Origin of the sequence: Soonwooa sp., assembly GCF_030151385.1 — a bacterium.
In the GTDB taxonomy this organism is placed as follows: Bacteria; Bacteroidota; Bacteroidia; order Flavobacteriales; family Weeksellaceae; genus Soonwooa.
Genome location: NZ_JASLDS010000044.1, coordinates 1 through 53,623, shown reverse-complemented (window position 1 = coordinate 53,623; position 53,623 = coordinate 1). Strand labels below are relative to the sequence as shown.

Below are 53,623 nucleotides of genomic sequence, written 5' to 3'. Positions count from 1 at the left end.
CGTTAACAAGTTAGCGTAAGACGATAAAATGGCCCGTTCGTCTATCGGTTAGGACCTCAGATTTTCATTCTGGTAAGAGGGGTTCGATTCCCCTACGGGCTACTTAAAACCTTCAGACTTTTCTGAAGGTTTTTTTGTGTTTAGACCTAATCAAATATTTTCGTTAAGCTATCGAAATTAAAAGATAGCAAACCTGATAACTTCTCTCCCACTTCATTATCTATCCAATCCGCTTTTGCTCTTTTTGATTTTTAATTAAAAATTTACATTATTTACAACATCATTTTTAGTATTTTTAGTACAATTAAATTTTTATCAGGTTAAGATTTAGTTCTGTCTTGTTTAAAATTTAATAAAAAGCCTAAAAAAAAATGATGAAAAACTACTATTTATTAGTTTTAATAATAGTTTGTTCTTGTGCCAGCAATCCTATTCGGCTTGCGACAACGACAGACAAAACAGATTTTGGAATAACAAAACCTACCCAAGCTTTATTCTTTGTCATTAATGAAAATCTAAAAGCCTCGGACCAAGAATTGGAGGACTACAAAGAAATTTCCAACAAGTATTATAATTATTTTGGTGGTGCTACAGACCGATTATTTGTTGGAAGGACTAATGCTAAAACTTTCAAATTTTCAAATGAAAAGACAACTTGGTATGTGGAAGTTAACAAATTAACCAAACCTACAGCGCTGGTATTATTTGATGGTGAACACCAACCCATTGTCGAGTACAACAAAAAAAACTTCGAAAAGTTCATTAACAAATACATTACAGCAACGCCATCACAACTTTCAAGTTCGCCGCAAAACACTACAAAAGCAAAAACAAACAATAACTTTTCTCGTGTAGTAGATTCCATCTGGGCAATTCCTTTCGTGCCTGATTACAAATATGCCGATAATATTATCAAAAACAGCAACACTGTTTACTTTCCGATGCCTCTTTTAATCAATGATAATCGATGTAATGGCAAAATAAAATATGATATTTATTCTGATTTGGAAATGAAGAATAAAATCTACGAAATGACAAATCATTACTTAGAAGGCAAACTTCTTGGATCTTCGTACACTCGCGAGAACACGATTAACACAACCAAATATTACTTTAACAAACTTGGCTTGTTAGATTCCATCACGAGTTACGAAAACAACAAAAGAGAATCGAGCATAGTATTTAAGTATTTAAAAGATAAATTTGTTGTTGTGGCTGATGGAAATCGTCGCGAAGATTTCTACCTAAACAATCTTGGAAGAGTTGACAAAAAAGTAAACTTCAACCGAAGCACGAATCCAAGTAGCGAGCAACGCTATACTTATGATATTATCGGAAGAGTTTTAGCTGAAAAAACCTATGACAACGAAAAGTTGGAGCGTTCGATTATTTTTCATTATCCAAATGACAAAACAGTGCGTTATACAGACTTTGAGGTTCTTGATGCCAACAATAGAGTTCAGACAAAATATGTTACTGAAGCAGGAAATGGTATTCAATATTCTGTATCAGACGCTGGGAAGAAAAAAGTAAGCCTTACAAAATCCTTGATTGACAAAAACTGCGAAGGCAAGATTATAACTTATGATGCGGATGACAAGGTACAATCAGTTGTTGTGCAAACAAGAAATTAATTTTAGTCACTTTTAAAACACAAATCAAATGATAAAAAAACAACTTCTCATACTTTCTGTTCTATTTTCTTTTCTGGTTTTTTCACAAGACAAAACTTTGTATTTTGATGGCAATTGGAAAGAAACGACAAAGTCAAAAGCTTACTACTATCGAAAACTGCCTTTACCAAAGTTGGCAAATCTAGAGTTGTTACGCGACTATTATTCAGACACAGATAAATTGCAAATGCAAGGTTACTACGCAGATGCTGTAGACCAGAATTATGTTGGTGATATCTATTGGTACAGCTCTGATGGCACAAGTTACTCTTCCGAATCTTACATCAATAAAAGCAAACAAAAAAAACTTAGCTATTATTTTGATAACGGCAATTTATGGAAAACCATTGAATATGGAGATAGCCTAAAACATGGCAAAACAATAGAATACAAAATTGATGGCAGCATTTTAGGAGAAGCTATCTATAAAAATGGAAGTTTAATATCGGGAACCATCGGAAATTCTTCACTTCCAAATACTTACTATTATCGTTACAACAAAAAGACTAAAAATAATGAACACATCGATATTCAAAAATCCGAAGAGGCTCCACAACTCACGACAAGGATTACTTATTGGAAAAACACTTTAAAAACCGCCGTAGAATACCAAGTATTTGATGGTAAAACGATTAGTGAGAAAAACTATGACGAAAACGGAAACCTACTTCAATCCCTTGATAGCCTTTCTTACTATTATCCAAGTCGTCAATTGAAAAATGGAAGAACTTACTACTACGCCAATACCAAAAGTTACATCGAAAATTCTCCGACTTTTATAGAATACAAAAGTTTCCCTTTTTCGGAGGTTGAAACCCGTAACATTAGCCACATCATCATTTATCGAGGAACACTGCATTTCTTAGAAAAACATCCTAGTCTAGATAAGTACCGAGAAACAGATTACAATATTTTTTCGGACAACAACACAAAATTCATGCGCCTTACTTGGAATAATTATAGTAATTCTGTTTGGAAAGAAATGAAAGAATATCTTGACAGCGAAACCAAACTTATCCCTGTTTCAGAAATTTTGAATCTTAATAAAGAACAAATCTACAAACGTTTTGCAAACAAAAAATGGAAAAGCAAACCGACAATAGACAAAAATGTAACAGAAGAACTGTATTTTGATTCGCCAGAATTTATGGCTAAAAATATTAGCGCAAAATTAGCGTCTGAAAATATCAAAAAAGAATCTGCTCTTATATATTTCAAAATTGCCAATGACAAATATATTATGATGCGCGAAAATGGAGGATTCTTTATTCCCAGAAACAATGGAGACCGTATTGAGATTCCAAATTTCGTTCAAGAATAATTCTAAAACACAAACTATGAAATTATCCAACAAAATATATTGCCTTTTGGTTTTAATTTTGACATCGAATTTTGCTTTCAGCCAAGTTCCGGTTCGCAAAAAAGTTAAAGCACCACTTCCTCCAATCGTATATGGCGAGCCTAGCCATTTCTTTCTTTCTACACCCAACCCCAAAGACTCTTTGCAAGTCCAAATCCACTCCATTGTGATGAACGCTCATCATCTTGACAAGGATGCGTTCAACCTTGGAGAAGATGATTATATTATAATGCTCAGAAAGTATATTGCAGAAAGCAATGGTCTCAAAAAAGGGATTCTTCAATTCTATCTTGCCAATATCTACCTTTCTTATATTGACAGGTATTCGTATCGTGTTAAGTCCACTAATATTACATCTTTGGAGAAGCTTCCAGAAGATTATAGGACTTGGGCGATCAACGATTTCTACCATGAAGCCGATCGACTTTACCAAGAAGCACTTAGCAATCAAACAGAGCTTCAGAAACAAAAAACAGAAAACTGGAAGCAAATTATCACCAATCGAGAATACATCAAGTACAAGCCAACTTTGTATGATATGATTGCAACTTATTATCTTTCATTTCTGGACAGACTTCCTTTTGATTATGACAATACTAAACAGTCAAAAATCGAAGACATTAACAAGCGTCTATACAACTTCCATCAAAATGACAAGGACAAAACAGCTTTTATTTATTTAAAAAGTACTCAAGTAAAAGGCAGTTCCGATTCTCAAATTTCGCAATTGCTAAACATTGTTAAAGACTATCCACAGGAAGAATTCTCGGCTTATTTACTATACCAAATTGCATCATTACAAAAAGAAGAAGATAATCCCAACAATTTCATAAACGCACACCAAAGTTGCGAAAGAGCCATTACGCAGTTTCCAAACTCGGACTGGAATAAACATTGTAAAAATTTAATCAATAGCTTAGAAAGCAAATCTGTCAATTTAGAATTCTTTTCCAAAAATCTTCCTGGAGAATATATTCCGATAAAGGTAACACACCAAAATACAGATAACTTTGAGATAAGTTACAGCAAACTTTCACCGCGTTTAGATTTTAGTAAAGAGATTAATTGGCAAAACTACAATGCTCGCGATTTACAAAACACAAATAAAAACCGTGAGCTGGTCGAAAAAGATTTTCGTAAAGACAATATCGAGCTCAAAAAATTTAACGATTACAAAAGCCATCAAACCTATGTTGCGCTGTCACCATTGGAAAACGGCTACTATAATATCAGTACATATCTGAATGGAAAACTGCAAACGCAAAATATTGCCATCACAGATTGGCAATACGTGAAGCGTAGTGAAGACAACAGCAAAGTCAGCTTCCAAGTCCTAAATAGTAAAACAGGACAAAGTTTCAATAATACCGCTTATATTATGTATCAAAACATTGATGATTATGACCATAAATACAATGAAAAGCGCGAAAACAAACTTATAAAAACTGGAAGTGGAACAACCGATTCTTCAGGTATATTAACTCTTGAAAAATCTAAAGATCGAGATTATAGAAATACAATCATCTATTTCCCAATTACTAAAGACTATTTATCGCTTGGCGACAGCTACAATCGCTTTAACAACGATAAAGAAGAGAAACAAGACACTGCAGAACCTATCAGAAAAAGCTTTATTGCATTTACCGACCGCGCTATCTATCGTCCAGGGCAAAAGGTTTTTTACAAAGCGATTTTAGCGCAAGAATGTTTTGAAAAAACAAAAGTACTTCCTAAGCAAAAAGTAAGCGTAACATTACAAGATTCGAACGGGAAAGAAGTTGCGAAGCAAGATGCCATCACCAATGAGTTCGGAAGTATCTCTGGCGAATTTATGTTGCCTTCTGGTGGATTAACAGGTCAATTTTATATAAACCTAACTGCCAAACTACCTAAACCCAGTCCCAAAAAAGATGATGATGAATATACCATCAATGGAGATGTTGATTTTCGTGTCGAAGAATATAAACGTCCTAAGTTTCAGGTTAAAATTAATCCCGTTAAAGAAACTTACAAACTTGGCGACAAGGTAAAAATCACTGGAAAAGGCGAAGCTTTTTCGGGTGCTAATATTGCCAATGCTAATGTTAAATACAAAATCCAGCGACAAGAAATTCGTATTTGGAGAAACTATTATTACGATTATTATTACCCAACCTATTCTTCACCTTTAACAGAAATAAAACAAGGCGAAACAACCACCGACGAGAACGGAAATTTCAGTTTCGATTTTGAAGCTTTAGCAGATGATAAATCGGTAATTAAGCCAAGAAGTTATCAATATTCGGTTTCCGTTTATGTTACAGATATTAATGGCGAATCACAAAACAAAGATTCCTATGTAACTGTTGGCGACCTAAAAGCAAAATTGAGTATTGACATCCCTGAGAGAATGTTGCAAAGTGAATGGAATAACCTAAATATTTCGGTCAGCAATCTTAACAATGAAAAAATTGATTCCCAAGGAAACATTAAAATTACTAAACTTAAAACCGAAGAAAAAATCCTGCTTCCAAAATATGCGAACCAAAACTATGATAACAGAAGATACAATCGATCTTCTAACAAAGATATTTTGCCTTATACATTGTACAGCAAAGATTTGTATGATGCCTATTTTCCGCATATCAGTTATTACGCATTAGAGACGGAAAAACCTTTACTAAAAGGAGAAAATGTCTTTTCTAAAACTTTTAAAACCTCTGATGGCGAAAAGATAAAACTTAACAAAAACATACAAGCCGGAAAATACCTTATCGAAGCTGAATCGATCGTCGATCGTGACACCATTAAAAATTACAAAATTGTAGAAGTGATTGATGACGAAACTTTGAAAAATGGAATTCCGACCTATTTTGCGGTTCGACTGGATAAAGATTCTTACCAAGTAGGGCAAAAAATGACGATTAGTTTTTTATCAGATTTCAAAGAAGGATTTGTTAATTACAGATTGTGGAAAAACAATGTTCCCGAAGCCTATCAACAAATCGCACTTAAAAACGGAAAAACAGATGTCAATTATACGCCAACAGACAATGACCTAAAAAAAGGAATTTATTTAGAATACGATTTTATCCACGATAACGATTTTGCATCTGGACGATTTAATATAGATGTTAAAGAAAATATTAACCGTGAATTAGAAATCAGCACCCAAGTTTTCCGAGACAAAATTCAACCTGGCGTTCCAGAAAAATGGATATTGACCATCAAAGGAAAGGATAAGGACAAGATTAATGCAGAAGTTCTTGCAGCGATGTATGATTCGTCTTTGGATAAGTTTGCAAAAAATGATTTCAAATTTACGCCGTATGTGCCGCAGGTTTATGATCGATATTTTTACTACAATTATGATAATTACTACAATCGCACTCAAGATTTTCTGAGCACTTTTCTTGCAACATCAAAATTTGAATCTTTCGATTATGGCACAAAATATAGAATGTCAAAATATAATAATTTTCAAACGCCAAATGTTCCCGCGTTTGATTATACCGACATCAGACAATTAAGCGACTATAATTCTAGAGCTTTGGGAAGTCCCGTACAAAATGATTATATGATATCAGAGGTTGTTGTAACAGGTTTAGCCACTAAAAAAACAGAATCAACCGCCGCAGTTACAATTGTTGACGGAAAAATACTTGAGAAAGAAATTCCCGCAGACGAAATCGCAGAACTCAGACAACTAAGTCCTGCAGAAGCTGTTGCACTCTATGGTCAACAAGCGGCGAACGGCGCAACGGTGATTATCACTAAAAAGGCTTTACAGCAAGAACTTCTAAATAATGTAAAAGCCAGAACCAACCTCAACGAAACGGCGTTCTTCATGCCAAATCTTTATACAGATTCGGAAGGTAACATCAAGTTAGAATTTAATTCTCCAGAAGCATTAACGCAATGGAAGCTTCTGCTTTTTGCGCATACCAAAGATTTAAAAACTGGTTCTGCAACCTATTATACCCAAACGCAAAAAGAGCTAATGCTCACGCCAAATCCGCCACGATTTTTAAGACAAGGCGACAAAATACAATTGTCTACCAAGCTGGATAATCTTTCGGACAAAGAGCTTTCGCCTGATGTAATGCTTCAACTTTTTGACCCAATTACCAACAAAGTTTTGGACTCGGCATTTGTAAATACCGATAATCTTAGAAAAGTGAAAATCGCAGCAAAAGCTTCGTCAGAAGTTAACTGGACCATCAAAGTTCCAAAAGCAATGGATAATGTTGGCTACAGAGTTTTAGCAAAAAGCAAAGATTTCTCGGATGGCGAAGAAAGTACAATTCCGATTTTAGCAGACCGAATTTTGTTAAGCGAAACGCTTCCGATTTTCATTAAAGAAGGTCAAAACAAAACGTTCACCATGAATTCTTTGTTAAACGGAACTTCGACTTCGGCAGCCAATTTTAACCTAACAGTTGAGATGACCACCAATCCACTTTGGTTTGCGGTGATGTCGATTCCGTATCTCAGAACCTATCCTCACGAATGTTCGGAACAGCTTTTCAGTAGACTTTACGGAAATATGTTGTCGACTTACATTATGAATTCGTCACCGAAAATAAAAAAGATTTTTGATGAATGGAATGCCAAAGAAACGCCGGCCAATCCACTTGAAGCCAATCAAGAATTAAAATCACTTCTTATCGAAGAAACGCCTTGGCTTAGCAGTATTAAAGACGAAAAGGAGCAAATGAAACAATTGGCTTTATTTTTTAATTTAAACAAAATGCAGCGCGACCTCAAGAAAGCACAACGCGACCTTGTGGATAGACAAAACCCTGATGGCAGTTTCTCATGGTTCCCAGGTGGCAATAAAGATAAAATCGTTTCTGGGCATATTTTGGCAGGTTTCGGAAAATTGGAAAAAATGCTAAAAGGTCAATCGGATGAGTTTTTCACCAACCAAATTAATAAAGTGATTTCCAACTCTATCGATTATTTGGATAAAGAATATTATGACAAACTCATCGAAGACCGAAAAGTTTCGTCAAAATTAGACCTCAACGATTATGCAGATTACTTTTATTACCGCAGTTATTGGACTAAGAAAAAAGAAATTCCATCAGAACTAAAAAAAGTTCTAACAACAGTTGCAAAAAGCTATACAGAAAATTTTGACGACTACAGCCTTTATCACCAAGCGATGATCACGACATTCTTGCAACGTTTCGGCTATAATGATTTGGCAAAAAAATGCGTTGCAACTCTAAAAAAATCGGCAACGACTACAGAAGAAAATGGAATGTATTGGGAAAATAATCTCAATGGTTGGTATTGGTACCAAGCGCCAATCGAGACGCAAGCGATGTTGATAGAAGCTTTCGCAGAAGCAACTCCAGAAGATACAAAAAGCGTTGAAGAAATGAAAATCTGGCTTCTTCGCAACAAACAAACGGAAAGTTGGGGAACTACAAAATCCACAACCGAAGCGGTCTATGCACTGCTCAATTATGGTAAATCTTGGATCGATTCAGAAAAAGGAATTTCCATGAAATTGGGAGAAACAGTCTTGGATCAAAATACGCCAGGCGTTAAAACCTCGGAAGCTGGATTCTTCAAAAAATCCTATTATTGGAAAGACATTACACCTGATAAAGGGAAATTGAAAGTCAGCAAAACAAGTCCAGGCGTTGCTTGGGGTGGCATGTACCGTTTGTATTATGAAAACATGGATGCCATCACCGCTCACAACTCCTCGAATGTTGCAATAGAAAAGAAACTTTTTGTTCAAACAAATGATGGTCCAGAAACCAAACTTCGCGAAGTTACTGAAGGTCAACAGATTCGTTTGGGCGACGTGGTTGTCGTAAGATTGGTGATAAAAACCGACCGCGATATGGAATATATCCATCTTAAAGATTTACGAGCAAGCGGTTTTGAACCTGTTAATGTTTTATCAACTTACAAATGGCAAAACGGCGCAGGTTATTACGAAAGCACAAAAGATGTGGCGACGCACTTCTTTTTTAATTTCCTTCCAAAAGGAATTTATACATTCGAATATCAATTAAAAGCCAACAACATTGGCGAATTTTCGGACGGCATCACCACTTTTGAAAATATGTACGCACCAGCAATGAGCGCTCATACAGAAGGAAAACGTGTTACGATTATAAAATAGTTTTAGAGCCTGATTAAAAATTTTACCGAAACATATTTTTAAACTATTCAGATCCTCTTTGCTAAATTTTAATGCTCTTTTAAGCCAATTTTTTGCTTCTCATTTTTGATTTAGCCCACTAAATCTTCAAATATGAAATAAAAAATTCATCTCAAAATAGCTATGAAAATTTTATCAATAAAATTTAAACAGGCTCTTAGAACTTGGTTAAAAACTTTTCTTAAATTTTTGAAATCACTAACTTTGAAAATCAATTTTTTTAAACAATGAAAATCCTCATCATCAACGGTCCCAACCTTAACCTTTTGGGAACACGCGAACCCGACATTTATGGTTCCGAAACTATGGAAGCGCGTCTTGATTTATTAAAAAAAGAATTCGCGAATGATGAGATTTTATATTATCAATCCAATATCGAGGGCGAAATTATCAACCGCTTACAAGAAGATGATTTTGATGCTTTGGTGATTAATCCAGGAGCTTTCACACATTATTCTTTTGCGATTGCAGATTGTTTAAAAAATATTTCGAAGCCGAAAATAGAAGTTCATATTAGCAATATCTACAAAAGAGAAGAATTCCGAAAGAAGTCGGTCACAGCAGAACAATGCGACGCCGTCCTCAGCGGTTTTGGAATGAAAGGTTACCAACTTGCTATCCAAAGTTTGAAATAAATAAAAAAGAATCTCAGTTGAGATTCTTTTTTGTTATGCTGGGAATTGGATTCTTAAACGAAATTTCTAGTTTATAAAACTTCACTTAATCCACTTGAATATAAAACTTACCCAAAGGATTTCCAGAAGCCATATTGTTTTTAGAAATCACCAACCAATACTCGCCTTTTTGCGGTGTTTTGTATTCTATGGTCTGACTAAAAGGTCCATCAAAAGTATTATCTGGAATCCTAATTTGATTAATACGGATATTCATGTCCGCTTGTTCAGGTTTGATAAAAGCTTTCAGCGTTGGCTTATCATAATTCAAAAGCCTTAGAATAATTTGCTGATCTTGGAGTTTCACTTCTTCCACCAACTTCACAGGCGTTTTGCTGGCATCCACGTCAATAATGAATTGGTTGGTTTCTGTTTTTCTGTTAAGCACGGTAGTTAGTGTATCAGCTGGTTTTTCGATGACTGTAATGGTGTCGCGCTTAACTTCAGTTGGCAATTTGTCGCCATCTTTTTTACAAGAAACGACAGCTAAAAGTACAACTGCAAGTAGTGTAAGATTAAGGTTTTTGTTGAGATAATGTTTCATAATAAATACTTTTTGACAGAAAACTAGAATAATCCGTTTTCATTTTATATTGAAAATAATCCTTACTTTCATAAATTGGATTTCGCTCCCTTAAGATATGATCGTTAAAGTTAAGACTTTCTAAATAACTCAAATCGCCTTTCTTGTGAGCCAAATTATAAGAAGTCACCAAGCTTCCCCAATTGACCACACTACAAGCTAAAATTGTTCCATAAAAAGCCCAAAGCATTGTATTGACCAAGAAAAGATTTGTTTTTCGATAATAAATTTTCAAAAAAGTAAAAACCAAACCCAGAAAAGCTAGCAACAGAAAAGCAAAAACACCTAATCTTTTGTATGTCAAACCAAACTCGGTAACATATTCGACATTCTTCAGTAAAGCCGAAACGACCAAAAGGATATTTAGCAAAATCCACACATATACAAAACGGCGCAACCAAACAGCTTGTTTATCAAAATTAAAATAAGATTTAAAATAAAACATAATCACCAAAACCGCCATAATGATACTTAGAATAACCGCATTAACGCGTTCGTGCGTTTCGCCAGAAAGTTCGGCAGCCGAGGATTCGCCAACATAGAATTGTTCGTAATTAAAACTTATCAAAAAGAAAACAAGCATAACATTTAACAATAGCAAAGAAACAACGCCGCTCAAACGCTCAAGATTTAAATCTAAAAAATCAAAAGTCGGCTTGCGAATAATATCCTCATTGGCAAAATCATTTCTGAAATGATGGTTCGCCGAATACACAAAACTCGGAATCGTAATATTCCAAATATTAAATGCAATAAAAAAACCTAAAAGACTGATAAAAAAAGCTTGAGCGAAATTAAAATTGAAATTGATGTTACCAAAAAAATTCGCAAAAGTATCACTTCCATAGGTATAGATCGCAAAAAATACCATCAGAAAAACACTCGGAATAATCACCACTGCCAAGACTTTTTGGACAGATTTCTCTGTATTGGTTTTAGGAACCCATTCTTTAAAACTAAAAAATCGCAACGGAAAACTTAAGCCTTGCCACATAACGACCAGAAAGGTTAAAACAGGTTTTAGCTCTTTTGATAATGAAAACAAACGCAATATGAAAATAGAAATCATAATTGCGAAAAAAGAAATTAAATCGCCGTAGTAAGCAAAGGCACCGCAAGAGATTAGGCTAAGAATTAACATCACTTTTACCCGCTCCGTTCTTAAGGATTTCGGTGTTAAAGCATAAATTACGATGGCATAAGCACTTCCTAATAACGCCAAATTGATTCCTGCAGTTTCGTCATAGAACAATAGGAAAAACATAATGCTAAAGCATAAAATTAAATGTAGTTTTTTCATTTTTATATTATTTAAAAGTTCAATAAAATATGATGATGTAGAGGAGAAACACGATTGGAAAATTGCAACAAAGCAAGATTTGTGTTTTGATGAAGTCTTCTTTCTTTTCAGGAAAAACAAATAACATCACAGCGAAAAACAACAGAAAACAAATCGTTACTAAGAGATTAATGGGCACTAAAATTACGATTAGAAAAAAAGTCAATTCGCCATGTAAAACATCTTTCAACACGCAACAAAGGACTCCTAGAATCCAACTAATTTTCACATAAAGAATCATTGATTTATTCATAAAACAAAGCACTTTGTATTTCAAAGTTTTTTAGACAAAAAAAATATACTATTTCCCCAACATCGCTTCCAAAGCATCAATATGCTTCTGGAACGCTTCTCTCCCAACTTGTGTTACACGATATGACGTACGCGGACGCTTACCAACAAACTCTTTTTTAACTTCAATATAAGCATGCTTTTCTAACGCCGAACTGTGACTCGCCAAATTACCATCTGTGATGTTTAACAGCTGTTTCATTTCGTTAAAGTCTACCCAATCATTGACCATAAGTACCGACATGATCCCAAGTCGTACCCTACTTTCAAATTCTTTATTGAGTAAATTAATATTAAGCATTTTCTAAAAATATTGACAATTCTAAACTTATTTCGAATCGTATTTCTTATACATCACCAAACCGTAAACGATATGCAAAACGCCAAAACCAATTGCCCAAAATAGCAATCCATATCCCAAAAAGAATAAGGATAGTAAGCCAAGAACAATTTCGGAAATTCCTAAATATTTGACATCTGTCAAAGTATAACGTTCTGCATTGACCAAAGCCAATCCATAAAATATCAAAGTTGCCGGAGCAATCATCGCAAAGTAATGTTGATAAGCAAGACCAATACAAAACAAACCGCCTGTTACCAACGGAATTGCAAAGTTAATTAATAAACGCTTTGTCGTCGCATCCCAAATTTTTTGATTTTGTTGTTTCGACTTTCTAGCAGTAAAAAAATATCCAAAGAACAAAGCAATCACTAAAATTCCTAAACCTATTAAAAATAACTTTCTAACAAAATGGAATTCGTAAACGCGTCCAGAATTATCAAAATAAGAAACTCCCTCGCTTTGAAAAACTTGATGAACCAAAAAAGCACCTACCAAAGCAGTAATTCCAGCAAAAACACCAGACAAACCACTCAAAGAAATGAACCTAGAACTGCGCTCCATCATTTGACGGATGTGTTGCAAATCGTTTTGAATATTATTTGATTCCATATAAAGCACTTTGAAATACAAAGTTAATAATAAAAATGAAAGTCCAAAAAATATTTTGGACTTTCTACAATTTTAAAACTAATTCACTATAAATCAGCTAGTTTCTTCCCGATTTTATAAACCGTACCACGGAAAGTTGCCATCAATTCGTTGTCTTGATTTTTGACCGTAATCTCGTATACCGCTGTTTTTCGCGTGTCATTTAACATAATGCTTTCAGCGGTTAAAGTATCACCGAGACGAACAGCTTTCATAAAGTTAATATAACAGTTAAGCGCTACCGCCGCGTCACCTTTCGTGTTTGAGGAAAAAGCCAAAGCCGAATCTGCCAAAGAAAAAGTCACACCACCGTGAACGGATTTTAATCCATTAATCATTTCCGCCTTTATAGGCATTTTGATAAGACAATAGTTTTCTTTAACATCAACCAACTCAACGCCCATCCATTGCGAAAACGCATCTCCGGAATATAGTTTTTGCGCTTCTTCAAAATAAGGATTGCTCATACTATTTTCCGATATAATTTGGTTTGCGCTTTTCTAAGAAAGCTGTAATTCCTTCTCTAAAATCACTCGACTCCGCAGCAGATTGTTGGTAAATCGACTCTAGATCCAATTGCTCTTTCAAAGTGTTAGACTCAGCTTCGAAGAAAGCTTTCTTCGTCAATCCAATCGCTTTAGTTGCAGCAAAAGAAAGATGTCCAAGGATTTCAAAAGACTTCTCCGCAAACTCTGCATCTGGGAAAACATCTGCAATCATTCCTAACTTTTTAGCTTCCATGGCAGGTACTTTTTTACCAGTAAAAGCAAGATAGCTCGCCAGTTGACGACCAATAAGTCTTGGCAAATAATAAGTTCCGGCAGTATCAGGAATTAATCCAATATTGGCAAAAGCTAAAGAAAAGTAAGCACTTTCCGTTGCTAATGTAAAATCAGTAATTAAGGCTAACATCGCACCAGCACCCACGGCAGGACCATTTACCAAAGAGATAATCGGCTTTTTGGAATGCGTAATCGCCTCAACCAAAGGATTGTAATAATCAATTACCATTCTTTGGATTTCGCGGTCATCATCAACATGGTCTTTAAGATCAACAGCATCTTTTAAATTTTGACCAGCGCAAAAGGCTTTTCCACGACCAGAAATAGCGATGCATCTTACGTTTTCATCTTTTCCAAAAGCTTCAACAGCAACACGCAATTCTTTTAACATCACTTTATTTAGGCTGTTAAAAACTTCTGGCTGATTAAGAAATATAACTTGTAATCTCCCATCAAAATGGGATTCAACTTCGAATTGTGTATACATACCAACAGGGTTTTCCCAAAGATAAAACTATTTGCAGACTTACAAAACCCGAATAAAGAAATTAAAACGCGACACATAGTTTAAAATAGCATTAACATAAAAACTTCCTTGGCGCACATCAAAAATCAATTGCATACTGCTCTCGAATAAACTTTAAAATTTCTACAAAAGAAGTCAACTCATTAATATTGGGGTAGATTTTCAAAAAGCTTTCAGGATTTGAATAGGTAAATTTATTGGTTTGCTTTCCCGATTTATACCATACAGTATAAGTATTTCCGTCTACCACCGATGCTATCGATTTTTCAATCAGCCAAGCCTTATCGTCTTCACTCCAAACAACGGTGTTCTTTGATTTTTTATATTCAAATGCGGATTCTATTGGTAAATAAGCAATATTCAACGCTTGTAAACCCAAGATCAAACGTTCTTCACCATCTTTGGAAACTAATGGCTCATGAATAGGCACTTTAGCACTTCCCGATTGAGAACCATTCTTTGGCAAAAACCATCGAATCATCTCCGATTTCCAAACTTTGCTATCAAAGTACATTCGAAACACTTGCCCACTGTTAGTAATGCCTCGGGATTTATAAATCCGAACTTCAATAGGATAATCTAGAGATTTTGGAAGCTGCGAATACTCCTCAAAGTCTTGCCCGAATCCCAAAATGGAGGCAAAAAGAAAAGCAAATAAAAATATCAATTTACATTTTGCGTGATGAACCAAATGTTTAGGAAACTTTTCTAGCTTCATATATTTCAGTTCTACTTTATCTGCGTGTTGCGAATATTCTAAAAATTTTGCGTGATTCATTTTATTAAATCAATGATTTCACAAAATTCCGTCGTGTAATTCATCTTTGAGAAAAATCCCAATTTGCCCATCAGAAAACTCACCAGCGACAAAATTCACAGATTTTTCTGGCGTACGTATTTCATATTCTTTAAAACGGTATTGATGATGTTTTGTAGGATGCAAAACCTCCACATTACGATCATAGCAATGCCAATAATGGTTCCAAATATTAAGACCTTCTACTCTAAATTCTTTATCAACTTCGATAAACGAAGCAAATTTCCAATTTTTCATGCTACTAATTTTCAGAGTTTAACAATATTCTAATTTACAATTTATCTTTAAAAATAATTTAGCATCAATCTAAATTAGAAATCAAAGTTTCACATTACAATGTTGGCAACGAGCTAGATCTATTTCTTCTGTTTTAAACAAATATTCTTAATTTAGAAAAGCCCGCTAACAAAAGACATCGGAAATAATGACCTCTCAAAAACTTACAAAAACAAGCAATTCGGAAATTTTGTCAAGTTAAACTTAGGTTAAATTTTAATATTTCGGAAATTTTGGCTTAATTTTTAGTGAATTTCACAAAAGAACAGTTTTTGCAAACTAAGATTTAGAATTAAATGATTGAATTTAGAAGTTGAGTTTTAAATGACAATATGAAAGTAGTTTCCAAAAGATAGTTTAAAACTCAATCTCTAAAAACTTTAAAAAAGTTTCAAACTTCTTAATGCAGATGAAGATATTTCATCCTTAAAATTTAAACATTAAGAAAGCTTTAGGTTCGACCTAGTCAACTTAAGAAAAAAGAACTTTGCTCAATTTAGGAAATCATTAAACTGTTTTCGATTAAGGCAATTTAGCATCATGCTGAATTCCTTAATGTTAAAAAAGTAAACAAATACAACAAAATAGAATTAAAACACACAACATAATATGAACTTAAATCAGTACACTGTAAAATCACAAGAAGCCATCCAAGCTGCACAACAAGTAGCAATGGAGTTTGGCAACCAACAGATTGAACCGCAACATCTTTTGGAGGGAATCTTCCAAGTGGATGAAAATATATCGCCTTTCCTTTTGAAAAAATCCGAAGCTGACGCCGATTTGGTAAGAGCCAGAAACCGCGAAAGCATCGAGAAACTTCCAAAAGTTGAAGGTGGAAACATTTATCTTTCTCAGACAGCAAACAAAGTTTTGTTGGACGCGCCGAATATTGCTAAAAAAATGGGCGACGAGTTCGTTACCATTGAGCATCTTTGGTTGTCTTTAATTGAAGTAAATTCTCCAGTTTCGCAAATGTTAAAAGACATGGGCGTTACAAAAAGTCTTTTGGAAGGCGGAATTAAAGAACTTCGTAAAGGTTCGAAAGCGACTTCTGCAAGTTCTGAGGAAACTTATCAAAGTTTAAATAAATACGCGAAAAACTTCAACGAACTTGCTGCTGAAGGGAAATTAGACCCAGTTATCGGTCGTGACGAAGAAATCCGGAGAGTTTTGCAAATCCTTTCGAGAAGAACCAAAAACAATCCAATCCTTATCGGGGAACCTGGTGTTGGTAAAACCGCAATTGCAGAAGGAATCGCACATAGAATTATTTCGGGTGACGTTCCAGAAAACTTGATGGACAAAACTCTTTATTCATTGGATATGGGCGCCTTGATTGCGGGTGCAAAATACAAAGGTGAATTCGAAGAGCGTCTGAAATCGGTGGTAAATGAAGTAACGAAATCTGATGGACAAATCATCCTTTTCATCGACGAAATCCACACTTTGGTGGGCGCCGGCGGTGGCGAAGGTGCTATGGACGCTGCAAATATCTTGAAACCCGCTTTAGCAAGAGGAGAACTTCGTGCAATTGGAGCAACCACTTTGAATGAATATCAAAAATATTTTGAAAAAGATAAAGCCCTTGAAAGACGTTTTCAAAAAGTAATGGTAGAAGAGCCAGATACAGAATCGGCGATTTCGATTTTGAGAGGTATTAAAGATAAATACGAGGCGCACCACAAAGTTCGTATCAAAGACGAAGCGATTATTGCGGCTGTAGAAATGTCTCAGCGTTATATTTCTGACCGATTTTTACCAGATAAAGCCATCGATTTGATTGATGAAGCTTCTGCAAAATTGAGAATGGAAATCAATTCTAAACCTGAGGAATTGGACGTTTTGGATAGAAAAATCATGCAAATGGAAATCGAATTGGCTGCTATTTCAAGAGAAGGCAACCAAACGAAAATCGACCATTTAAAAGAAGATTTATCGAAGATTACTGAACAAAGAAATAATATTAATGCAAAATGGTTAAAAGAGAAACAAAAATCTGAAGATTTAACCAACATTAAAAAAGAAATAGAAGCTCTAAAACTGGAAGCTGAACGTGCTTCAAGAGCTGGTGACTACGCAAAAGTTGCCGAAATACAATACGGAAAACTTCGCGAAAAAGAAGACCAACTTCAAAAGGTGGAATTGGAAATGCAAAACCATCAAAACGAATTAATTAAAGAAGAAGTAACTTCTGAAAATATCGCAGAAGTAATTGGAAAGTGGACTGGGATTCCGGTAACCAAATTAATTCAATCCGAAAGAGAAAAATTATTGCACTTGGAAGACGAATTGCACAAACGTGTGGTTGGTCAGGACGAAGCAATACAAGCCGTTGCAGATGCTATCCGTAGAAACAGAGCTGGTTTGAGCGACGACAAAAAACCAATTGGTTCGTTCTTATTTTTAGGAACAACAGGTGTTGGTAAAACCGAGTTGGCAAAAGCCTTGGCAGAATTGCTTTTCGATGACGAAAACAATATGACGAGAATTGATATGAGCGAATATCAGGAGCGTCACAGCGTTTCTCGTTTGGTTGGTGCGCCTCCAGGATACGTTGGTTATGATGAAGGTGGACAATTGACGGAAGCCGTGAGAAGGAGACCTTATTCTGTGGTGCTTTTGGACGAAATCGAAAAAGCGCATCCAGATGTTTTCAATACACTATTGCAAGTTTTGGACGATGGTCGTTTAACCGATAATAAAGGTCGCGTGGTGAATTTCAAAAATTCGATTATCATTATGACTTCGAATTTAGGTTCGCATTTAATTCAAGAAAATTTCGAAAAATTAGATGACAACAATTTTGATGAAGTTCTTGATAAAACAAGGGAAGAGGTTTTCGACCTTTTAAAACAAAGTTTAAGACCAGAATTCTTGAATAGAATTGATGAAATTGTACTCTTCCAACCTTTAACCAAAAAGAATATCGGAAAAATCGTTCAGTATCAATTGCGAGGTTTGAATACGCTTCTTGCTCAAAGAAACATTATGATGACCGCAACTCAGGATGCTTTGGATTATTTAATGAACAAAGGTTACGACCCAGTTTTCGGAGCAAGACCTTTGAAAAGAGTAATTCAGCAAGATGTTTTGAACAAGTTATCTAAAGAAATCTTAGCTGGAAATGTAAATGACGGCGACAGAATCACCATGGATTACTTCCCAGAAAGTGGTTTGGTTTTTAGACCAACTGAATAATTAGAAACTAAATTTTTTTCATATTAAACTAAAAAACCTCGACTAAAATATTAGTCGAGGTTTTTAGTTTTAGAAGCTTATTCTTATTTAACATTGACTAAATCTACGTCAAAAATAATCGTAGATCCTGGAGGAATAACACCACCAGCACCTTGGTCTCCATAAGCCAAGTCCGAAGGAATATAAAATCTATATTTCGCACCTTTGCTCATTAGCTGGATACCTTCCGTCCAACCTTTAATCACTTGATTCAAATTAATTTCTGCTGGCGTTCCACCTTGCTTATCGGTAGAATCGAACACTGTACCGTTCAACAGTTTTCCTGTATATTTCACTTCAACAACACTTGAAGCGCTTGGTTTTGTTTTACCATCACCTTCTTGCAAAACTTCATATTGTAAACCAGTCGCAGTTGTCTTTACTTTAGGGTTGGTTTTATTTTTCGAAAGAAAAACTTGCCCTTCTTTTTTATTCTCTTCAGCACCTGCTACTGCTTCAGCTTGCTTTTTTTCGTGCTGCTTTTGCATAAAAGATTGCATGAAGCTATTCATATCTTCAGCTGGCAATAATTTCTTTTTGCCTTCCATTTCTTCTTTGATAGCACGAGCCAAAAGATCAGCGTCAACTTTAAAACCTTCTTGCTTCATACCTTGAGCGATATTCAAACCAATATAATAAGACGCTTTTTGATCATCCGTATATTTGCTAGTATCTTGTTTATCTTCTTTATGCGCGCAAGAAACACTAAAAATTGCAACGCCTAATAACGAGATAACGTGTTTTTTCATTTGAAAATTTTTAATTTATATTTAATCGATTTAATAATAGCTGCAAATTTATCATTTAATACAGAAACAGCATTACTTTGAAACATTTTTAAGAACTAATTTTAAAGAAAACTATTTTGATGGTATTCCAACAAATCAATACCAATAAAAAAGAGCTACATCATTAAATTGTAGCTCCTTGTATTTTACAAATCCTTTCTATTATCATCTGGCGTATAATCCATAAACAAACCTCCGTCTAATTCTACAGATTTTACTTTTTTATTTGATGGAATATTTAATAACAATTGTTTTTGATTTTTCTCCCAAACTTCTGGTGTGTAATGTTTGGATTGTGTAGAGTTATCATCAAATTTTAAAACCACATCAAACGGAATTGCAAAGCCTCCAACATTATCAATTTTTAAATCAACAGTATTGTTATTTTGAGAAACCGAATTAATTTTTAAATCAATATAATAATTGCTGTAAAACCAATTGTTCCAAAACCAATTAAGATTCTTGCCAGATCCAGTATTCATCGAGTTAAAATAATCCCACGGAATTGGATGCTTCCCGTTCCAATTGTCCATATAATGATGCAAGGCTTTTTTGAACAAGGCATCACCTAAATAATCTTTAAGCGCCAAATAAGAAAGCGAAGCTTTAACATAAGAGTTATTTCCATAACCTGCACCCGAAACCTGCGTACTCATCGTGATAATCGGCTGATCTTGCTCGGTAGATGGGTCATTAATCCAACGCTTTACTCGGAAGTTTTTATAGAATTTTTCTGCGGCTTCTTTTCCAGAATGATCAATCCCAATTAGATATTCTAAAGTTGTTGCCCAACCTTCGTCCATAAAGGCGTAACGCGTTTCGTTAATTCCCATATAAAACGGAAAATAGGTGTGGGCAATCTCGTGATCGGCTGTCAATCTCGCATCTTGCAAATCATCAGGAACCGTACTATCGTTAATCATCATTGGATATTCCATATCAGCATAACCTTGTATCGCCGTCATCGCGTTGTACGGATACTCAACACCTGGCCAGTTTTTGGAAAACCAATCGATGTTGTAACGCATCCATCCTGTATATTGTTCGAAATCTTTTGCGCCAACTTTGTAACCAGATTGCACGCTAACACGCTTTGACTTTAGCTGGACACTTGACGCGTCCCAAACATAATGATTGCTCAACGCAAATGTAAAATCAGAAATATGATTGGCTTTAAACTTCCAAACATTCCAATCATTTTGTTTGGTTACCAATCCTGATTTCATTTCGGATTCGTTGGCAACAGGAATGATTTTGTCAGACTTAAGCGATTCTTTATAACGTTTCAGAAAAGTTGGTTGAAGTACTTCTTCGGGATTTAGAAAATCACCTGTTGACCAAACCACATAATTTTTCGGTGCAGAAATCTCAAAACTATAATCATTAAAATCATTATAAAACTCTTGTCTGTCCGAGTGTGGCAACATATCCCAACCATTATAATCGTCGTACACCGACACTCTAGGATAAGAATAAGCAACAAAAAAAGTATTTGGGTCGATCTGTCCCTCTCGTCCACTTTGTACAGACAAAGGATATTCCCATTCAATTTTTATTTCGGTTTTAGAATTAGAAGCTAAAGCTTTATTTAGTTTCACAGAAGTTACTGTTCCAAAATCAGAACTAATGTTATACTTCTCACCATTGACAATTAAGGATTTTATCGTTAAACCGTCACTTAAAAAATCTTTAGAAACATAACCTGAACGTGGCGATTGCGGCTTGTGAAGATTATTAACAAATCTAATGGCTAAAGTTTTCAACTCATCAGGGCTGTTATTAGAATACAAAATCGTCTCCGAACCAGAAACTATTTTAGTATCCGCATTTACTTTTACCTTGATATCATAAACACCTTTGTTCTGCCAATAATTTTTTCCAGGTTTTCCAGAAATATCTCGTGTACCTTTTTCGTAGGCTTTTTTAATATTTCTTGGCATATAAAGTTCTTGTGCAGAAACTTGCGAAAACAATGCAAAAAGAGCAGCACTAAATAATAACTTCTTCATAAATCTATAATTATCACTAACAAAAATACATTTTTTTATCAGTTATAGAAACTCTACAAAAAGTCTACAAATGCAGTTTTAAGAAACTACACAGCTAACAAACAAAGTCTTACAACATAAACAAGTTATATACATTTTAAAATTTCAATCAAAAAATTAACAAATGAAAAACGTTATCCAAATAATTTAATATAATTTTATACGAATTAATATTTTACTAACATAATTAGTCTAATGCTTAAAACATTAAATTAAAAATCTAATAAAAGAATCATACATAACATAAAGGCTTCCACATTCGGAAGCCTTTGTTATTTTATACTAAAGTTCTTTCTTTTCTAAAGATTCTATCAATCGAGACTTCATTTTTGTAAAAGCATAATCTTTAGCTTCGGCAAAAGACAAATGGTACTTTCGTTCAAAATCTTGTAAATCGACAGGGAAATCCGTCAGAAGCTTATCATAGAATTTATCCAAAACCTCATCGGTTGGCATCTTGTATGTAATTTTAATTTGGAAACGTCGCAGCAAAGCAACATCAATAATTTCAGGATGATTGGTCGCCGCAATCAAAAGCGCTTTATCAGGAAAATTATCAACCAACTGAATCATCGCATTCACCAAGCGTCGCATTTCGCCAACATCGTGATCGTCATTGCCTCGCGATTTCCCGAGATGATCGAACTCATCCAAAAACAAAACCGCTTTGTCACGTTCAGCTTTTTCAAAAACAAGTTTTAGATTCTTTGAAGTCTCACCAATTCTTGAAGACACAAAAGTACTAAGATCAAGAATCATCAAAGGCTTGTTAAGTTGTGTTGCAATTGCTTTCGCCGTCATCGTTTTGCCACAACCAGAATGCCCAGACAAGAGCAATTTATTATTAACAGGAAGATTATACTTTCGGAGTTCTTCGATGTATTTGTATTCTTTCAGAAGTTGTAGAAGCTCTGCTCTATTAGCGTCTTTCAAAACAACATCATCCAAAGTGACTTTTTCTCGATCAAAAATTACAAGGTCTAAAATATTCATTTACTGAAACAAAAATTGCGTATTTTACAAGTTATAAAGATACGCAATTTCTATGCTTGGGATAATTCGGTATGAAAAAAACACCCAGTCGTCCCTTCGAGTAAAAATCTAAAAGATTTTGTATCGAGAAGTTTTTTGAGAAAAGTTCTCGATACGATTTTTGCAAAATCTACTCGAACTGACGTTAATTTTCTTATCTCAAACTCTTATTAATTTAAGCTTACATTCTGCCCTGCTCATCTGCACTTTTAATTTTCTTAGTTGCTTTTAATTTTTGGTTTCCAAAATTGTATTTAAGCGTAACCGAAAAACTTTGCGCATCGCGATAGTCTAAGAAATAGTTATTTTGGTTGGCATATCGCGTAGAAATTTTATCGCCAGAAGTTCTAAAAATATCATTAAAATACAAACTCGCTTCCAATCTTTTTTGATAAAACTTACGATTCATAATTAAATAAGTCGTTGACGCTCCTCTAATTTTAAGATTGCCTTGGACAGCGCCTGTGTAGAACGTATTACCAACTTGCAAGTTCCAATCTGTTTTTTTATCAAAAGTGATGCTCGTCGAAATATTAGAGTTTGCACCGAAAATTTTATTCTTGTACAAATTGCCATCAACTCCGAAAAAGTAATTTTCGTTATGCTCCAGAGTTTCAGAAACACTTAGCGTCCACCAATCTTTTAAGGTAAAATTTTTGTAAATATCCACACCATAAGCTTGACCTTTTTGGATGTTGGTGTAATGATAAATCAGCTGATTGGTTTTGGGATCTTGATAAGAAATTTCCATCGATGGATCAACTTCTTTTCTGTAATAAAAGTCAAAATTCCATTCTTTAAAATTATAGGTAAAATTAAGATTATGAACAATAGTAGCCTTTAAAGCTGGATCACCTTGGAAGTACGAAAACAAGTTATAGTAGGACTTTGCAGGATTCAACCAGGAATAGCTTGGACGGCTGATACGTTTTCCGTAAGAGAAACCAAACTGATGTTTGTTGTCTGTCGTATACTGCGCATAAAAAGTTGGAAAAAACTTTAGATAATCGTTTTTGTTAACTTCATAAGGATCAGAAACAATACCTGTAAGAGAGGTATTTTCAGCACGCAATCCCGCTTTGAAACTCCACTTTTTCAGATCCAAAGCCAAAGATGCATAAGCCGCAAAATTGTATTCTTTATAATCAAAATCATTACCTTTTTCGGGACGGTTTTGTAATTCTCCCAATTCGTTATCGGCAAATCCCAAAACACTATTTGTTTTTACCAAAGAATATTTTGCGCCAGATTCGACCTCCCAACTATCTTTCTTCCAAGAATAATCCAACTGCGTCGAAAACAGTTTAATATCTTGTAAATTATTGGTGACAAAACGACTAAACTTAGGATCTTGATTAATAAAATTAAGATGCGTTTGGATATCTTCAGACTTCTTATAGTTGTTGGTAGCAAAGTAATTGATCCAAGTTAAACTAGAATTTTCGTTGAACTTTCTGTCCGCTTGGAAACTCACAGTATTGTTAATTGTTCTCCAATAATGGTTATTTAAAGTTCTATAAGTAGACTCAACTTGATTATTGGCATTTGTAATCTCCGTTGGAACATCATAAAGTCCTTTTGTTTTTGGACTAAAATAACCAGTGTAGTTAAGCGTAAAATTCGTCAAAGAATCCAATTGATAATCCGCACTAAAATTAAGTGTATTCTGGTTATGGTTGCTGTCTTTACGATTCATAATACTTTTCCACGTCGTACCACTTTCCTCATAATAGACCACATCGGTTCCTTCACGCAAATAATCGCCAGCACCTTTGGAGTAACTCAACATCGTAGAAAATTTATCTTTCTTGTATTGATGCGAAGTCGTCACCGCGCCTTTTGCATATTTGGATTGAATAAAACGTCCACTTAACGTGCCTTTGTAACCTTCGAGTTTGGCTTTCTTCATAACGATATTCAAAACCGCACTTCCCGAAGCTTCGTATTTTGCGGGCGGATTGGTAATAACCTCAATAGATTTAATGTCATCGCCAGAGGTATTCTCCAACAAATTCTGAAGTTCATCAGCCGACATCATCACTTTTTTATCATTTATCGTTATTAAAATTCCTGACGAGGATTTTATTTTGATGGTGTTATCAATAACATTAACGCCTGGCGTTTTCTTTAAAATTTCCCAAGCATTAAGTGATGAAATATTAGAATTTTCAACATTAAATTCTAAACGGTCAATTTTTCGTTTAACGACAGGTTTTTGCTTTGTCAAAACAACTTCTTGGATTTCTGATTCTTGCTTTTTTAGGACAATTTTCAGTTGGTCTGTCAAGTTTGCAAAATCAAATTCTTTTGAAAACGAGTCGTATTCCAAATCCTGAACAACAAATTTAGCATCTGACGCGACGTCAAAACTAACTTTTCCGTTTTCGTCGGTCATTTGACTTTGAAGCAATTCTCCAGATTTTGAAAACAGCTCGACTTTAGCACTTGGGATGGATTCTTTCTTTTCGTTGACGATAGAAATTTCTACTTTCTTTTGTCCAAAAAAACAAAGAGGAAGTATTAATAGAATAAAAACTAATTTTCTCATGATGTAAGATTTATGCAGCAAAATTCTGTTTAATTCTAAACAAAAACGGTTAATGAAAGGTTAATGCTCGGTTAATGCACTTTACATATACCTCAAAATTCTATCTTTGCTTCATGCTTTCAAAGAACAGAAACATCATTGTGATTTTCAGCCTATTATTCCTGATTCTCTTGGGAATACAAACTTTCTTTATGTACCAAACCTACGTCGTAAAGGAAAAAGAAATCTACCGCAATATTCGTGACCGAAGCGCTTCTCTTATTGATAAATTGGAAGAAAGAGACCGCAAAAATGAAGATGCCGTGATTAAAAACATTACGGATTACGCGACAAAAAAAATTACAGAAAAACAGTTTCTAGATTATTACAATGCGAAGAACCTCAGCTATCGAAAATTACTTTCCCAGTTCATGGACGAAGAGTTTAAAAAGCAAGGCTACGAAGTTGCCACAGAGCTAAAATACAAATCCATCCTCATTCTTCCCGATAGCATTGATCTTTTAAAAAAACCAATCAATCTTTATCAAACCGAAAGACCTGTTACTAAAGTAGGTTTGCAAACAACAGGAAGTTGGAATTCTGAATCATCTTCTATTAATGACACCACCAAAGTCTACAATCGTAGTGAGCATTTCAAGATTCTAACAGAAACCAATTATCAAATTGTCAACATCAAGCAGCTGGTATTTCGGGAGTTGGCATTATTAATTTCTTTGTGTGTTTTTATCCTTGGTGCGGTGCTTTGGTTATTTATTTTGACCGTCAGAAATTTAATTAAGCAACAGAAACAAGTTGCAGTTTTGCATAATGTGGTGGATAATATTTCACATGAATTCAAAACACCAATCGCGACTTTAAAAATTGCGGCAAAGTCCCTTAGCAAAAATTGGAACAAAGAAAATCTTCCACTGGTGGAACGCCAAATCCAACGTCTCGAAAATCTTATGAAGCAGCTCCACGATGGAGAAAACAAGGATGAAATCAACATCATCAATTCTGAAGATTGGACACATTTTGCGGAAGATTTAAAATTTTCAAATCCTCAAACCGAATTTGTTTTTGAAAATAAAACAGCCGATAATCTTCCTTTTGCAAAAACAAACATGGAAACGGTCGTGAAAAACCTTTGTGAAAATGGCATTAAATATGGTGCAACAAAGATTAACCTCAAAGTTGAATCTTCTGGAAAAAGCTTGTTGATTAGTGTTAAAGATAATGGCGACGGTATTGCTAAAGCGGAGCAGAAAAATATCTTTGAAAAATTCTATCGAATCCAAAGCGACAACATTCACAACACGAAAGGGCTTGGACTTGGATTGTTTTTAATAAAAAATATCGTCAATAAATATAACGGAAACATCGACCTACAAAGTGAAACCGGTAAAGGAAGTTTGTTTGTAATAAAATTAAATCATGAATCCTAAAATCCTTTTAGTTGAAGACGACGCCGATTTCGGGATGATCCTAAAACAGTATCTCGAATTAAGCGATTTTGAAGTTATTTGGTTTCAAAACCCTGAAGATGTTTTGCAAATCATAGAATCTCAATTTGACTTTCAGATTGGGATTTTGGATGTGATGATGCCGAATATCGATGGTTTTTCTTTGGCAAAGCATATCCTAAAAAAGCAAACCGATTTTCCAATTCTTTTTTTAACCGCTAAAAATCAAAAAATCGATCGTTTGACAGGATTAAAACTTGGTGCTGATGACTATATCTCTAAACCTTGCGATCCCGAAGAATTGGTTTTAAGAATACAAAATATTTTACGAAGAATCCAACCGAAAGACTACGTTGAAGAAACAATAAAAATCGGTGATTATATCTTAAACACAGTAAATCTTACACTTCAACATCCCAACGAAAAAATTCGTTTAACACTAAAAGAAAAAGATTTAATCCTTTATTTTCTTAAACACAATTATCAAACTGTAAAGCGCGAAGTTTTGTTGGAAACTTTGTGGGAAAACAGCGATTATTTCTCGGGAAGAAGTTTGGATGTTTTCATTAGCAGACTCAGAAAATACTTTGTTCACGATTCTAGAATTAAGATTATTTCGATACGTGGTGTCGGCTTCGAACTGGACTTTCCCGAATAAAAAAAAGACAGCCGAAGCTGCCTTTTATATGATTTAATTAAAATATTAATTCTTTGTAAATGTGAAAGTTTGCCCAGCTTGCACAATATCAAAACTCTTTTTGTCTTTAGTAAATTTCAATTTAATGTCCGCCATGTCAAACACAAAAACATTGTCTCCGTCATAAGTTAACGGAAAGGCTTGTTGGTCGCCTGCCTTCGCCATCAACGTTCCATTATCGTTGGTCAGTACAAATTTAATCGGCATTTGCTTATTACTGAAAGTTCCTGTAAAGTCGCTCACATTAATCTTCTCGGTTGGTGCCGCGCCATCCATTTTGAAAACATTATTTGCTAAATTAATATCTGGAAGATTTCCTTTTGGATCAGCAGTTACCGACACAATCTCTTTAGTAGTCGGCGCTTTGAAAGTCCACTCTGTATTTCTTCTCCAAATATCAATTGGCAAATCCAAAGCCTGCGTTGTTCCGTCTTTATACTTCACCTCCAAATTAACAGGAAGCGCCATTTTTTCTAAGTTAGCAACTGTAATCATTGCGCCTTTTGAGAAGTTAGAATTATCAACATATTTAACGCCTGTCACCGCCTGATCCAACTTCCAATTATTCTGAAACCAACTTCTCCAGAACCAACCCAAATCCTCTCCCGAAACATTTTCCATCGTACGATAGAAATCATCTGGAACTGGATGTTTGAAAGCCCAACGATCCACATACTCTCGGAAAGCTTTGTCGAAACGTTCTGGTCCAAGTACATTTTCGCGCAGAATCTTCAAAGCTGCGCCTGGTTTGTAATATAACAAAGCACCGATGCTTCCTTCTCTCATATTATCTGGCGCCGTATCTACAGGTTCTAGACGATCATTAAATAAATATCCTGTCATGGTTCTAACACTCGGATTTTTGTAATACTCACCTTTGTTAAAATTCTTTGTCGAAATATCATTAATAAAAGTATTAAAACCTTCGTCCATCCAACCATGTTTGCGCTCATTAGATCCAACAATCATCGGAAACCAAGTGTGCCCAAACTCGTGATCGGTTACGCCCCAAAGACTACTTCCTTTCGCTTTATATTCGCAGAAAACGATTCCTGGATATTCCATTCCATTGGTGATTCCCGCAACATTAACCGCAGCTGGATAAGGAAACTCAAACCATTGTTTAGAGTAATGCTCGATTGCAGCTTTCGTATATTCCGTCGATCGTGACCAAGCATCTTGACCATCACTTTCCACAGGATAAGCAGAAATTGCCAAGGACTTTTTACCCGACGGCAAATCGATTCTTGCTGCATCTAAGATAAAAGCTGAAGACGCTGCAAATGCAAAGTCACGGCTTTTAGTCATTTTAAACTTCCAAGTTTTAGTACCTGTACTTTTTGTTGCCGTATTGGCTTCGGCAGCTGTACGAATGCTCACCGTTTTTTCGCTGTTTGCCGCTTCGTTCCACTTTCTGTTTTGCTCTGCCGTATATACATCTTTTTGATTAAGTAATTCTCCAGAACCAACCACATAAAGATTATTCGGTGCCGTAATGCTTACATCAAAATTCCCGTATTCTAAATAGAATTCCGATGGTCCGAGATAAGGAATCGTATTCCAACCTTTGATATCATCATAAACAGCAACACGCGGATACCATTGTGCAACGGTAAATATTTTTCCATTTTTGGTTTGTAGGACACCCATTCTGTCTGCACCATCTTCAGGCGAAACAAAAGAATATTCAATGCTAATTTTTGTGCTTCCACCATTGGCTTTTAACTCCTTTGGAAGATCAACTTGCATCTGCGCATCGGTGATAAGGTATTTCGCGTCCTTACCATCAACTTTAACAGATTTAATGGTATAACCTCCTTCGAAAGTCGAATCACTAGAACCGTATCTCGAATTGGTCGTTGGAATCATCGCACTTCCGCGAGATTCTTTTTTAAATAAATTTTGATCCAGTTGAAACCAAATAAACTTCAACGCATCTGGACTATTGTTGGTATAAGAAACTTCCGCCGAACCAGTAAATTTGTTCTGCGTGTCATCCAAAGTAATATTCAAATTGTAGTTAACCGCTTGCTGCCAATACTTCGGACCTGGCTGTCCACTTGCCGATCGAAATTCATTACCATTATACATATAAAACGGTTCTTTGAAAACATCTTTATAATCGTAATTACCTTTTTGCTGCGCCAAAACATTCGTACTAAACAGAAATGTCGCCGCGATTGCTATGCTGCTTGATAAAAATTTGATTTTCATTAAAATATTTTTAAAATTGGTTGGTTAAAACTTATGATTGTTACAAAAGGATTTCTAACAAAGTTATAAATAAAAAACTTTTGCATTTCTAATATGCTTTTAAAACTAATTTTTGATTCAGAAATTCCGCATCGCATATTTTTTAAATAAGAGCCTGTTTTAAAAATTTTATCAAAATTATTAGAATTCCTAACTTCACCATTCATTTGAAGTTGTGTATAAAAAGCTTCATTTTCAAAATATAAAATCTATGGAAAATAATATTGACTTCTTGCAACATAACCAAGCCGCTTGGAACGAGCAGGCTTCGCAACAACGAGAATGGTCAAAGCCTGTTACTGCGGAACAAACTAAAGCAGCAAAGCTTGGAGATTGGGAAGTTCACCTAACGCCATCGCCGCTTGATAAAAAATGGTTGGGCGATATTTCGGGTAAAAAAATACTTTGCTTAGCTTCGGCTGGTGGGCAGCAAGCCCCAATTTTGGCAGCAGCAGGCGGAATTGTAACGGTTTTCGACCTTTCGGATGAGCAGCTGAAAATGGACGAAATGGTAGCACAACGCGATGGAATTTCTTTAGAAACAGTTCGTGGTGATATGACCGATTTATCGGTTTTTGCTGATGACAGTTTTGACATTGTCTTCCATCCGATTTCCAACCATTATGTCGAACATGTTGAGAAAGTTTGGAGTGAATCTTATAGGGTTTTACGAAAAGGTGGAATTTTGTTAGCAAGCTTTTTTAACCCTGTGGTTTTCGTAGCAGACAGAAATCCTGAAGATCGCAAAAATGGCATTATGCGTCCAAAATACAAACTGCCGTATGCGGATATTAAAGATTTATCACAAACTGAAATTGAGGGAAAGTTAGAGAGAAATGAAGCTTTGGTTTTTGGACATTCGTTGCAAAGTTTATTGGGTGGACAGATGAAAGCTGGCTTTGTAATCACGGATTACTTTGAAGAAGATCAGCCTAATCCAAGATTTTTAATCGACGAGTTTCTGCCAACCTTTATTGCTACACGAGCTTTAAAAATGTAAAAAACGAAGTACAAAAAAGCGCAAATCAAAATTATTTTGATTTGCACTTTTTGATTTATTAATTATCCGTTCTTCTTCGCTTTGATCATGGCTTCCAGTTGATCCCACATTTCGGATGGAATTTGATCCAACATATTGAATTGTCCTGCACCTTGCAGCCACTCGCCACCATCGATGGTAACGACTTCGCCATTAACATAAGCCGAAAAATCAGACACCAAATAAGCTGCCAAGTTCGCTAACTCTTGGTGATCGCCAACGCGACGCAACGGCACTTTTTTGGTCATATCGAATTTCTCCTGCAAATCTCCAGGAAGTAATCTGTCCCACGCACCTTTGGTCGGGAATGGCCCTGGGGCGATAGCGTTGGTACGGATTCCGTATTTTGCCCACTCGACTGCCAAACTTCTTGTCATCGCTAAAACACCTGCTTTTGCCGTTGCTGACGGCACAACATAGGCTGAACCAGTCCAAGCATAAGTAGTCACGATATTTAGAACTGTACCTGGAGTTTTGGAATCAATCCAATGTTTACCAATCGAAAGTGTACAGTTTTTGGAACCTTTCAGAACGATATCGATAATGGTATCGAACGCATTCGCAGAAAGCCTTTCGGTTGGGCTGATGAAGTTACCCGCCGCATTGTTAAGCAAAATATCAATCTTCCCAAATTCTTTAAGCGCTGCTTCTTTCATTGCCTCGACCTCATCGTAATTTCTGACGTCACAAGCGACTGCAAGGACTTTTCCGCCAGTTTCGGTTTCGAGTTCTTTGGCTGTGTTTTGAAGTTTTTCGAGGTTACGAGATGTAATCACAACTTTGGCGCCTAATTGTAGGAAATATTTGGTCATGGCTTTTCCTAAACCGCTTCCGCCACCTGTAACGATGGCTACTTTATCTTTTAATGCGTCTTCGCGAAGCATTGGTTCTGCGTAATTCATAAAAATTGTTTAGAGTTCGAAGTCTAAAGTTATGAATATTTGTCCGATATCCGACGATTTCTACTATTCGGCAAATAGTGTTTCGGAGCGGAATCTGCGCCCCGAGCTGAGTGGAGCTCATTTTGCGGAGCGCAGCGGAGCAAAATAGCGGGAACGGAGCGCGGAAAAGGCGCCCAAATAAATTTTGTTTTATACATTTGGGAGACAATTGGACGGACATGGAAATTTTCTGGACGCATTTGCGGAAATTTGTGGCGATTGACGAAGCGGAATATGCGGCGGTTACAGCGTATTTCGAGGTTTTGGAATGCAAGAAAAAGGAGAATTTGTTGGCGGAAGGTGAGCTTTCGAAATTCAATTATTTTGTGTTAAATGGTTGTTTACGAAAGTTTTTTGTGAAGCAAAATGGTTCGGAACAGACGACGCAGTTTGCGCTGGAAACGTGGTGGATAGCGGATTTGTTTAGTTTCGAGAAACAGCAAGTTGCGGATTGTTACATTCAGGCAGTTGAAAAGTCGACGGTTTTGCGGATTTCTTATCAGAATTATGTTAAGCTTTTGACTGAACATCCCGTTATGGAAAGCTATTTCAGAAAGATTTATCAAATAAATACGGCGGCCTCGGAAAGGCGAATTCGGTATTTGTACGAATTCTCGCGGGAGGAATCTTATCTGCATTTTCGGAATTTGTTTCCGGAATTTATTCAGCGGATTCCGCAGTATTTATTGGCTTCTTACTTGGGTTTTACGCCCGAATATTTGAGCGAAATAAGGGCGAAGTTACGTTCTTAAACTGGTTTAAGTTTTTTGGGAAAATAATATCGGAAATTTGTCTCAACAAAAATGAAATAAATGTCCAATACAAAATTTTCCATCGCTCAACTTTTCCTACGAATTGCCTTAGCTGTCACGATGTTTTCCGCAGTAGCTGACCGTTTTGGATTTTGGGGAAGCAACGCCGCTTGGGGAAACTGGGCTGCTTTTGAAGAGTACACGCGAACTTTAACTTTTTTTCTTCCGAGTTTTCTAAGTAAAGTCGGTGCCTATATTGCCACTTTTTGCGAAATTGTGTTTTCGATATTGCTGCTAATTGGCTTCAAAACGAAGATTATAGCTTCTGCAACTTCACTTTTACTTCTTAGCTTCGGAATCGCGATGACAATTGCCTTAGGTGTTAAAGCGCCTTTGGATTATTCGGTTTGGACAAGCACAGCAGCGGCTTTTCTATTGGCTACACAAAATAAATTTTCCTTTAGTATCGACGAATTAATCAATAAAAATAAATAATATGTCACAAAGATTGAATATGGCCAAATCTGCGCCAGAAGCCTACAAAGCAATGATTGCACTGGACGCCACAATGGGAGCGTCATCACTGAGCAATATCCAAAAAGAGCTTATCAAAATAAGAGCGTCTCAAATTAATGCTTGCGCCTTCTGCATCGACATGCATACGAAAGATGCGCTAAAATATGGCGAAACGCCACAACGTATTTTCTTGCTGAACGCATGGTGGGAAACGACTTTGTACACGGACGAGGAAAAGGTTTTGCTGAAAATGACGGAGGAAATCACCAAAATTTCGGAAAATGGATTGACAGAGGAAACTTATCAAAATGCATTGAAATTGTTTACCGAGCAACAAATCGGCGAAATTATTATGGCAATAACTATCATCAACGCTTGGAACCGAATCGGTATCAGCACGCATTTGCAATTGCCAAAGTAATATTCCTGAACATAAAATAACCGCTTCGATTGAGGCGGTTATTGTTTTTAGAAATTTTACTCGTTCTTTATTTTTTTAGAGGAGATTTTCAAAGATTCTATTTTTTGAAATGTTACAGATTGGTCTTTGGATTTTAGCTTAACCTCAACTTTTTGAAAATCTGTCGTTATTGCAATATCAAAACTAAGAGGCTCCGCAGGATTTGTTTTTGACAACTTATCAAAATTGTTATAAATCTCGTCCTCGTCGAATGATAAAAACGCTTTATACTTTACATCTCCTTTGATAAACACAAAATAAATGTAGACTGGAAGCGCCTGCATCTGTGATTTCATATTCGTGATAGCATCATTATAAAACAAATCTCTTTCTCCATTGAAGAAAAGCATTTCAATTGAAGAACGTGTTTGCCCAACTTGGTTAATGTCGATTTTCCAATTGTATTTTTTCCTATATTTTTCTGTCCACAATCCAAAAGGAATTGGTTTGATATTATGAACAATGCGCCTGTTTTGTAGGTCATTTTCACAAGTACAAGTATCGGTTAAGACCTTTTGTCTCTCGGATGAACTAACAACATCATAATCTTTGAGGGATTTTGCGTCCATTTCTTTAGCCTTATAAATCCCCAGTTCTCTGGCTTTATGAGAACTCGAAATCCACAACACGACATTTCCGCCAGGTGCGATACCAGCTACTAATTCACTGTATTTACTATCGATTAACCCCTTCATATCTCCATTAATGTCCCATTTGTAAGTCGTTTTAAAATTTTGCGAAATTTTGTCTTTATCCAATTTTGTTTTTAGTCCATAATATTTGTCTTCTACGAAAGAGTACCAATAAAGCTTCAAACTATCTGGAATGACGACGCCTCCGTTGGAGATGCTGGTCGTATTATCGCCAGCGCCCCATATCATGCTGTAAACTTTGCCCGTTTCCAAGAGCACGCCAGAAGTTCGGTCTCCTATCACTGACAGCGTAAATTTGCTATCTGTTAATAATTTTATCGGATAACCTTCCGGTGTAGAAATCCCCTGTGAGTAATCGTATTTTTCGGTTCTGTTATACACCTGTTCGTTATTGTAGAGCGCTCTTTCTTCTTTGGATGACAATAAAATCGTAGTAAAACAGATGCAAAAAAATGCGACACAGGTAATATAAAGTGCATTGGGCTTTCTTTTGAAAATGTAGCCTACTAACAGCAATATCAAAAATTGAAGTGGTATCGCAAGCAAAATAAGCACTATACCAACCAACTCTTGCGGAACGTAGCCACTGCTGTGAACAATCTGAAATTGCAGCAAAAAAAAGTATATCAATAGCTCTACAAAACCTACTCCTAAAGCGTACAGAAAAATTTTTAAATAGTAATTCATCAGTGTTTTAATTGTTTATAGGAATCGGAATACTACATTTTATCACTAAGTAAAAATTACTTTGCCAGTTTTTTAAAAAACTCAAACTCATCTTTCCCTAGTTTTCCGTGATAGCGGTCAGAATCATCAACTATAGTTTGTACAACATCCTCTTTTTTATCGATTTTTTTATCTTTTATTTTACCCTTCTCATCATAAGTTATGGTCGTTATATCTTTTTTAGTGTAAGTTTTTTTTGTTCGAAGTTTGCCATACTCATACAATTCATAACTCTGTGAATTGTACAATTCTTTAGATTCTTCACCTCCTTCATTATCATATTTAATCAGCTGTCCGGGAGTTTCAATCTCTGATAACTTGCCATTTGAATTATATTTCTTAAAAATTTTCTTTCCAAAATCCATATCTGCAACAAGTTTATTATTTTGATATCGAATCTTGCTTATAGGAACGTCATCGGTATAAGTCGTAATGATAGAATCACTTTGTGACAGATTTGCATTCTTCTTTACCTCAGTTATTTTGATTCTATATTGCCCTGAAGCCTCTTTTTGAACATCAGGAAGCATCGTTTTTTCAAAGTAAAGCTGATTACCATTAAACCTTTTCTCACTAAAAAGGATACCTTCTTTGTAAATATTATAAAATACCTTTTTACCATCTGAATCAATAAAATCATGATCTAACAATCCATTTTTAGAAGAAAAAACACTTTTCCCTGGACTATCTGTTGTTTCAATAATTTTGTATGTTCCATTCTCAAAAGGAATACCATTTGCATCAGCAATTAAATATCTTCCCTGTTCATTTGTCGAAAGTGTTCCAACTCGGTTTTGCGGGATAAAAATTGTATCGCCTTTTTTAGTAGGTGCTTCGTCATACCAACTTGAATATTTGGCAAGATAAAGTACCCCATTTCTAAAAACGATGGAGTTTTCCGTTAGTTTAAACTCTTTTAGATTTCCACAATCTCCATTAATTTTAGTTTGCGCGGTTGTAAAACTAATTTTCGATTTGTCAATTTTATACTTTCCTATGAGATCCGCGCTGCAAGCCTTCGAAGCTGCAATATGAAAGATGAAAGCATTGTCTTTTTCAAAACCGAAATAATCAAAATTGGTAGTTTGCGTAGGCTTTTCTGGTAAAGCTTCAAAATTCATTGTGCCGGACTTAGCATAATAACCAGTACGCTTCCAATACGTATTTTCAAGCTTTTTCGAGAATGCTTGTCCAAAATATGATTGCGGAACAAGCGCCAATAAAATTAGTGCGATTAACAAACAGTATTTTTTCATCTTCGTGTTTTTAGCTTTTTTGAAGATCCTTATTCTCTATCAAACTCCAATCTTTCGCCATGTTTTTCTTCTGAGAAAACGCCGTTGTCGTATGCTAAATGACCGTTGACAAAGGTTTGAGTAATTTTAGATTTTAGATTTGTGCCTTCTAACGGACTCCAACCGCATTTATACAAAATATTGTCTTTCTCAATTGTCCAAGGATTGTCCATGTCTACCAAAACCAAATCCGCTTTGTAACCTTCTTTTACAAAACCTCTTTTATCCACCTCGAACAAAATTGCAGGATTGTGGCACATCTTTTCCACCACTTTTTCTAAAGAAATTTTTTCGTTGTGGTAATTTTCCAACATCACTGGCAAAGAATGCTGCACCAAAGGTGCTCCCGATGGACAACTTGTGTAAAGGTTTTGTTTTTCTTCCCAAGTATGTGGCGCGTGATCGGTCGCAATAACGTCAATTCGGTCATCCAAAAGCGCTTCCCAAAGACCATCTTTGTCAGCTTGCGTTTTCACCGCCGGATTCCACTTAATCAAAGAACCTTTGGTTTCGTAATCGTCATTGGTAAATGTCAAATGATGAACACAAACTTCTGCCGTTATTTTTTTATCTTTTAAAGGAATATCATTTCGGAACAAAGCCGTTTCTTTAGCCGTTGACAAGTGGAAAATATGCAATCTCGCACCTGTTTTTTGAGCCAACTCAATTGCTTTAGAAGAGGATTTGTAACAAGCTTCCTCGCTTCGTATCAAATGATGAAACTTCACTGGAATGTCGTCGCCATATTCAGCTTTGTATTTTTCAGTATTGGCTTTTATCGTATCTTCATCTTCACAATGAACACAAATCAACATTTTGGTAGAGCTAAAAATCTTCTCCAAAGTTTCAGGATTGTCCACCAACATATTTCCAGTTGAAGACCCCAAAAATAATTTGATGGCAGACACATTTTTAGGATTTGTTTTTAAAACTTCTTCCAAATTATCGTTAGTTCCGCCCATCGAAAACGAATAATTGGCATAAGATTTCTCTGCGCCCAATTTGTATTTTTCTTCTAATAATTCCTGCGTCACAGCGTTTGGAACGGTATTGGGCTGATCGACAAAACTGGTTACACCGCCTGCAATTGCCGATTTGGATTCCGAAGCAATGTCGCCTTTATGCGTCAATCCAGGCTCACGGAAATGCACTTGGTCATCAATTACACCAGGTAAAAGATATTTCCCAGTTGCGTCAATCACTTTGTCCGCTTCGGATTCGGGAATATTTTTAGCAATTTTTGAAATTAAATCATTTTCGATTAGCAAATCGCTTTCGAATATTTGACCTTCGTTGACGATTTTAGCATTCTTGATAAGGCTTTTCACTTTTATTTTATTTTAGATTTTTAAATTTTAGATGCGAGACTTTTAAGATATGATTTATAGACTTAGTAAATATTAAAACTAATTTTTCTTTTCTCTATCATCTTTTTTCTTTCCTCTCCGTACAAATTTAGAGTATTTAAAAAGATTTATTTAACTAAATTGCTTCTTTAAAACTAATTAATGTCAATCAAAAAAATATCCTTAGCACTGGGAATCGCGGTTGCTACGCTTACAAACGCTCAAAAAATGGAAAACCTTGTCAAATTTGTCAATCCTCTGATCGGTACCGAAAAGATGGGACACACCTATCCTGGCGCAACAACGCCTTTTGGAGCCGTGCAATTAAGTCCCGAAACCGATTCGATTTCTTACGAGTTAAATGGCAAATACAATGGCGAAGTTTACAAATATTGTGCAGGTTATCGCTACGAGGATAAAACGATAACTGGTTTTAGCTCCACGCATTTTAGTGGAACAGGACATTCGGACTTGGGTGATTTTTTGGTGATGCCGACTGTTGGGAAACTTCAATTAAATCCAGGGACAGCAGACAAACCTGAAACAGGTTACAGAAGTCGCTTTTCGCACAATACCGAAGTTGCCGAAGCGGGATATTACAAAGTAAAATTGGACGATTATAATATTTTGGCAGAAATGACGACTACAACACGTGTTGGCGTTCAGCGTTATACTTTCCCAAAATCAGATCAAGCGCACATCATTTTGGATTTGATGGCAGGAATCTATAATTATGACGGCAAAAATGTCTGGACTTATGTTCGCGTCGAAAACGGAAATACCATCACAGGTTATCGTCAAACCAATGGCTGGGCACGTACGAGAACTGTTTATTTTGCTATGAAATTTTCGAAATCTTTTAAATCTTATGGCCAAAATAATTTTGACGGAAAGCAAGTTTATGGCGGATTTTGGAGAAAATTTGACCAAAACAAAAACTTCCCCGAAATTGCTGGCAAAAATCTAAAAATGTATTTTGATTTCGACACGCAAGAAAACGAAGCTATCGAAGTACAATTGGCAATTTCGCCGGTTAGCCAGGCCAATGCTTTAGCCAATTTAAAACAAGAAGTTGGCAATCTTTCCTTTAACCAAATTAAAGAAAAAGCCCAACAAGATTGGAATAAAGAGCTTAATCGAATTGTGATAAAAGGCTCTGACACGGAGAAAACCAATTTCTACACAACGATGTACCATACCTTTATCAATCCAACGATTTATATGGACGCCAACGGCGAGTACAAAGGACTTGATCAAAATGTTCACAAAGCTGATGGATTCACCAATTATACTACTTTTTCACTTTGGGATACGTACCGTGCTTTGCATCCTTATTTCAATATTGTTCAACCAAAACGAAATAATGACATGGTCAAATCGATGATGGCGCACTACGATCAATTTTCGTTAAAAATGTTGCCAATTTGGTCGCATTACGCCAACGAAAACTGGTGTATGAGTGGTTATCACAGCGTTAGCGTTGTTTCGGACGCCATTATTAAAGGGAATTATTCGGGAGACACAAAGGCTGCTTTGTTGGCTTGTGTTGCAACGGCAAACAAACGCGACTACGAAGGCATTGGCGAGTATATTGATAAAGGTTTTATCCCAGCAGAAAAAAATGGGACTTCGGTTTCAAACACTTTGGAATATGCCTATGACGACTGGGCAATTGCACAACTGGCGAAACATTTGGGGGAAACGGAAATTTATAATCAATTCATCAAGCGCTCTGAAAACTGGAAAAATGTTTATGATAAAAGTGTCGGTTTTATGCGTCCAAAATTAGCAAACGGAACTTTCAAAAAAGATTTTGACGCTTTGGAAACACACGGACAAGGCTTTATCGAGGGAAATTCTTGGAACTATAGTTTCTTTGTTCCGCAAAATCCAAAAGGTCTAATCGAAGCAATGGGTGGCAAAAAGAAATTCGGCGAAAAATTGGACGAACTTTTCAGCATGCATTTGCCAGACAAGTTTTTTGCAGATACTGAGGACATCACAAGAGAGGGGATTATCGGCGGTTACGTACATGGAAACGAGCCTGCTCATCATGTTGTTTACCTTTACAATTTTGCAGATCAAGCTTGGAAAACGCAGCAACAAGTTCGTCACATTTTGGAAATGCAATACAAAGCAACACCTGACGGGTTAGGCGGAAATGATGATACAGGACAGATGAGCGCTTGGTATATTTTGAGTTCACTCGGTTTTTATCCAGTAGCACCAGGTTCAGGAGATTACTCGATTGGAAGTCCAGCGGTTGATCATGCAGTTTTGAATTTAGAAAATGGAAAAACTTTTGAAATCGAAGCGATTAATCAAAGTCCGAAGAATGTTTATGTTGAAAAAATTCTACTAAACGGAAAGGAAATCAAATACTTTACCTTGAAGCATTCTGAGATTATGAATGGTGGAAAGTTGACTTTTTATATGTCGTCGAAACCTAAAAAATAAAGTTTCGGAAATTCAATAATAACTTACATTTGCAAAAATTTTTCAGTTTTGTATAAGAAACTTTTAACGCAAACATTAATCTACGGAATTGGTGCCATTGCACCGAGGATTATTTTGTTTATCCTAAATCCGCTACTAATCCATCAAATAAAAACTGATGAGTTTGCAATTTTCACTAATTTATATGCAGTCATTTCGGTTTTCAATGTCATCCTTTCTTTTGGATTTGAAACGGCTTATTTCAGATTTTCGGCAGAGAAAGACAATGAAAAGAAAACTTTTAATACATCGTTTTGGTTTCTTTTTGCAATGTCGTCGATTTTTCTGATCTTATGTTATATATTCAACCAACCAATTGCCGATTATTTAGGATATTCCGAAACACCTCAATATATTAAATGGTTTGCGATTATAGCCTTTGTTGATAATCTTTTGGTTATCCCTTTTGCATGGCTAAGGTTTCACAACATGCCTATTAAATATTCGGCTGTGCGAGTTGTACAATCTATTTTTCAAGCATTATTTACCGCAGCCTTATTCTTTTGGATTCCTGAAACGCTATCTCAAAAAATGGGATTATCTCACAAAGTTGACTATCCTTTTTTTAGTAATTTAATCACAAGTATATTAGGTCTTATACTTTTGACACCTATTATTTTAAAAGTTAGATTTCAGTTTGTAACCAGCTTATTTTTAAGGATGATTAAATATTCTTATCCTTTAATGCTGGCTGGGATTGCATTTACCATTAATGAGAATTTTGACAAGATGGTTCAGTTAAGATTCATAAGTGCAGAAGAAGCAGGAGCTTATGGTGGTTGTTATAAATTAGCTGTATTAATGACACTTTTCGTGACCGCTTATCGAATGGGAATCGAGCCTTTTTTCTTTAAACAAATGGATAAAGGTGACGCTACAAAAACCTACGCTAACGTCACAGAATATTTCACGTTCTTCGCAGCTGTTGTTGCGATGGGAATTATCGCAAATATTTCTTGGCTAAAAACGATGCTCATCCCAAATCATACATATTGGTCTGCAATAGACATCATACCAATTATTGTCATTGCTAATCTTTGTTTCGGGATTTATTACAATTTCTCGACTTGGTACAAAGTAACGGATAGAACTGGTGTAGGAACTCTTATTTCGTGGATTGGTGCTGGTGTTAATATCGCTTTAAACTTTATTGCATTGAAATATTACAAAAGCATTATAGGTTCCGCATGGGCAACTTTCGCAGCTTATGTTGTTATGATGATTGTCTCTTACCTTTTAGGGCAAAAATATTATCCAATCCCTTACCGAATGAAGAAAATGAGTTTCTTCTTGATTCTTCTTTTCATTTTTAGCTTTGTGATAGTAAGGTATTTCAACTACAATTTTTGGTACAGTAATATACTTTTTGTTGTATTTGCCGCAATCGTCATCTACAGCGAAAAGGATATGTTGGTCTCGAAGATTAAGGGGCGAAAATTTTAATCAATCTAAATTTCAAGCTATTACCAAATATTAAAATTAAGAATTTGCTTTATGTAGCTTATATTTCTACATTTGGCAGATTGACAAAAACTAATAGTCTTTAAGAAAATATTATTAACAAGAAAATAAAACACACTTTTATATAATGAAAATTATTGTTCCTATGGCTGGACGTGGTTCTAGACTTCGTCCACACACTTTAACAGTTCCTAAGCCTTTAATCCCAATTGCTGGAAAACCAATCGTACAAAGATTAGTTGAAGATATTGCAAAAGTAGCAGGTGAAAAAATAGACGAAATCGCTTTCATTATTGGTGACTTCGGACCAGAAGTTGAAGCTTCATTAATTAAAATCGCCGAAGATCTTGGTGCAAAAGGTTCAATATATACCCAAGACGAACCACTTGGTACAGCACACGCGATTAAATGTGCAGAAAATTCTATGCAAGGCAATGTGGTTGTGGCTTTTGCTGACACACTTTTCCGTGCAGATTTCCAACTAGACACTAATTCTGATGGTGTTATTTGGGTTAAAAAAGTTGAAGATCCATCAGCTTTTGGTGTTGTTAAATTGGACGAATATGGTTTTATCACGGATTTCGTGGAGAAGCCGCAACAGTTCGTTTCAGATTTGGCTATTATTGGTATTTATTACTTTAATAGTGCAGAAAAACTAATGTCTGAGATTAATTATATCATGGACAATGATATTAAAGAAGGTGGTGAATATCAATTGACAACCGCTTTGGAAAATCTTCGTCAAAAAGGCGCAAAGTTTTCATTAGGAAAAGTTGACGACTGGATGGATTGCGGTAACAAAAATGCAACTGTTGAAACCAATGGTAAGATTCTTCAGTATGAAAAAGAATCTATGGCGCAATTCCCTAGTTCTGCAAAAATCGAAAGTTCACTAATCATTCCCCCGTGTTTTATTGGTGAAAATGTTGAAATCAGCAACTCTAAAATTGGTCCAAATGTATCTTTAGGAAATGGCACAAAAGTAATCAACTCCAATATTGACAATTCACTAATCCAAGAAAAAACAGTTATTGACCACGGAAACTTATCTAACTCAATGATTGGTAACTCGGCACAATATTACGGTGTTGCAAGAGAAATTTCTTTAGGGGATTATTCTGTTTTGGATTTCCTTTCAAAAGATTAAAAAAATAATCATACAAGAATTTGAGATCTAGCATCTAAATATTTTTAGAAGTTAGATCTCAAAATATTTATAGCCTATTGGCGTTAATTTTGCAAAGCCTATTCATAAATTTACAAAATGAAAAAATTAGGAATCATCATATTATCAGCAATTGCATTATCTGCTTGTACAGCTCGAAAGACTATCACAGAATCTAATACGACACCAATTAGCACAACAGAACCTGTTAAATCTAACAAGGCTTTCTTTGATAAAATTTTGACAAAATCTAATTTTGAACAGGTTAAAATTAGCAGTAAAATTAATGTTGAAAATGGAAGTTTTATCCCAACATTAGGCGCCACAATTTATATTGAAAATGGTCAAAAAGTTTGGATGAATCTTACTGCTCTTTTCATCAATGTTGCTCGTGGCATTGCAACACCAGATGGTGTAAAAGGCTATGAATCATACAATAAAACCTATATTGATTCGGATTTTTCTTATCTAAACAATCTTCTTAAAGTTAACTTCATTGATTTCAACGCTTTACAAAATTTAATTTTAGGACGAACTTTTATCCCAACCAATGATAAAGATTTTGAGTTAACTCAAAATGCACAAGGTTACACTTTGACCTCGAAAAACAATATCAAAATTAATGTTGATGGTGTAGCAACTGAATATGCTGTTAAAAGTGATTATGGAAGCGATTTTAATTTAAGTAAAGTCACGCTTAACAACCTAAGCAACCAAGATCAATTGGAAGTCTATTATAACAATTGGGAAAATTTTGAAGGAAATTCGTTCCCAAAAAATGTTAAAATAATTATAAAAGCAAAGAAAACAGACCAAATCTTAATCGAAAACACGAAATTTGATTTTTCCAAAATGGCAACACCATATTCGGTGCCAAATAATTATAAAAAGACCGCGATTAAATGATAAAGAAGATTAGTTTTGTACTAAGCATTTTATTTTTCGGAAGCATTTTCGGCCAAAATACAAAGGAACAATTACAGAAGCAAAACGCTGATATTAAGAAGCAAATTGCGACAATTAATGAAGATTTAGCCAAAACTAAAAACGAGTCCAAATTGTCACTTGCATACCTTAATGCTGTTAATCAAAAAATAGCTTTAAGAGAAAAATCCTATAACAATACCCAAAAGGAGAAACGCTTTATTGAGGACGACATCTACAAATCTCAATTAGAAATCAATAAGAATAAACGTGAGCTTGGCAAGTTGCGCGAAGATTATGCAGCAATTCTTGTGAAAGCTTACAAAAACAAAGGTGTTCAAAATAAAGTTATCTTCATCCTTTCTTCAAAAAGTATGGGTGAGGCACTACGTAGAATCCAGTATTTAAAACAATATTCGGAATATCAAGATCGTAAAGCAGCCGAAATCAACGACAAAGCAAAAGAAATCCAAAGAAATATTGCTAAAAAGCAAAAAGCTGTTGGCGAAAAAGACAACCTACTTCTTGATCAGAAAAAAGAATTAGCGACTATTGAAGTTGATCGAAAACAAAAGGAAACTCTTCTTGCTGAATTCAAACAAAATGAGACGCAGTTAACGGCTGAGCTAAAACAAAAGCAAGCACAACAAAAATCTTTGGAAGGTCAAATTCGTGCTATCATTAACGAAGAAATTCGTGCAGCAAAAGAAAAAGCTGAAGCCGAAAGAAAAGCCGAGGAAGAGCGTAAACGCCAAGCCTTAATTGCAGCAGCAAAAGAAAAAGCTAGAATCGACGCTGAAAATAAAGCAAAAGCTGAAGCACTTGAAAGAGAACGTAAAGCATTAGAAGAAGAAACCCGTAAAGCTCGAGAATTGGCAGCGAAAAAAGCGGCTGATGAAAAGAAGCGCGCTGACGAAGCTGCAAAAGCGGATTCGGATGCAAAAGCTGAAGCTAAAAGAATTATCGCAGAGCGTGAATCCAATGAAGCCAAAGCTCGTGCTAAAGCAGCGGAAGATCGTTTAGCGGAAGCCAAAGCAGCAGAGGCTGCTTTAAACAAGAAAAAAGACGAAGAAAAACAAGCTGCCGAAACCAAAACGATGAAGGCATTTGGTGTTGGAAGCGTTACTGCTGGTAGTAACTTTGCAGAGAATAGAGGAAGAATTGGTTTCCCTGTAGAAAAAGGAAATATCACACACAGATTTGGACGTCAACAACATCCTGTTTTCAAAAACATTTGGGAAGAAAATAACGGTATCAAAATCGCAGTTAGCCCAGGAACAAAAGCACGTTGTGTCTTCCCTGGCGTTGTATCAAGAATCCTTGTCGATGGCGGCACCAAAACAGTTATGGTAAAACATGGCAGTTACTTCACCGTATACTCTAACCTATCAAATGTGTATGTAAAGGCTGGTCAAACAGTTTCTGCAGGAACGCAAATTGGTGACATTACAACAAGCTTGGATGGTTCTTACACACTGGATTTCCAAATATGGAATGACACAAATCCAGTTGATCCAATGGGTTGGGTTTCGTATTAAAAAATAATGTAACTTTGTCAAATCAAAAAACGTAAAAAATGTATCATTCATTAACTATACTTGCACTTTCTTGGCAACACATCTTAATCGTTGCTTTAATCCTATTATTATTATTCGGAGGTAAAAAAATCCCTGAATTAATGAAAGGTTTAGGCTCAGGAATCAAAGAATTCAAAGATGCTGTAAAAGAGGAAGACAAAAAGCCAGACAATAACAATTCTACGACTAACAACTAGAAAATGAACTTTGTTGAGCAGGCTTGGGACATCTTTAATCAGTCGATTAAAGACTATCATCAATTAGACAACGTCGATACTTTAGAAAATAATCCGTTCCAAACTAACAGCTTGGAACATTTTTTGTATACAAAGAATTGGATTGACACCGTACAATGGCATTTGGAGGATATTATCCGTGATGAGAATATCAATCCGGTGGACGCACTACAACTAAAACGTCGTATCGATTCTTCTAATCAAAAAAGAACAGATTTAGTAGAAAACATCGATGATTGGTTCCTAGAGAAGTTCCAAAATATTACTCCTAAAAATGATGCAAAAATTAACTCTGAGACTTTGGCTTGGGCTATTGACAGACTTTCAATTTTAGCATTAAAAATATACCACATGAATCAAGAAGTGATCCGCGAGGATGCTTCCGCTGAGCATGTTGCCAAATGTTCTGCAAAACTGAATGTATTGCTGGAGCAGAAAAAAGATCTCATGACTGCGATAGACCGATTGCTAATTGATATTGAAAACGGTGATGTTAAGATGAAAACGTACAAGCAGATGAAAATGTATAATGACGAATCTCTTAACCCAATCCTATATCAAAAAGCACAAAAAAAATGATTCGCTGGGTTAGAGTTTTATTATTGCCGTTATCGCTATTTCTAGTTTCTTGTTCTTCAGAGACTGGCTTCTATGCGGACAATACTTTTTCAAATGATTTGCCTGCAAACACGGAGCGAAATGTATCACCGGAAAGGATTACTTATAGTTCTACTATTTCTAATTTGGTATCAACATTTCCTAAATTCAAAAATGTTGCAGTTAACAATCAAGTTAGCGAACTCAAAAAAAGCCTAACCAATTATCTTTATGCAGTACGATCTTCTAACGAAAAAGAGAAGAAAAAATCTCAAAAGCAATTCGAAGACAACTACAAAAACATCCAAAGATTAAGAAAATATCTTAACAAGGATGATGATCAAGTCCTTAACAGATATCTGGTTAACATTAAAACGAATATGAACCTTTTGGAAGCTGTTGAAAAAAACGCTTCAAAGGATATCATTACTACTAAATAAATTTACTTTAAATTAAATGCTCAAAATACAAGCTGAAGCTAATGTGCCTACAGAGTTGGGCAATTTCAAAATAATAGCTTTTTCTGAACGAGAGGATGATTGGATGCCTCACATGGCAATTATTGCTAACAATACAGATTTTTCCAAAGCAGTTAATGTTAGATTTCACTCGGAATGTATTACTGGTGAAGTTTTCCATTCTTTGAAATGCGAATGTGGACCACAACTCGATGCGGCTTTATCTTATATTGATAAAAACGGTGGCGTTGTTGTCTATCTTCGCCAAGAAGGTCGAAATATCGGCATCATCAATAAATTGAAAGCTTATGCGCTTCAAGAAAAAGGATTTGACACAGTGCAAGCCAATCTAAAATTGGGACTTCCTGCAGATGGTCGAAAATTTGATGTTGCGATAGAAATTTTAAATATTTTAGGAATTACAGAAGTCAACTTAATGACCAACAATCCGGAAAAATTAAAATATGTTGAAGAAAGTAACATCAAACTAAATTCAAGGATTCCTTTACAGATAAAGGCAAACGAAAATAGTTCCTCTTATCTTAAAACAAAAAAAGAATTCTTTGGTCATCTTCTTAACGACAAAGATTTGTAACATAAAAAAAGCGAGAAAATTTTCTCGCTTTTTTATTTATTTAAAGTCAACTTATTACAAAGTAACAACTTTAGAATCGTTGATTTTGTAACGTTGAATTATTTCATCATAACTCATTTTTGACAAATTGTTAGTTGTTCCTTTTCCAAATTCAGCAGGAACAAGTATTACTCTAAAGGTTTGGTTTGAAGCAAATTCAGGCAAAGTAAAAGAAGTATTTGTACCACCTAGATATAACGTAAAATCTACAGTTGAAAAGTCGTAGTTATAATCAACTTCGTCACCATTTTTAAGATATATCGCTGTCGGAACTGGCTCCCAAATTGGTTTTCCATTATTCAAAGTTCCGCTTTGATGAAAGACTACAACATAATCTTGGTCTAACATTGCTTTTGTGAAGCTTTTATTATAAGAGTAATTGTTGTTTGATGTAAAATTAACACCTTTAACATCATACACTTGTGGATAATCAACTTGTACTTCTTGTACAACATCTCTCGTACAGCTTGTTACCGCGCCCAAAGTCAAAAGCGATAATGCTGATATAGTCAAATACTTTTTCATAGTTTTGAAATTTATTCGTTAATTATTTACTCCAAAATATATACCACAATTCTTTTTTAATAAAAAATGATGATATATCTTTATAGTCACTTAATTTTTAGATACGGAAAAAATGAAAAGGTTAATTCTAGCTGCCACAATTTTTGGTTCAATTTTTAACAAAGCGCAATATATTCCTAAAAATATAAGCCCAGAAGAAACCAAAGCTGCACATGATTGGGTTGACAAAACCTACAACCAACTTTCCGAAGATCAAAAGTTAGGACAACTCTTTATCGTCGCTTTATATACCAACAAAGGTATTGATCACATCCAAGAGATTAGAAACTTAGTCACCAAAGAACAAATTGGAGGACTTATCTTGATGCAAGATGATGCGGCGATGGAAATTAATTTGGTTAACGAATTCCAATCTAGGTCCAAAGTACCAATGATGATTGGTATGGACGCCGAATGGGGACTTTTCCAAAGAATTGCAAAAGCTTACAAATTCCCTTGGGCAATAACTTTAGGCGCTATCCAAGATCAAAAATTAGTGTACAATATGGCGGCTCAAATTGCTGCAGATTGTAAAAGAATGGGTATCAATTGGGATTTTGCCCCAGTAGTCGATGTTAACACCAATCCGAGCAACCCAATTATTGGTAATCGCTCTTTTGGCTCGGATGTTAACAATGTCATTGCAAAAGCAAGAGCTTATGCCTTTGGATTGCAAGACAATCAAATTTTAGCAGCGGTTAAACATTTTCCTGGACATGGCGATACTAGCGCAGATTCGCATTACGATTTGCCTTTGGTTGAACACAATATCTCTAGACTTGAAGAAGTAGAATTAGCACCTTACAAAACGCTGCTCAAAGAAGGCATTGGTGGTGTAATGGTAGCGCATCTCTATGTTCCCGCTTTAGAAAAAGAAAAAAATGTACCTGCCTCGATTTCAAAAAATATTATTACCGATTTACTTAAAAACAAACTTGGCTACAAAGGTTTAATTATTACCGATGCGCTTAATATGGGCGCCGTTGCCAACCGATATCAGCCAGGACAATTGGATGCTTTGGCCTTTAAAGCAGGTAATGATATTATGCTATTCTCCCAAGGTGTTAAAGAAGGTAAACGCTTGATTGCTGAAGGCATTGCAAAAGGCGATATCTCAAAAGATCGTTTGGAAGAAAGTGTTAAAAAAATTCTTTTAACGAAATATTATTTAGGTTTAAATAAATACGAAAATAAAAACCCTGATAATGTTATTGCTGACCTCAATAATGCTTCGCATCAACAATTGGTGCAAAATCTTTATGAAAATGCTTTAACGCTTCTAAAGGATAAAAACAACCTTTTACCTTTAGATTCCTCTCAAGAGAAGATATATTACTTACCACTGGAGGAAGCATCTTATAGTACATTCCAAATTGAATTATGGAACCAAATAAATCTTAGTGTTATTAAACCGAGTGATGTTGCTAAGCTTCCAAAAAATTCTAAAATACTTATAGGCTTGCATAAAGACAACAGCACAGCTTATAAATCTTATAAAATATCCGATGCTTCTAAAAAAATAATTGAAGAAGCCGCTAAACAAAATAAAATTATATTGACTGTTTTTGGCAGTCCTTATGCATTAAAAGATCTTGATACGTCAAACATTTCTACCATCGTAGTTGCTTATGAGAATAACGCAGATTCCCAAAAAGCTGCCGTAAATGGAATAACAGGAGAAACAAAAATTTCTGGACGTCTTCCTGTTCTTGTAAACGATACTTGGAAATACGGTGACGGAATAGATCTATAAAACTAACAAGCGAAAAATTATGAAAATAGGAATATTATGTTATCCAACTTATGGTGGAAGTGGTATCGTTGCAACAGAATTGGGAATGATTCTCGCCAACCAAGGTCACGAAGTTCACTTTATAAGTTCGAATTTGCCAGCAAGATTGGACATGACCCGCGCAAATATTTTTTTCCATAAAGTGCAAGTAGAGAATTATCCTCTTTTCAAATTTCCACCTTATGATATTGCTTTATCATCGACAATCTACCAAGTTGTAAAACTTTATGATTTGGATATTTTGCATGCGCATTATGCGATTCCATTTGCATATTCAGCGTTTTATGCCAAGCAAATGTTGAAGGAAGATGACAAAGATATTCCGTTAATTACAACACTTCACGGGACGGATATTACTTTGGTTGGACAACATCCAAGTTATAACAAAGCGGTTGAATTTTCGATAAATCAATCTGACGCCATAACTTCTGTATCGGAAAGTTTGAAACAAGATACACTCAAAAATTTCCATATCAAAAAGGAAATCCAAGTGATAAACAACTTTATAGATAACGGACTTTTCGACGCTGAAAAATTTGTTTGCTGTCGTGATCAGTTCGCTAGTAAAGGTGAAAAGATTTTGATCCACGTTTCGAATCTGCGTCCCGTTAAAAGGATTCAAGATGTTTTGGAAATATTTAAAAATGTTGAAAAGACAATCGATTCGAAGTTGGTCATTATTGGCGAAGGTCCAGATATGGAAGTCATCAATAACTTTTTGAGCGATTATCCAGAATTGATTACCAAAATTAGACTTCTAGGAAAAGTTGATGATTTGCAAAGAATTTTGAAACTAGCGGATGTCTTTTTGTTACCATCAGAACAAGAAAGTTTTGGACTTGCAGCTTTGGAAGCTATGGCAGCAGGTGTACCAGTTATCAGTAGTAATGCTGGCGGAATCCCCGAAGTTAATATTAATGGCAAGACTGGCTTCGTAGCAGATATTGGCGATGTCGAAAAAATGACCGAATATGCAATCCAACTACTTTCTGATGAAAAACTTTTAGCAGAAATGAAACTTAATGCCAAAGAAAATGCGGAACTATTTGATATCAAAAATATAATTCCGCAGTATATTGCGCTTTACAACAAGCTTCTAAAAAAGTAATTACTTAATCACAAAAGCTGCATATTTATCATCGAATCCAACAATATGCGGCTTTAGATTATTCTTTACACAATAATCCATAAACGCAGCATTATCCGACACGTCATCACTCATTAGGATGCCACCTTTTCTCAATTTCTCCCACAGAATAGGATATGCCCACATTCTGCCATTATAAGATTTGTCGCTATCATAGTGCATAAAGTCAAATTCATTTTGCTCTGCAAAAATCTTTGGAAGTGACTCTTTATCTGCAAAACGGAAAAGTTTCCAATTTGGGCGAAGATGTTCAGCTACCACACAACCAACATATTTATCACCATTTTGCGCTAAATATGGCATATCAGAGCTGTACAAAGTTCCATTTCTTTTTTGTAAAGACAATAAGGCCGCCAATGAAGACCAACCGTAAGCAACACCAGTTTCTAATGAATTCTTCGCAGAAGTATATTCATTTAAATAATAGATTAAATCCAATGCGCCAGCACCACCCATTTTGATTGGGCAACTTTTTTCGGTTTCCGAAGCCTCCTTCATAATGTCTGGATAAAGATTATTAATCGTTTGGTAGTCCTTAAAATCTAGGATATTTTTAATCGCATCATCTTGACTTATCGCCAAAGAACGACACCACTCTTCTGCGCTATCTTTGCCTTTGAAAGCCGCTTGTCTCTGAAAGATATTTTTATAAATCTTTCTGAAAAGCTCTGGATAAAGTTGTGGGCGAATTAAATACGCGAAAAAAGTTTTAAAAATGCTTGCTATTTCTTTCATCTGTTTGTGTTATTCGTTTTATACGACTGCGAAATTAACATAATTTTTCCAATTATTAGAGTTCCTTTTTAACAATCTAAGAAACTTTAGTTGTCATTTTATTTTTTTAAAACAGAAATAAAAAGAAATTCATAAAAATAAAATGTAACTTTATGTTACACAAACTATAAACACCATGATGAACGAACACATTTTGCAATATATCTGGAGCAAAAAACTGTTTTCCAATTTAGATTTTCGGTGTACAAAAGGTTTTCCCATCGAGGTTTTAGATTTTGGAAAATGGAATTATGATCAAGGTCCAGATTTTTCTTTAGCTAAAATTAAATACCAAAACACGACCTTTGTCGGCAACATCGAAATCCATATCAAAAGCTCGGATTGGTATCTTCACCAACATGAGAAAAGCGATCATTATGATTCTTTAATTCTTCATGTCGTCTATTTTGATGATTGCGACATCGAAAGTTTAGTACAAAAAAACATCCCATGTCTGGAACTGAAAAATTATGTTTCCGAATCGGTTTTAAATAAACTTATTAATCTCAATGACAATCCTTTTGATTTTATTGCTTGCGAAAAGCTCATAAAACCAAACGATCTTCCTTTATTTTTTGCTGAACAAAAACTTTTGGAAAAGCTTGAGAAAAAACGAAAATCCATTTTTGAACGACTAAAAAATACCCAAAATAACAAAGAGCAAATCTTGTTAGAGCAACTTGCTTATGGTTTTGGACTAAAAGTAAACGCAGAACTTTTTAGTGAAATGATCTCCTATTTAGGTTTTAATATTTTAAACAAAATAAGAGCGAACCAAACAAGTTTAGAAGCTTTACTTCTGGGAACTACTGGACTTTTAAACACTGTTGAAAACATTGATGAACAAACTAAAATTTGGCAACGAGAATATCAATTTTTAGCTTCAAAATTTAAGCTGAGTGATTTGAAATTTAACCCAAAGTTTTCAAAAATGCGACCGCCAAATTTTCCTACGATTCGATTGTCGCAATTATCGGTTTTAATACATCAAGAAGCACATCTATTTTCAAAAATAATCAATGCAAAAAGCATAGAAGATTTTTATTCAATTTTAGAAAAAGTGAAAAGCTCAGAATATTGGGAAACACATTATCAAATTTCAAAACAGACAAAAGAACATTCGACGGCGCTTTCCAAAGATTTTATAGATCTAATAATCCTCAATGTTTTTTTACCTATTAAATATTATTTTTCCGAAGACGAAGACATTAATGACCAAATAATCGACTTCTACAAAAATCTAAAGCCCGAAAAAAATCAAATTATCGACCATTGGAAGCATTTGCAAATTCCAATAAATTCGGCTTTGGAATCTCAAGCTTTTCTACAACATTATCGTGAAAACTGCATCGAAAAAAAATGCTTAAATTGCGGTATCGGATTTAAGATTTTAAAACATGATTGACAATATACGTCACCGCTTTGAGAGAGAATGGTTTGGGGTTTTGACCAGAATGGGAAGCAAATTGGGAATACCCGTTTCTAAGTTGCGTGTGTTCTTCATCTACTCCACTTTTGCGACCGCTGGTATTTTCTTTTTATTCTATTTAGGTTTAGCCTTTACACTTTGGATAAAGGACTGTATCGTTGTTAAAAGACCAAACGTATTTGATCTTTAAGATTTAATTGTAACGTCCTGAAAAAATGATACAAGCTTAAAATCAATAAAAATAAAAAACGCCTTTCAAAAATTTGAAAGGCGTTTTTGTTTATCTAAGAATTGTCTTATCCTTTATCAACAAAAGCAGACATATATTCTCTGTTCATTCTTGCGATGTTTTCTAGAGAAATTCCTTTTGGACACTCTACTTCACAAGCTCCAGTGTTAGAACAGTTTCCGAATCCTTCTTCGTCCATAGCTGTTACCATGTTTAGAACTCTTCTCTTAGCTTCTACTTGACCTTGTGGCAATAAAGCGTATTGAGAAACTTTTGCTCCAACGAAAAGCATTGCAGAACCATTTTTACAAGTTGCTACACAAGCTCCACATCCGATACAAGCCGCAGCATCCATTGCTCTGTCTGAATCTTCTTTAGGAACCAAAATATTGTTAGCATCTGTTGTTCTACCAGAAGTGTTAACAGAGATGAAACCACCTGCTGCCATTACTCTATCGAAAGCACTTCTATCCACAACCAAATCTTTGATTACAGGGAAAGCTGCACTTCTCCAAGGTTCAATAACGATAGTTTCTCCATCTTTGAAGTGACGCATGTGCAACTGACAAGTTGTGATACCAGTATCTGGACCGTGCGCACGACCGTTGATGTACAAAGAACACATACCGCAAATACCCTCACGACAGTCGTGATCGAAAGCTACTGGTTCTTTACCTTCGTTAATTAAGTTCTCGTTCAGAATGTCTAACATTTCCAAGAAAGAAGAATCTGTAGAAACGTCAGATATTTTGTAGGTCTCAAATTGACCTTTGGATTTATTATTTTTTTGTCTCCAAATTTTCAGCGTAAGATTTAAGCCTTTTTTTGCACTCATAATTTTATATTTATTGGTTGGAGATTATTTGTAACTTCTTGTTTTAACTTCGAT

The 53,623-nt window shown here is 35.3% G+C and carries 44 protein-coding genes and 1 tRNA gene; 25 read left to right on the top strand and 20 right to left on the bottom strand.

From position 1 onward, the window contains the following. The first annotated feature begins 30 nt into the window (after positions 1 to 30). From Q1V95_RS07560 to Q1V95_RS07540, 5 genes are all read left to right on the top strand, one after another. A tRNA-Glu gene (locus Q1V95_RS07560) sits at positions 31 to 102 on the top strand. Between the two features lie 269 nt (positions 103 to 371). Beyond that, on the top strand, positions 372 to 1,634 hold the full coding sequence (locus Q1V95_RS07555; protein WP_300672335.1) for a hypothetical protein: 1,263 nt from the start codon (positions 372 to 374) through the stop codon (positions 1,632 to 1,634). Positions 1,635 to 1,662: 28 nt separating this feature from the next. Beyond that, the gene (locus tag Q1V95_RS07550) at positions 1,663 to 2,994 is read left to right on the top strand and encodes a hypothetical protein (protein ID WP_300672333.1); all 1,332 of its coding nucleotides are present in this window, start codon (positions 1,663 to 1,665) and stop codon (positions 2,992 to 2,994) included. A 16-nt stretch (positions 2,995 to 3,010) separates the two neighbouring features. Further along, positions 3,011 to 9,157: an MG2 domain-containing protein gene (locus Q1V95_RS07545; protein WP_300672331.1), complete on the top strand. Its 6,147-nt coding sequence runs from the start codon at positions 3,011 to 3,013 to the stop codon at positions 9,155 to 9,157. Positions 9,158 to 9,423: 266 nt separating this feature from the next. Beyond that, positions 9,424 to 9,831 carry a type II 3-dehydroquinate dehydratase gene (locus Q1V95_RS07540; protein WP_300672329.1) on the top strand — a complete coding sequence of 136 codons (408 nt, stop codon included), beginning with the start codon at positions 9,424 to 9,426 and terminating at the stop codon, positions 9,829 to 9,831. Positions 9,832 to 9,916: 85 nt separating this feature from the next. Here Q1V95_RS07540 and Q1V95_RS07535 read toward each other — a convergent pair whose 3' ends face one another. The 8 genes from Q1V95_RS07535 to Q1V95_RS07500 all read right to left on the bottom strand — a co-directional run bounded on the left by Q1V95_RS07535 (position 9,917) and on the right by Q1V95_RS07500 (position 15,436). Then, complete coding sequence (locus Q1V95_RS07535; RefSeq protein WP_300672327.1) at positions 9,917 to 10,414, bottom strand: hypothetical protein; 498 nt, start codon at positions 10,412 to 10,414, stop codon at positions 9,917 to 9,919. Continuing rightward, positions 10,386 to 11,753 (bottom strand): DUF4153 domain-containing protein, encoded by a 1,368-nt coding sequence (locus tag Q1V95_RS07530; RefSeq protein ID WP_300672325.1) that lies wholly within the window; start codon positions 11,751 to 11,753, stop codon positions 10,386 to 10,388. The genes Q1V95_RS07535 and Q1V95_RS07530 overlap by 29 nt, the downstream gene beginning before the upstream one ends. 340 nt (positions 11,754 to 12,093) lie before the next feature. After that, complete coding sequence (locus Q1V95_RS07525) at positions 12,094 to 12,384, bottom strand: transcriptional regulator (RefSeq protein WP_300672323.1); 291 nt, start codon at positions 12,382 to 12,384, stop codon at positions 12,094 to 12,096. A gap of 27 nt (positions 12,385 to 12,411) precedes the next feature. Then, positions 12,412 to 13,035, bottom strand: a complete 624-nt coding sequence (locus Q1V95_RS07520; RefSeq protein WP_300672321.1) for a hypothetical protein — start codon at positions 13,033 to 13,035, stop codon at positions 12,412 to 12,414. A gap of 86 nt (positions 13,036 to 13,121) precedes the next feature. After that, positions 13,122 to 13,541, bottom strand: coding sequence for a hotdog fold thioesterase (locus Q1V95_RS07515; protein ID WP_300672319.1), 420 nt, complete (start codon positions 13,539 to 13,541; stop codon positions 13,122 to 13,124). 1 nt (position 13,542) lies between these two features. After that, positions 13,543 to 14,343 (bottom strand): enoyl-CoA hydratase-related protein, encoded by an 801-nt coding sequence (locus Q1V95_RS07510; protein ID WP_300672317.1) that lies wholly within the window; start codon positions 14,341 to 14,343, stop codon positions 13,543 to 13,545. A 118-nt stretch (positions 14,344 to 14,461) separates the two neighbouring features. Then, positions 14,462 to 15,160, bottom strand: a complete 699-nt coding sequence (locus Q1V95_RS07505) for a hypothetical protein (protein WP_300672315.1) — start codon at positions 15,158 to 15,160, stop codon at positions 14,462 to 14,464. An 18-nt stretch (positions 15,161 to 15,178) separates the two neighbouring features. After that, a complete protein-coding gene (locus Q1V95_RS07500) occupies positions 15,179 to 15,436 on the bottom strand; it encodes a hypothetical protein (RefSeq protein ID WP_300672313.1) in 258 nt (85 codons plus the stop codon). A 648-nt stretch (positions 15,437 to 16,084) separates the two neighbouring features. On the opposite strand from Q1V95_RS07500, the gene clpB reads away from it, so the two are divergent. Next, positions 16,085 to 18,676 carry an ATP-dependent chaperone ClpB gene (clpB, locus tag Q1V95_RS07495; RefSeq protein WP_300672311.1) on the top strand — a complete coding sequence of 864 codons (2,592 nt, stop codon included), beginning with the start codon at positions 16,085 to 16,087 and terminating at the stop codon, positions 18,674 to 18,676. A gap of 83 nt (positions 18,677 to 18,759) precedes the next feature. Here clpB and Q1V95_RS07490 read toward each other — a convergent pair whose 3' ends face one another. From Q1V95_RS07490 to Q1V95_RS07475, 4 genes are all read right to left on the bottom strand, one after another. Continuing rightward, positions 18,760 to 19,464: an FKBP-type peptidyl-prolyl cis-trans isomerase gene (locus tag Q1V95_RS07490; protein WP_300672309.1), complete on the bottom strand. Its 705-nt coding sequence runs from the start codon at positions 19,462 to 19,464 to the stop codon at positions 18,760 to 18,762. Between the two features lie 185 nt (positions 19,465 to 19,649). Beyond that, entirely contained in the window at positions 19,650 to 21,512 is a 1,863-nt protein-coding gene (locus Q1V95_RS07485) for a M1 family metallopeptidase (RefSeq protein ID WP_300672307.1), read from the bottom strand. A gap of 321 nt (positions 21,513 to 21,833) precedes the next feature. Then, positions 21,834 to 22,544 carry an ATP-binding protein gene (locus tag Q1V95_RS07480; protein WP_300672305.1) on the bottom strand — a complete coding sequence of 237 codons (711 nt, stop codon included), beginning with the start codon at positions 22,542 to 22,544 and terminating at the stop codon, positions 21,834 to 21,836. A 220-nt stretch (positions 22,545 to 22,764) separates the two neighbouring features. Beyond that, on the bottom strand, positions 22,765 to 25,131 hold the full coding sequence (locus tag Q1V95_RS07475) for an outer membrane beta-barrel protein (protein WP_300672303.1): 2,367 nt from the start codon (positions 25,129 to 25,131) through the stop codon (positions 22,765 to 22,767). Between the two features lie 191 nt (positions 25,132 to 25,322). On the opposite strand from Q1V95_RS07475, the gene Q1V95_RS07470 reads away from it, so the two are divergent. Further along, the gene (locus Q1V95_RS07470) at positions 25,323 to 26,555 is read left to right on the top strand and encodes a HAMP domain-containing sensor histidine kinase (protein ID WP_300672301.1); all 1,233 of its coding nucleotides are present in this window, start codon (positions 25,323 to 25,325) and stop codon (positions 26,553 to 26,555) included. Next, entirely contained in the window at positions 26,545 to 27,231 is a 687-nt protein-coding gene (locus Q1V95_RS07465) for a response regulator transcription factor (protein ID WP_300672299.1), read from the top strand. The genes Q1V95_RS07470 and Q1V95_RS07465 overlap by 11 nt, the downstream gene beginning before the upstream one ends. Before the next feature lie 45 nt (positions 27,232 to 27,276). Here Q1V95_RS07465 and Q1V95_RS07460 read toward each other — a convergent pair whose 3' ends face one another. Continuing rightward, complete coding sequence (locus tag Q1V95_RS07460; protein WP_300672297.1) at positions 27,277 to 29,484, bottom strand: M1 family metallopeptidase; 2,208 nt, start codon at positions 29,482 to 29,484, stop codon at positions 27,277 to 27,279. Positions 29,485 to 29,734: 250 nt separating this feature from the next. Here Q1V95_RS07460 and Q1V95_RS07455 point away from each other — a divergent pair, with 250 nt between their 5' ends. Further along, entirely contained in the window at positions 29,735 to 30,523 is a 789-nt protein-coding gene (locus Q1V95_RS07455) for a class I SAM-dependent methyltransferase (protein ID WP_300672295.1), read from the top strand. Between the two features lie 62 nt (positions 30,524 to 30,585). Here Q1V95_RS07455 and Q1V95_RS07450 read toward each other — a convergent pair whose 3' ends face one another. Continuing rightward, positions 30,586 to 31,464, bottom strand: a complete 879-nt coding sequence (locus Q1V95_RS07450) for an SDR family oxidoreductase (RefSeq protein WP_300672293.1) — start codon at positions 31,462 to 31,464, stop codon at positions 30,586 to 30,588. A gap of 218 nt (positions 31,465 to 31,682) precedes the next feature. Between Q1V95_RS07450 and Q1V95_RS07445 the strand changes: the two genes are divergently transcribed. From Q1V95_RS07445 to Q1V95_RS07435, 3 genes are read left to right on the top strand one after another with little or no spacing between them, the layout of a single operon-like run. Further along, a complete protein-coding gene (locus Q1V95_RS07445) occupies positions 31,683 to 32,255 on the top strand; it encodes a Crp/Fnr family transcriptional regulator (RefSeq protein WP_300672291.1) in 573 nt (190 codons plus the stop codon). A 60-nt stretch (positions 32,256 to 32,315) separates the two neighbouring features. After that, positions 32,316 to 32,750, top strand: a complete 435-nt coding sequence (locus tag Q1V95_RS07440) for a DoxX family membrane protein (protein ID WP_300672289.1) — start codon at positions 32,316 to 32,318, stop codon at positions 32,748 to 32,750. Between the two features lies 1 nt (position 32,751). Beyond that, positions 32,752 to 33,192 (top strand): carboxymuconolactone decarboxylase family protein, encoded by a 441-nt coding sequence (locus Q1V95_RS07435; protein ID WP_300672287.1) that lies wholly within the window; start codon positions 32,752 to 32,754, stop codon positions 33,190 to 33,192. A gap of 56 nt (positions 33,193 to 33,248) precedes the next feature. Here the strand turns inward: Q1V95_RS07435 and Q1V95_RS07430 are convergent, their stop codons facing one another. Genes Q1V95_RS07430 through Q1V95_RS07420 form a run of 3 tightly spaced genes read right to left on the bottom strand, consistent with a single transcriptional unit; the run spans position 33,249 to position 37,233 of the window. Continuing rightward, a complete protein-coding gene (locus tag Q1V95_RS07430; RefSeq protein ID WP_300672285.1) occupies positions 33,249 to 34,571 on the bottom strand; it encodes a DUF2931 family protein in 1,323 nt (440 codons plus the stop codon). A gap of 56 nt (positions 34,572 to 34,627) precedes the next feature. Beyond that, positions 34,628 to 35,866 carry a hypothetical protein gene (locus Q1V95_RS07425; protein ID WP_300672283.1) on the bottom strand — a complete coding sequence of 413 codons (1,239 nt, stop codon included), beginning with the start codon at positions 35,864 to 35,866 and terminating at the stop codon, positions 34,628 to 34,630. A gap of 29 nt (positions 35,867 to 35,895) precedes the next feature. After that, positions 35,896 to 37,233, bottom strand: coding sequence for a dihydroorotase (locus Q1V95_RS07420; RefSeq protein ID WP_300672281.1), 1,338 nt, complete (start codon positions 37,231 to 37,233; stop codon positions 35,896 to 35,898). A 180-nt stretch (positions 37,234 to 37,413) separates the two neighbouring features. Between Q1V95_RS07420 and Q1V95_RS07415 the strand changes: the two genes are divergently transcribed. From Q1V95_RS07415 to ribA, 9 genes are all read left to right on the top strand, one after another. Further along, positions 37,414 to 39,708, top strand: a complete 2,295-nt coding sequence (locus Q1V95_RS07415) for a GH92 family glycosyl hydrolase (protein WP_300672279.1) — start codon at positions 37,414 to 37,416, stop codon at positions 39,706 to 39,708. 48 nt (positions 39,709 to 39,756) lie between these two features. After that, complete coding sequence (locus Q1V95_RS07410; protein ID WP_300672277.1) at positions 39,757 to 41,190, top strand: oligosaccharide flippase family protein; 1,434 nt, start codon at positions 39,757 to 39,759, stop codon at positions 41,188 to 41,190. A gap of 145 nt (positions 41,191 to 41,335) precedes the next feature. Then, positions 41,336 to 42,355 carry a sugar phosphate nucleotidyltransferase gene (locus Q1V95_RS07405; protein ID WP_300672275.1) on the top strand — a complete coding sequence of 340 codons (1,020 nt, stop codon included), beginning with the start codon at positions 41,336 to 41,338 and terminating at the stop codon, positions 42,353 to 42,355. Between the two features lie 117 nt (positions 42,356 to 42,472). Continuing rightward, a complete protein-coding gene (locus Q1V95_RS07400) occupies positions 42,473 to 43,279 on the top strand; it encodes a DUF4292 domain-containing protein (protein WP_300672273.1) in 807 nt (268 codons plus the stop codon). Then, on the top strand, positions 43,276 to 44,835 hold the full coding sequence (locus Q1V95_RS07395; RefSeq protein WP_300672271.1) for a peptidoglycan DD-metalloendopeptidase family protein: 1,560 nt from the start codon (positions 43,276 to 43,278) through the stop codon (positions 44,833 to 44,835). The genes Q1V95_RS07400 and Q1V95_RS07395 overlap by 4 nt, the downstream gene beginning before the upstream one ends. Before the next feature lie 38 nt (positions 44,836 to 44,873). Beyond that, a complete protein-coding gene (locus Q1V95_RS07390) occupies positions 44,874 to 45,071 on the top strand; it encodes a twin-arginine translocase TatA/TatE family subunit (RefSeq protein ID WP_300672269.1) in 198 nt (65 codons plus the stop codon). 3 nt (positions 45,072 to 45,074) lie between these two features. Next, positions 45,075 to 45,689, top strand: a complete 615-nt coding sequence (locus tag Q1V95_RS07385; protein ID WP_300672267.1) for a DUF4254 domain-containing protein — start codon at positions 45,075 to 45,077, stop codon at positions 45,687 to 45,689. Continuing rightward, positions 45,686 to 46,147: a hypothetical protein gene (locus Q1V95_RS07380; protein ID WP_300672266.1), complete on the top strand. Its 462-nt coding sequence runs from the start codon at positions 45,686 to 45,688 to the stop codon at positions 46,145 to 46,147. Before Q1V95_RS07385 ends, Q1V95_RS07380 begins: the two co-directional genes overlap by 4 nt. Before the next feature lie 16 nt (positions 46,148 to 46,163). Next, positions 46,164 to 46,760 carry a GTP cyclohydrolase II gene (gene ribA / locus Q1V95_RS07375; protein ID WP_300672265.1) on the top strand — a complete coding sequence of 199 codons (597 nt, stop codon included), beginning with the start codon at positions 46,164 to 46,166 and terminating at the stop codon, positions 46,758 to 46,760. 54 nt (positions 46,761 to 46,814) lie between these two features. On the opposite strand, the gene Q1V95_RS07370 is transcribed toward ribA, so the two are convergent. Next, on the bottom strand, positions 46,815 to 47,324 hold the full coding sequence (locus tag Q1V95_RS07370) for a hypothetical protein (protein WP_300672263.1): 510 nt from the start codon (positions 47,322 to 47,324) through the stop codon (positions 46,815 to 46,817). Between the two features lie 112 nt (positions 47,325 to 47,436). Here Q1V95_RS07370 and Q1V95_RS07365 point away from each other — a divergent pair, with 112 nt between their 5' ends. Then, positions 47,437 to 49,116, top strand: a complete 1,680-nt coding sequence (locus Q1V95_RS07365) for a glycoside hydrolase family 3 N-terminal domain-containing protein (protein ID WP_300672261.1) — start codon at positions 47,437 to 47,439, stop codon at positions 49,114 to 49,116. Positions 49,117 to 49,135: 19 nt separating this feature from the next. After that, on the top strand, positions 49,136 to 50,263 hold the full coding sequence (gene bshA, locus Q1V95_RS07360; protein ID WP_300672259.1) for an N-acetyl-alpha-D-glucosaminyl L-malate synthase BshA: 1,128 nt from the start codon (positions 49,136 to 49,138) through the stop codon (positions 50,261 to 50,263). Here the strand turns inward: bshA and Q1V95_RS07355 are convergent, their stop codons facing one another. Further along, a complete protein-coding gene (locus Q1V95_RS07355; protein ID WP_300672257.1) occupies positions 50,264 to 51,037 on the bottom strand; it encodes a class I SAM-dependent methyltransferase in 774 nt (257 codons plus the stop codon). A gap of 175 nt (positions 51,038 to 51,212) precedes the next feature. Between Q1V95_RS07355 and Q1V95_RS07350 the strand changes: the two genes are divergently transcribed. Both Q1V95_RS07350 and Q1V95_RS07345 read left to right on the top strand, forming a co-directional pair. Continuing rightward, positions 51,213 to 52,481 (top strand): DUF2851 family protein, encoded by a 1,269-nt coding sequence (locus Q1V95_RS07350; protein WP_300672255.1) that lies wholly within the window; start codon positions 51,213 to 51,215, stop codon positions 52,479 to 52,481. Beyond that, positions 52,474 to 52,695 (top strand): PspC family transcriptional regulator, encoded by a 222-nt coding sequence (locus Q1V95_RS07345; RefSeq protein ID WP_079668154.1) that lies wholly within the window; start codon positions 52,474 to 52,476, stop codon positions 52,693 to 52,695. The genes Q1V95_RS07350 and Q1V95_RS07345 overlap by 8 nt, the downstream gene beginning before the upstream one ends. Before the next feature lie 106 nt (positions 52,696 to 52,801). Here the strand turns inward: Q1V95_RS07345 and Q1V95_RS07340 are convergent, their stop codons facing one another. Further along, positions 52,802 to 53,569, bottom strand: a complete 768-nt coding sequence (locus Q1V95_RS07340; protein ID WP_079668140.1) for a succinate dehydrogenase/fumarate reductase iron-sulfur subunit — start codon at positions 53,567 to 53,569, stop codon at positions 52,802 to 52,804. Between the last annotated feature and the right edge of the window lie 54 nt (positions 53,570 to 53,623).

Bases quoted from the DNA above. Each gene is read 5' to 3' on its own strand.
- Q1V95_RS07555 (WP_300672335.1), top strand. From the start codon at position 372: ATGATGAAAAACTACTATTTATTAGTTTTAATAATAGTTTGTTCTTGT.
- Q1V95_RS07550 (WP_300672333.1), top strand. From the start codon at position 1,663: ATGATAAAAAAACAACTTCTCATACTTTCTGTTCTATTTTCTTTTCTG.
- Q1V95_RS07545 (WP_300672331.1), top strand. From the start codon at position 3,011: ATGAAATTATCCAACAAAATATATTGCCTTTTGGTTTTAATTTTGACA.
- Q1V95_RS07540 (WP_300672329.1), top strand. From the start codon at position 9,424: ATGAAAATCCTCATCATCAACGGTCCCAACCTTAACCTTTTGGGAACA.
- Q1V95_RS07535 (WP_300672327.1), bottom strand. From the start codon at position 10,414: ATGAAACATTATCTCAACAAAAACCTTAATCTTACACTACTTGCAGTT.
- Q1V95_RS07530 (WP_300672325.1), bottom strand. From the start codon at position 11,753: ATGAAAAAACTACATTTAATTTTATGCTTTAGCATTATGTTTTTCCTA.
- Q1V95_RS07525 (WP_300672323.1), bottom strand. From the start codon at position 12,384: ATGCTTAATATTAATTTACTCAATAAAGAATTTGAAAGTAGGGTACGA.
- Q1V95_RS07520 (WP_300672321.1), bottom strand. From the start codon at position 13,035: ATGGAATCAAATAATATTCAAAACGATTTGCAACACATCCGTCAAATG.
- Q1V95_RS07515 (WP_300672319.1), bottom strand. From the start codon at position 13,541: ATGAGCAATCCTTATTTTGAAGAAGCGCAAAAACTATATTCCGGAGAT.
- Q1V95_RS07510 (WP_300672317.1), bottom strand. From the start codon at position 14,343: ATGTATACACAATTCGAAGTTGAATCCCATTTTGATGGGAGATTACAA.
- Q1V95_RS07505 (WP_300672315.1), bottom strand. From the start codon at position 15,160: ATGAATCACGCAAAATTTTTAGAATATTCGCAACACGCAGATAAAGTA.
- Q1V95_RS07500 (WP_300672313.1), bottom strand. From the start codon at position 15,436: ATGAAAAATTGGAAATTTGCTTCGTTTATCGAAGTTGATAAAGAATTT.
- clpB (WP_300672311.1), top strand. From the start codon at position 16,085: ATGAACTTAAATCAGTACACTGTAAAATCACAAGAAGCCATCCAAGCT.
- Q1V95_RS07490 (WP_300672309.1), bottom strand. From the start codon at position 19,464: ATGAAAAAACACGTTATCTCGTTATTAGGCGTTGCAATTTTTAGTGTT.
- Q1V95_RS07485 (WP_300672307.1), bottom strand. From the start codon at position 21,512: ATGAAGAAGTTATTATTTAGTGCTGCTCTTTTTGCATTGTTTTCGCAA.
- Q1V95_RS07480 (WP_300672305.1), bottom strand. From the start codon at position 22,544: ATGAATATTTTAGACCTTGTAATTTTTGATCGAGAAAAAGTCACTTTG.
- Q1V95_RS07475 (WP_300672303.1), bottom strand. From the start codon at position 25,131: ATGAGAAAATTAGTTTTTATTCTATTAATACTTCCTCTTTGTTTTTTT.
- Q1V95_RS07470 (WP_300672301.1), top strand. From the start codon at position 25,323: ATGTACCAAACCTACGTCGTAAAGGAAAAAGAAATCTACCGCAATATT.
- Q1V95_RS07465 (WP_300672299.1), top strand. From the start codon at position 26,545: ATGAATCCTAAAATCCTTTTAGTTGAAGACGACGCCGATTTCGGGATG.
- Q1V95_RS07460 (WP_300672297.1), bottom strand. From the start codon at position 29,484: ATGAAAATCAAATTTTTATCAAGCAGCATAGCAATCGCGGCGACATTT.
- Q1V95_RS07455 (WP_300672295.1), top strand. From the start codon at position 29,735: ATGGAAAATAATATTGACTTCTTGCAACATAACCAAGCCGCTTGGAAC.
- Q1V95_RS07450 (WP_300672293.1), bottom strand. From the start codon at position 31,464: ATGAATTACGCAGAACCAATGCTTCGCGAAGACGCATTAAAAGATAAA.
- Q1V95_RS07445 (WP_300672291.1), top strand. From the start codon at position 31,683: ATGGAAATTTTCTGGACGCATTTGCGGAAATTTGTGGCGATTGACGAA.
- Q1V95_RS07440 (WP_300672289.1), top strand. From the start codon at position 32,316: ATGTCCAATACAAAATTTTCCATCGCTCAACTTTTCCTACGAATTGCC.
- Q1V95_RS07435 (WP_300672287.1), top strand. From the start codon at position 32,752: ATGTCACAAAGATTGAATATGGCCAAATCTGCGCCAGAAGCCTACAAA.
- Q1V95_RS07430 (WP_300672285.1), bottom strand. From the start codon at position 34,571: ATGAATTACTATTTAAAAATTTTTCTGTACGCTTTAGGAGTAGGTTTT.
- Q1V95_RS07425 (WP_300672283.1), bottom strand. From the start codon at position 35,866: ATGAAAAAATACTGTTTGTTAATCGCACTAATTTTATTGGCGCTTGTT.
- Q1V95_RS07415 (WP_300672279.1), top strand. From the start codon at position 37,414: ATGTCAATCAAAAAAATATCCTTAGCACTGGGAATCGCGGTTGCTACG.
- Q1V95_RS07405 (WP_300672275.1), top strand. From the start codon at position 41,336: ATGAAAATTATTGTTCCTATGGCTGGACGTGGTTCTAGACTTCGTCCA.
- Q1V95_RS07400 (WP_300672273.1), top strand. From the start codon at position 42,473: ATGAAAAAATTAGGAATCATCATATTATCAGCAATTGCATTATCTGCT.
- Q1V95_RS07395 (WP_300672271.1), top strand. From the start codon at position 43,276: ATGATAAAGAAGATTAGTTTTGTACTAAGCATTTTATTTTTCGGAAGC.
- Q1V95_RS07390 (WP_300672269.1), top strand. From the start codon at position 44,874: ATGTATCATTCATTAACTATACTTGCACTTTCTTGGCAACACATCTTA.
- Q1V95_RS07385 (WP_300672267.1), top strand. From the start codon at position 45,075: ATGAACTTTGTTGAGCAGGCTTGGGACATCTTTAATCAGTCGATTAAA.
- Q1V95_RS07380 (WP_300672266.1), top strand. From the start codon at position 45,686: ATGATTCGCTGGGTTAGAGTTTTATTATTGCCGTTATCGCTATTTCTA.
- ribA (WP_300672265.1), top strand. From the start codon at position 46,164: ATGCTCAAAATACAAGCTGAAGCTAATGTGCCTACAGAGTTGGGCAAT.
- Q1V95_RS07370 (WP_300672263.1), bottom strand. From the start codon at position 47,324: ATGAAAAAGTATTTGACTATATCAGCATTATCGCTTTTGACTTTGGGC.
- Q1V95_RS07365 (WP_300672261.1), top strand. From the start codon at position 47,437: ATGAAAAGGTTAATTCTAGCTGCCACAATTTTTGGTTCAATTTTTAAC.
- bshA (WP_300672259.1), top strand. From the start codon at position 49,136: ATGAAAATAGGAATATTATGTTATCCAACTTATGGTGGAAGTGGTATC.
- Q1V95_RS07355 (WP_300672257.1), bottom strand. From the start codon at position 51,037: ATGAAAGAAATAGCAAGCATTTTTAAAACTTTTTTCGCGTATTTAATT.
- Q1V95_RS07350 (WP_300672255.1), top strand. From the start codon at position 51,213: ATGATGAACGAACACATTTTGCAATATATCTGGAGCAAAAAACTGTTT.
- Q1V95_RS07345 (WP_079668154.1), top strand. From the start codon at position 52,474: ATGATTGACAATATACGTCACCGCTTTGAGAGAGAATGGTTTGGGGTT.
- Q1V95_RS07340 (WP_079668140.1), bottom strand. From the start codon at position 53,569: ATGAGTGCAAAAAAAGGCTTAAATCTTACGCTGAAAATTTGGAGACAA.